Annotated in this window: 41 protein-coding genes (2 of these 41 cut by a window edge); all 41 read right to left on the minus strand. The window is 34.5% G+C overall.

Annotation, left to right across the window (positions count from 1 at the left end):
* Nucleotides 1-214, minus strand: partial view of a hybrid sensor histidine kinase/response regulator transcription factor gene (locus HNQ90_RS11350; protein WP_144116202.1) — the 5' end (the start) only. Its footprint begins 3,995 nt before the window's first position; 214 of the gene's 4,209 nt are visible here — the first part of the coding sequence; the start codon lies at nt 212-214; its stop codon lies beyond the left edge, outside the window.
* A 118-nt stretch (nt 215-332) separates the two neighbouring features.
* Nucleotides 333-1,304 (minus strand): type I phosphomannose isomerase catalytic subunit, encoded by a 972-nt coding sequence (locus HNQ90_RS11355; protein WP_144116201.1) that lies wholly within the window; start codon nt 1,302-1,304, stop codon nt 333-335.
* Between the two features lie 868 nt (nt 1,305-2,172).
* On the minus strand, nt 2,173-2,943 hold the full coding sequence (locus tag HNQ90_RS11360; RefSeq protein WP_144116200.1) for an SDR family NAD(P)-dependent oxidoreductase: 771 nt from the start codon (nt 2,941-2,943) through the stop codon (nt 2,173-2,175).
* Between the two features lie 83 nt (nt 2,944-3,026).
* Nucleotides 3,027-3,737: a FadR/GntR family transcriptional regulator gene (locus tag HNQ90_RS11365; RefSeq protein WP_144116199.1), complete on the minus strand. Its 711-nt coding sequence runs from the start codon at nt 3,735-3,737 to the stop codon at nt 3,027-3,029.
* Between the two features lie 73 nt (nt 3,738-3,810).
* Nucleotides 3,811-6,147, minus strand: coding sequence for a chondroitinase-B domain-containing protein (locus tag HNQ90_RS11370; RefSeq protein WP_144116198.1), 2,337 nt, complete (start codon nt 6,145-6,147; stop codon nt 3,811-3,813).
* Nucleotides 6,148-6,187: 40 nt separating this feature from the next.
* Nucleotides 6,188-7,465, minus strand: a complete 1,278-nt coding sequence (locus HNQ90_RS11375; protein WP_144116197.1) for an Nramp family divalent metal transporter — start codon at nt 7,463-7,465, stop codon at nt 6,188-6,190.
* A 46-nt stretch (nt 7,466-7,511) separates the two neighbouring features.
* Nucleotides 7,512-9,398, minus strand: coding sequence for a decarboxylating NADP(+)-dependent phosphogluconate dehydrogenase (gene gnd, locus HNQ90_RS11380; RefSeq protein WP_144116196.1), 1,887 nt, complete (start codon nt 9,396-9,398; stop codon nt 7,512-7,514).
* A 21-nt stretch (nt 9,399-9,419) separates the two neighbouring features.
* The gene (locus HNQ90_RS11385; RefSeq protein WP_144116195.1) at nt 9,420-10,478 is read right to left on the minus strand and encodes a polysaccharide lyase family 7 protein; all 1,059 of its coding nucleotides are present in this window, start codon (nt 10,476-10,478) and stop codon (nt 9,420-9,422) included.
* A gap of 853 nt (nt 10,479-11,331) precedes the next feature.
* Nucleotides 11,332-11,892: a BfmA/BtgA family mobilization protein gene (locus tag HNQ90_RS11390; protein WP_144116194.1), complete on the minus strand. Its 561-nt coding sequence runs from the start codon at nt 11,890-11,892 to the stop codon at nt 11,332-11,334.
* A 390-nt stretch (nt 11,893-12,282) separates the two neighbouring features.
* Entirely contained in the window at nt 12,283-12,480 is a 198-nt protein-coding gene (locus tag HNQ90_RS11395) for a hypothetical protein (RefSeq protein WP_144116193.1), read from the minus strand.
* Nucleotides 12,481-12,490: 10 nt separating this feature from the next.
* Nucleotides 12,491-12,715 carry a DUF6876 family protein gene (locus tag HNQ90_RS18005; protein ID WP_241678348.1) on the minus strand — a complete coding sequence of 75 codons (225 nt, stop codon included), beginning with the start codon at nt 12,713-12,715 and terminating at the stop codon, nt 12,491-12,493.
* The gene (locus HNQ90_RS18010) at nt 12,690-12,875 is read right to left on the minus strand and encodes a DUF6876 family protein (protein WP_241678347.1); all 186 of its coding nucleotides are present in this window, start codon (nt 12,873-12,875) and stop codon (nt 12,690-12,692) included. Before HNQ90_RS18010 ends, HNQ90_RS18005 begins: the two co-directional genes overlap by 26 nt.
* A gap of 78 nt (nt 12,876-12,953) precedes the next feature.
* Entirely contained in the window at nt 12,954-13,307 is a 354-nt protein-coding gene (locus HNQ90_RS11405) for a single-stranded DNA-binding protein (protein WP_144116192.1), read from the minus strand.
* 858 nt (nt 13,308-14,165) lie between these two features.
* Nucleotides 14,166-15,185: a UDP-glucose 4-epimerase GalE gene (galE, locus tag HNQ90_RS11410; protein WP_144116191.1), complete on the minus strand. Its 1,020-nt coding sequence runs from the start codon at nt 15,183-15,185 to the stop codon at nt 14,166-14,168.
* 190 nt (nt 15,186-15,375) lie between these two features.
* The gene (locus HNQ90_RS18015) at nt 15,376-15,525 is read right to left on the minus strand and encodes a hypothetical protein (protein ID WP_241678346.1); all 150 of its coding nucleotides are present in this window, start codon (nt 15,523-15,525) and stop codon (nt 15,376-15,378) included.
* Between the two features lie 193 nt (nt 15,526-15,718).
* Nucleotides 15,719-16,873: a sodium:solute symporter family transporter gene (locus HNQ90_RS11415; RefSeq protein ID WP_241678345.1), complete on the minus strand. Its 1,155-nt coding sequence runs from the start codon at nt 16,871-16,873 to the stop codon at nt 15,719-15,721.
* Between the two features lie 27 nt (nt 16,874-16,900).
* Nucleotides 16,901-19,093 carry a T9SS type A sorting domain-containing protein gene (locus tag HNQ90_RS11420; protein WP_144116190.1) on the minus strand — a complete coding sequence of 731 codons (2,193 nt, stop codon included), beginning with the start codon at nt 19,091-19,093 and terminating at the stop codon, nt 16,901-16,903.
* A gap of 57 nt (nt 19,094-19,150) precedes the next feature.
* Entirely contained in the window at nt 19,151-21,250 is a 2,100-nt protein-coding gene (locus tag HNQ90_RS11425; protein WP_144116189.1) for a sulfatase-like hydrolase/transferase, read from the minus strand.
* 130 nt (nt 21,251-21,380) lie between these two features.
* On the minus strand, nt 21,381-22,076 hold the full coding sequence (locus HNQ90_RS11430) for a 3-keto-disaccharide hydrolase (protein WP_172625855.1): 696 nt from the start codon (nt 22,074-22,076) through the stop codon (nt 21,381-21,383).
* Between the two features lie 41 nt (nt 22,077-22,117).
* Nucleotides 22,118-23,818 (minus strand): GH39 family glycosyl hydrolase, encoded by a 1,701-nt coding sequence (locus tag HNQ90_RS11435; RefSeq protein WP_144116187.1) that lies wholly within the window; start codon nt 23,816-23,818, stop codon nt 22,118-22,120.
* Between the two features lie 47 nt (nt 23,819-23,865).
* Nucleotides 23,866-25,065, minus strand: a complete 1,200-nt coding sequence (locus HNQ90_RS11440; RefSeq protein ID WP_144116186.1) for a mandelate racemase/muconate lactonizing enzyme family protein — start codon at nt 25,063-25,065, stop codon at nt 23,866-23,868.
* A gap of 123 nt (nt 25,066-25,188) precedes the next feature.
* Complete coding sequence (locus tag HNQ90_RS11445; RefSeq protein WP_144116185.1) at nt 25,189-27,063, minus strand: glycoside hydrolase family 2 protein; 1,875 nt, start codon at nt 27,061-27,063, stop codon at nt 25,189-25,191.
* A gap of 12 nt (nt 27,064-27,075) precedes the next feature.
* A complete protein-coding gene (locus tag HNQ90_RS11450) occupies nt 27,076-28,218 on the minus strand; it encodes an aldose epimerase family protein (RefSeq protein WP_144116184.1) in 1,143 nt (380 codons plus the stop codon).
* A 51-nt stretch (nt 28,219-28,269) separates the two neighbouring features.
* A complete protein-coding gene (locus HNQ90_RS11455) occupies nt 28,270-30,294 on the minus strand; it encodes a family 43 glycosylhydrolase (protein ID WP_144116183.1) in 2,025 nt (674 codons plus the stop codon).
* A 33-nt stretch (nt 30,295-30,327) separates the two neighbouring features.
* Entirely contained in the window at nt 30,328-31,725 is a 1,398-nt protein-coding gene (locus tag HNQ90_RS11460; RefSeq protein WP_144116182.1) for a sulfatase, read from the minus strand.
* A gap of 16 nt (nt 31,726-31,741) precedes the next feature.
* A complete protein-coding gene (locus HNQ90_RS11465) occupies nt 31,742-34,663 on the minus strand; it encodes a TIM-barrel domain-containing protein (RefSeq protein ID WP_172625854.1) in 2,922 nt (973 codons plus the stop codon).
* Nucleotides 34,664-34,676: 13 nt separating this feature from the next.
* A complete protein-coding gene (locus HNQ90_RS11470) occupies nt 34,677-36,137 on the minus strand; it encodes a sialate O-acetylesterase (protein ID WP_144116180.1) in 1,461 nt (486 codons plus the stop codon).
* Nucleotides 36,138-36,190: 53 nt separating this feature from the next.
* Nucleotides 36,191-36,367, minus strand: a complete 177-nt coding sequence (locus HNQ90_RS11475; RefSeq protein WP_172625853.1) for a hypothetical protein — start codon at nt 36,365-36,367, stop codon at nt 36,191-36,193.
* A 297-nt stretch (nt 36,368-36,664) separates the two neighbouring features.
* Nucleotides 36,665-37,780, minus strand: a complete 1,116-nt coding sequence (locus tag HNQ90_RS11480) for a family 43 glycosylhydrolase (protein ID WP_144116179.1) — start codon at nt 37,778-37,780, stop codon at nt 36,665-36,667.
* A gap of 28 nt (nt 37,781-37,808) precedes the next feature.
* Complete coding sequence (locus HNQ90_RS11485) at nt 37,809-39,374, minus strand: family 43 glycosylhydrolase (protein WP_172625852.1); 1,566 nt, start codon at nt 39,372-39,374, stop codon at nt 37,809-37,811.
* Nucleotides 39,375-39,406: 32 nt separating this feature from the next.
* Nucleotides 39,407-40,396 (minus strand): L-glyceraldehyde 3-phosphate reductase, encoded by a 990-nt coding sequence (gene mgrA / locus HNQ90_RS11490; RefSeq protein WP_144116177.1) that lies wholly within the window; start codon nt 40,394-40,396, stop codon nt 39,407-39,409.
* Nucleotides 40,397-40,466: 70 nt separating this feature from the next.
* Nucleotides 40,467-41,894 carry a sulfatase gene (locus tag HNQ90_RS11495; protein ID WP_144116176.1) on the minus strand — a complete coding sequence of 476 codons (1,428 nt, stop codon included), beginning with the start codon at nt 41,892-41,894 and terminating at the stop codon, nt 40,467-40,469.
* Between the two features lie 42 nt (nt 41,895-41,936).
* Nucleotides 41,937-42,602, minus strand: a complete 666-nt coding sequence (locus tag HNQ90_RS11500) for an SGNH/GDSL hydrolase family protein (protein WP_144116175.1) — start codon at nt 42,600-42,602, stop codon at nt 41,937-41,939.
* A 53-nt stretch (nt 42,603-42,655) separates the two neighbouring features.
* Nucleotides 42,656-44,758, minus strand: coding sequence for a Sip1-related alpha-galactosidase (locus tag HNQ90_RS11505; RefSeq protein WP_172625851.1), 2,103 nt, complete (start codon nt 44,756-44,758; stop codon nt 42,656-42,658).
* Nucleotides 44,759-44,789: 31 nt separating this feature from the next.
* A complete protein-coding gene (locus HNQ90_RS11510) occupies nt 44,790-46,949 on the minus strand; it encodes a hypothetical protein (protein WP_144116173.1) in 2,160 nt (719 codons plus the stop codon).
* A 1-nt stretch (nt 46,950) separates the two neighbouring features.
* A complete protein-coding gene (locus HNQ90_RS11515) occupies nt 46,951-48,606 on the minus strand; it encodes an arylsulfatase (RefSeq protein ID WP_206669640.1) in 1,656 nt (551 codons plus the stop codon).
* Between the two features lie 30 nt (nt 48,607-48,636).
* Nucleotides 48,637-50,820, minus strand: a complete 2,184-nt coding sequence (locus HNQ90_RS11520) for an alpha-galactosidase (RefSeq protein WP_144116171.1) — start codon at nt 50,818-50,820, stop codon at nt 48,637-48,639.
* 29 nt (nt 50,821-50,849) lie between these two features.
* On the minus strand, nt 50,850-52,892 hold the full coding sequence (locus HNQ90_RS11525; protein WP_144116170.1) for a hypothetical protein: 2,043 nt from the start codon (nt 52,890-52,892) through the stop codon (nt 50,850-50,852).
* A gap of 29 nt (nt 52,893-52,921) precedes the next feature.
* Entirely contained in the window at nt 52,922-54,307 is a 1,386-nt protein-coding gene (locus HNQ90_RS11530; protein WP_241678344.1) for a sulfatase, read from the minus strand.
* Nucleotides 54,308-54,558: 251 nt separating this feature from the next.
* Nucleotides 54,559-56,046 carry a RagB/SusD family nutrient uptake outer membrane protein gene (locus HNQ90_RS11535; protein ID WP_172625850.1) on the minus strand — a complete coding sequence of 496 codons (1,488 nt, stop codon included), beginning with the start codon at nt 56,044-56,046 and terminating at the stop codon, nt 54,559-54,561.
* Nucleotides 56,047-56,065: 19 nt separating this feature from the next.
* Nucleotides 56,066-57,671: the final stretch of a SusC/RagA family TonB-linked outer membrane protein gene (locus HNQ90_RS11540; protein WP_172625849.1), read on the minus strand. 1,673 nt of this gene lie beyond the right edge of the window; 1,606 of the gene's 3,279 nt are visible here — the last part of the coding sequence; its start codon lies off the right edge, out of view; it ends in the stop codon at nt 56,066-56,068.

Raw genomic sequence — 57,671 nt, forward strand, 5'->3', positions numbered from 1 at the left:
AAACCTCAAACTCATAGCCATTATATTTATTAAGACCATCAATAGTACCAAACCACAAAAAACCTTCTTTATCTTGAAAAATTTCTTCGCAAGTACTACTAGAAAGTCCATTATAAGTATCTAAATTTTCAAATTTTATATTATTGAATTGCCCGTAACTAAAACAGGCTATTAAACAACATAAAACACTAATACAACCTTTTTTTATACTCATATTGGATTTAAAAGCTATTAAAAATCTACTATACAGCTAATTATTAACTACATAGCATTTATTTAAACTGAATTCGCCATATTTAAGGAAGGTTAATTTAATGAAAAAATTAAAACAACTAATAGTATATTTCTAAAAACTCTGCCTTATTAGATGAAATTTTCACATTATCGATTGCAGCAGGCAATAATATAGTTTCTCCTATTTTTAATGTGTATTTTTCATTGTTGGATTCAATTTCTAAAGCTCCACTAACACACATATAAATTACAAAAGAATCTAACTTAGTGTAATCTTTAGTAATTTCTCCTTCAACTTTAATAAAGTTAGTTTTAAAATACGGAGAATGTACTAAGATGTTGGATGTATTTACCTCTTTCTTATAATCCGTTTTAAAATTATCGAAATATTTAAAGTCTATTGCATCTAAAGCTAATTCGTTGTGTAATTCGCGTTCTTTACCCGTTGTAACATCAACTCTATTATAATCGTAAATTCTATAAGTGACATCTGATGTTTGCTGTATTTCAGCTAATAATACTCCAGCTCCAATAGCATGAATACGTCCAGTAGGAATATAAAAAGTATCTCCCTGTGCAACGGTTTCATGATGCATAACGTTTAGTATAGTATCCTCTTCCAATTGTTTAAGATATTCTTCTTTATCAATCTCAGATTCGAAACCTACAATTAATTCAGCATCTTTATCGGCTTGCATGACATACCACATTTCATTTTTTCCAAATGAGTTATGACGCTCCTTTGCTAATTCATTACTTGGGTGTACTTGAATTGATAATGGTGTTTTGGCATCAATAAACTTGATTAATAACGGAAAGTCTTCCCCAAAAGTTTTATAAACAGATTCACCTACAAAAGCACCTTTATACGTTTGGATTAGTTGTTTAAGAGTTTGTCCTTTTAAAGCGCCTTTTAAAACCTTAGTTTCATCTCCTTTTACATCGGATATCTCCCATGATTCACCTATACTTTCCTCATTATAATCTTTGTTAAGGTGTGTTTTTAATTTTTCTCCTCCCCAAAGGCGGTATTTATAAAGTGGCTCGAATTTTATAGGATATAATTCCATGAATGTTATATTTTAATTAATTTTTATGATTTGAATTGAGAACTGCAATTTAGTATATTTTTTTGCTTCAGCCATTTTCTAAATTAACTATAAACTAATAATACATTGCTGTATCTATAGATTAGCTTGAAGACTGTAAAATTAAAATTTCCAAATTGCTATTCACCATAACTTATTATTCATTTATATAAAATATAACCCATTTGCCCCATATTTAATACTAATTAGGGTTCTACAAGGTTTAAGTTCTATATTGAAACTCGCTCTCTTTTTTGCGTAAAACTTAAAAATGCATATAAAAAAATACCGACCTAAATTTATAGATCAGTATTTTCAAACAAACTAACTCAAACTAATGTAAGCCTAAACCATAAACTCACATTGTTATCTGAGACCTTTAATCTTGAGTTTATTACATCTATGTAATTATAAAATACAACAGACTACAAGACCCTTATTTATCTATTACTCATGTAATTATTTATTTAATAACATTTAGTAATACCAAATCAATGCCCCCGACACGTATAATAATTGTTTCTTTTATGAGTACTGATACCAAGTAAAAACCGAAATCTTAATAATAAACAAGAAGACTCTACTACTTGCTAAAAATCAGTGTTATTCTACTTGATTTATTGGTGAACCAAACTGGTTTACCAAAAATACGTTATTTTTATGATAAAACACAAATAATATTAAGGAGAAATTACTTTTTACTTAAAAAATTTCTCAATACCAATAAAACTATCGCTCGTCGTAACGACCTCAACCAATTCAATTTAGGCTTGGTTTAGATTTTTTCTAACCACGGTTGCTTTAAAATATGTGTTAAGCTTAAAAAAATCAAAGCCTTAATATCTATAAATTACATATTATAAACACCACCATTAATATCTAGTGTAGCTCCGGTTATAAATCCATCATATTCTGAAGCTAAAAACAACACTGCTCGAGCAACATCGGCAGCATTACCTGCACGGTTAATTGGAATTCCGGATATGGTTTGGGCTGCCGATTCTTTGGTAGTATGCGTATTATGAAATGATGTACCTAGAATAAGCCCTGGAGCCACAGCATTAACCTTTGTTCCCTGACCTCCTAATTCTGTTGAAAGCGCTCTAGTAAACGTTAAAATAGCCCCCTTACTTGTAGAATATACTAATGAACCTGGATGACCACCTTTACGTCCTGCAAGTGATGCTAAATTTACAATACTACTTGTCTCATTTTTTGCTAGATAAGGCGATGCAGCTCGTGTTACAAACATCATTGAAGTTAGATTAATATCCATAACCTTATGCCAAAATTCAGCCTCCATTTCGTTAAGCATTTTACGTGCCACTAAAGATCCTGCATTGTTAATTAGAATGTCTAAGCCTCCTAAAACCTCAACAGTTTTCTCAACCATGGCATTAGCATCGACCTCGTTAGTTAAGTCTCCACTTATAGCGACTGCTTTTTGTCCTTTACTTATGGCGTATTCAGTTAATTGATTTGCTTTTTCTGCACTAGAAAAATAGTGTATAGCTACATTTGCGCCGCTATCAATAAAATGCTTTGTTATAGATTCACCAATTCCTTGTGCTCCAGCTGTAATCAATACATTTTTACCCGCTAGTTTAGTATTATAATTCATATTTTATTATGTTAATTGAGTTGATAATCCTAAAAACACAGAATTATCTTATAGTTAGTTTTATTATTTTATATACTCTACCTTTAGCTTACACCACAGTATTCGTACAATAACTTAAAGTGCTTTTTCATCATTTTTTCTGCCAATACAGGGTCCTGATCTTCAATAGCTTGGTAAATATCTACGTGTTCTTTAATTCTTAGATCATCTAGATTATCGTAATCTTTATGGTACTTTTTAAAATCTACAATTATTTGAGGTGTAATACCGAACATAATTTGATTCATGGTTACATTTCCACTAGCCTTAGCAATTGCTAAATGAAACAATAAATCTTCTTGAACAGCATCCTCTCCACTTGATAATTTAGCCTCATGGGCATCAAGCGCTGCTTTAATGCCTTTTAAATCTTCTTCAGTACGTCTTTCTGCTGCTAAACTTACCGCCTTAAGTTCTAGTAAAATTCGTGTCTCTACTAAAGATTTAAAGTCCGGTAAACCAAGGTTTAAAATATCCTTAATCATCCCTTTCATGGCTATAGTTCCAATATTTGCAATAAAAGTTCCGCTTTGAGGCATAGATATTAATATCCCATAAGACTCTAACTTAAGTATGGCCACTCGAACACTTCGTCTACTTACCCCAAACTTTTCGGCTAGTATACGCTCTGCAGGTAACTTATCACCAGGCTCCAAATGTTTTTCGCTAATTAAATCACTTATTTGAGAAATTATCTTTTTAACTCGATTAGTAATTTCTTGATTTTCATTTTTCGAAAGGACATCTAAATTCATTATTTAAAAATTTAATTAGTACACCAAAAATATATATAACTATTAAAACTAGATGTTTAAAAAAACGGTTTTGCTAGTTAATAGTTCCAAGGTTTAATTTATCTGTTCCTTTACCTAGTAAAGGAGAATTTTCGCTTAATATGAATGTATCACCATCAAAACCTGGGTTAAGGCTCCAAAGATTCTCCACATTATATTTTTGGTCGCCAGTAACAAATAATTTATCAGATTTATAAAAATTATTATTCAAAATATCCACTACAGGCTCTCCTACAACTAAATGCATTTTTAAACCTTTTGATTCATTAAATATGTTGTTTTCAATAGCATTAACCTGAACACCATATAACGACATAGCTGCTTCATATTTGTTTTTCTTACCGTGCCCTACATTATTAAAAACATTATGATCTACTTCTAGAAATGGCCCAAATGTACTTTCGTCTTTTCCTCCACGATATAAACGCAATGCAGCACCTTGTAAATCTGTAACTGTATTATTTTTCATGATAAAATACTCCACATTATACGCACCAATATCATCGGTTTCTTTATCTAAAGCAGTAATGTGACCTGAGATATTTTTAAATGTTGAATTTTGAATGCTAATGGTATCTGCAAACGTGCCTTTAGATACTCGCAATACATCAAAAGAATGATTAACTACCATATCTTTAAACTCACAATTATCTATAAATAATTTATAGTTTTCAATCATGGAGTTTTTACTTGTGCTTATTACAGAATTACCAGCGTAATCCGGAGATTTTGTTCCATCGAACGCAACGTTTTCAAGAGATAAACTACCACCGTCTTGAATTTCGAAAGCCATCATACGCTCAAATAAAACAGTAGCTTTTTTATTCCCAGAGGTTTTAAAGGTTAACGGGTGGTTTATTTTAACTGCTTTAGTTATCAAATATGTTCCACCTTCCTCTAACTCTATAATATCTCCAGGCTCAGATGTTTTTACAATATCATACAAGGTATTGATACCCGATGCTACTTGAATTGCTTTCCCAGAATTTAAGGCTACCTCTCTATCTTCTTTGGAATACCAAGTCGTTCCTGTATTTTCTTTAGTCGCCACCTTTGGGCTAATTGTAATTTTGTTTTTAATTTTATCTGAAGTTGGAATTAAAAATCCTTGTTCATTTTTAACTAATGTAATATCTACATTTTCAAAACCTTCCTTAATTGAAGTTTCTCCGTTTATACCTAGAAAGTTATCCTTAAAAGTAATACCACTTATATCATCGTAAATAGTGAAAATATCTTTCTTGTTTTCGTTATAAAATATATTTCCAGAAATTTCTGAAGTTTTTGGAGCTTGACTTCTTTCTGCATCGCTACCCGCACATAATTGAATATGTTCGCAATTAATAAAGGTGTTATTATTTAATTTAGAATCGATTACTGGCACATAACGATTTGGTGGCGAATTTGGCACACCATTCATCATTACAAAAGCACCTCTAAAACGATACCCTGTTAAACCAATATGATAATTATTAATTACCGTTTGCGTTTCATTAATAATACGCACACCACCTGTACTTGGTTTGTTGTTTCCAATAAACACATTTCCATCAACTAAAGTTTCATTTCCATGGCGCATGGTTAAAGTTCCTGTACACTCAAAAAAAGTATTGTATTTAAAAGTGTTTTGGCATGCTTTGTTTGAAATTATTTCGTGTTCGCCATTAGTTCTATCAAAATAATTAGATTCTACTAAGGTATTTGAATTCTCTAAGGCATGGTGACTTGTTCCTATACGTAATGTTTCGCCTCCATTATTTCCGTATGTAGGGCGCGGACCAAAATAATTATGATCTATTTGATGATTATTAGCGCGACTTTCTTTAGTATCTAAACCAACAATCATAGTTACACCAAGGTTCTTTTTACCTACAATATGGTTATGATCAATACGGTTATTTTTCCCGTAGATGGTAATCCAATAATCTTGAACTTGACGCTCTGGGTTATTATAATTATCGATAACACATTCGGTTAATCTGCTATTATTAGCCATTTCCTCTCTGTTTTTTCTGAATGAAATTACAGCGTTAGTGGGCGTGTAACCGTTTCTAAATACGAGTCCTTCAACAACTAAATACTCGCCAGCTAATTGAAGGTTTGAGTTGCCTTCTAAAGTTACTTTACCTTTTTCTTCAACAGTTAAAGTAATAGGGTCCTCGGCCGTTCCTTTGCCTTCAAAAACTAACTCTGCATTATTCCAAACACCATTAGCTAAAGTAATAACATCACCTGGGCTTGCATTTTTAACAGCCTCATTAAATTCGGAAACATCTTCAACTAATCCGGCATTAGATTCTTCATTTTTACATGAAAATGTTAATGTTAAGAGGACTATTGCTAGAACTAAAAATTTTAATTGATTTTTCATATTATAATCGATTTATCAAATTTGATTTAAAATAGACTTACTAAAAGTACTTTGTCATGATGCCTAATACGCCAGTATACGACACTACACAAGAGAAAAACAAAGCGGCAAACAGACCAATATTTACCCAAATACTGGTTTTATAACCTTTCATTATTTTTTTATTATTTGCTAATAAGATGATTCCTAAAACTACAAGTGGTAAAATAAAGACATTAAAAACTTGAGATAGAATTTGAATTTCAATTGGGTTGCCTCCAAAAGCAGGTCCAATTAAAGCGACTAAACAGGCTACCGCTGTAATAATTTTAAATTGTTTAGAACTTGTATCTAACTCACCAGATTGATAATCGGCAACCAATAAAGGAGCTATTAATAAACAAGGAAATATAGAAGATAAACCAGCACTTAAAGCTCCAAAAAAGAAAATAGTAACAGCCCATTTTCCTGCAACTGGCTCTAGTGTATTTGCCATATCTAAAACTTGCGTAACCACTTTACCATCATAAAACAAAGCACCTGCAGCTACCGCCATAATAGTTCCACTAATTACAAATATTAAAACTGCAGCGGTAATAGAATCCTTTTTCTGTTGATCTAAGTTTTTAATAGTCCAACCTTTTCCTTTAACAAATAACGGACGCGAAAGAAAAGTTGCAGCTGCCATAGTAGTACCAACAAATGCGGCAACTAACATTTTACCATCTGGAACATCTGGTATAGATGGTATTAAACCAGAAACCACATCCATAGGTAATGGTTGTACGAGGCATAACGATAGCACAAACGAAAGCCCCATTAGCGTTACAAAAATGACCAATACTTTTTCGAAAAACGTATACTTACCAACTAGCATTAGCAGGTAAAAGACAACAATTATTATAATAGCTGTTATTAATACGGTTTCATATTTTAACCCTTCTAAGCCGTCAAAATTAACGGCTAATATTTCATAAATTATATTGGAAGAAATACCTAAAATCCCCATTAATGAATTCCATTGACCAAAGGTAATACCCACTATAATTAAAATAGCTAGGAGCTTACCGTACTTCAAGTGCTTTTTAAACCCAAAAAGTGCCGTTTCGCCCGTAATTAAAGCATAATTTCCGTAAACAAACATGAGTACACCAGAAAAAACACAACTTAACAATAACACCCATAATAGCTGCATATTAAATTGGCTACCCGCAACAATCATAGAAGTTACGCTTCCTGTACCTATAGTATAGCCAATTGCAAAAATACCTGGACCAAACCCCAATATTATGGCTATAATTTTTTTTAATAAAGATTTTTTCTCTTTTGATTCTGACATTATATTTAGTTTAGTTTAGTTGCTATCTATTTTTAAATTGGAGTGGTTAATTCCAATTGGTATGATGAAATTTACCCGAATTATCGTCTGTACGCTGATAGGTGTGTGCTCCAAAATAATCGCGTTGCGCTTGTATAATATTTGCCGATGAATTTGCGGTTGCATAGGCATTTAAAAAATTAACAGACTCGCTTAAACAAGGTGCTGTTAACTCCTTTAACACACATTCTGAAACCACTTTATTAATTGATGGCTTTAAGGCTTTTACACGATTTATAATTAGCTTGTTTTTTAATATATTATCATCTTCTTTTAAAACAGGAATTAGCTCTACCATAAAATCCGATTTAATAATACAGCCATTGGTCCATATTCTAGCAATTTCGCTTAAATTTAAATGCCAACCATAAGATTTTCCTGCTTCAGAAATTAATTTTAAACCTTGATAATGGTTTATTATTCTTGCAAATTGATAAGCATTACAAACATCTTCAATTTCTAAATTTAAAATAGACGGATTAATGTTTAGGTTTATACTAGCCTGAAGTCTTTCGTCTTTATAAAATGACGTATAACGCGCAAATAATGCCGAAGCAATTAAAGTACTAGGAGCGCCTAATTGAGCGGCAGCAATTGTTGTCCAGTTTCCTGTACCTTTATTACCTGCTTTATCTACAATTTTATTTATTAGCCAATCGTTACCATCTTTTTTCCTTAAAATATCAACAGTAATTCCTAGCAAATAACTATCAGCTTTAGGTTTCCAAGACTCTAAAATATCGGCTACTTCATCAGGAGTTTTACCCATTGTTTTTAAAATGGTAAATACCTCGGCCAATAATTGCATTTCAACATATTCAATGCCATTATGAACCATTTTTACAAAATGCCCACTACCCTCTTCGCCTATATAAGTACAGCATGGTAAATTGTTATCATCTTTAGCAGCAATACTTTCTAAATACGGTTTTACTAGGTTATATATTTCCTTATTTCCACCTGGCATTATAGAAGGTCCTTTAAGCGCACCTTGCTCGCCTCCAGAAACACCAACACCAATAAAATGGATGTTTTTAGATTTTAAATAATCGTAACGCTCCTTTGTTTTAATGTAGTTTGAATTACCACCATCAATTAAAATATCGCCTTCTGATAAAAAAGGGATTAAATCTTCAATTACATAATCTGTTATTTTACCCGCATTAACCATAAGCATGATTCTGCGTGGTGTTTGTAGCGAATTTACAAAGCCTTGAATATCTGAAAATGCTTGTGCGGAATCTAGCTCTTTATGACTATTTTTAAAATGTATGGCAACATCTTCTTCCGTTCCTTTTACTTCGCGATTAAACACGGAAATATTAAATCCTTTTTGAGCCAAGTTTCTACTTAAGCTTTTTCCCATGACACCTAATCCAAATAACCCAAATTCTGATTTCATTTTTATGTCCTTTGTTATTTTATCAACTATTTCTTCTGGTGTTAAACCAATATTTATTTCTAGAGCGTTAGATGGATTTTCGAGCGTATCAAATTGCGATTGCAATAAGCTGGAATCCATAAAATGATTTTCTCTTTTATTAAGTCGTTCTACAATCTGATTATAACTTCCTACCAAATGCACCCATGCTGTTTGGTCCTCAACCCCTTTACTTAATAATGTTCGGTAAGATTCTTTTAAAGCCGAACAAACAATAACACAACTGCTTTTTTGAAGTTCTGTTTTAGCCAACTCATTAAGTGTTTGTAACCACCCTAAACGATCGGCATCATTTAAAGGAAGGCCGCTACTCATTTTATCTATGTTTGATTGTGGATGAAAATCATCACCATCAAAAAATGGAATTTTAAAACGTTTAGCAAGCATTTGCCCGATAGTACTCTTTCCGCAGCCCGAAACGCCCATTATATAAATAACCTTATTTGAATTCATTTGCTATTTAAATAAGATTAATTATTTTAGAGTTGGCATGGTTCCTTCGCCAACGGTTGCTTCTTTAAACCAAACTTCGGCATAACAACCATTTGCATATTGTTTAGCAATATCGCCACCGTAAGTTTCGGCACCAGCATGCCATACGATATTATCTTCAGGGTCTTTTCCGTTTGTTTGATTGTAGGCACCTTGTTTAAAATAATTAATTTCGCCGGCATAAGCGCTATCGCGCTCTACACCATCTCTACCTATTGCAGCGTACAAGGTTTTTATTTGTTCTGGCATATCTGCCTTTGTGGAAAAATCAGACTTCAACAAGTTTTTAGTAAACGTTACTGTATCATGGCCTTTACTCTTAAAAGTAAGATACATGATACCTTTATAAACATTTATCTCATAACTAAACTCTTCGCCTAAAGCAATACCATCCTTAGGTTCTTCAGGATACGTTTCTGAACTAGCACCAACAACAGACATATCATAACCCCAAACAGGTGTTGAATAATCCCATCGTTTCGAGTTATCGCCAGCCGTATTAATTTCGTAATTCCAAAACACAGAACCTTTTGAATGACCAGGAAATTTTTTGTAAAAGATTTTTATGGGTTCGTTTTCATGACCTTCATCACTATGAATTTGACCAACTACTACCGAATACGAAGCCGCAACTCTAGCATCGCCAGAAACTGAAACATGCTGCACCTTTAAGGTTCCTGTTAACTTGCCACCTGTTTCTGGTATCCAATGTTTTTTCTGCCCTAACTCTGTTCTTGTATTACTAGATGTCCTAGACGTAATGCCGGAGTTTGGCGTTTTATAAACCACCCAATTAGTTTCCCCATCCGCAGCTACATAAAAGAAATCTTTGTGTTCAACATGTATTAAATCATTATAACTTTTACCATCACCACAAAGAATTTTCCATTCTGCCATAAAAGGAATAACATCACTTGGATAAATAGTAGTTATAGCTTCCTTTTCTGTTGCTTTTTTAGGTTTATTATTACAACTGCTCAATGCCAGTACACAAATCAATAAAAATGAATGTGTAAAAATATTAGTGATTTTGTTGGTCATCTTATTTTAAAGTTTTAGTTTAAGTCGCTATTAATCAGGATACGAAAAAGAATATCTTCTAATTAAAACCCAAATGGCATTGAACTTAACATAAAATAATTTAGTTCAATTTTACATTAATTTCTAAAAACAGAAATTGGTACACCAAATTGGTACACCAAATATAGAGACTATTTTGCTATTATTAAAATAAATTACGTTTTAAATATCAAAACCTCAATAAAACCATTGTAAAGACTGCTAAAACGCGAAGATTTAACAAAAACATTTAGCAAAGAATGAGCAAAATAAAGAAAGGCTATGCAAAAAGCAGAGTGCAGATTCAACTAAAATGATACAGATTTAAGGGTCTTATTATTAATTACCTTTAATATATAACAAAAAAAACACCGTTAATCATGGATTAACGGTGTTTTAAATAATTTCTAACTCTAGGTTAGTCGGGGTGGCAGGAAGCCATTCATATCCTACAAACCACTATATATCAATCATTTAAAAATTTTAAAAACAAGCTGTTAGCCGATTTGTTGACAAAACTATAAATGACCTCAAAATAAATTACTTTACTTACTGGTATTATAAATATATAGCTTATAAAGAACCAAAACAAGATAAATGTCTGTAAATTTTATAAAAAACAAACAATGCTTTCATACAACAGCAGAGTAAGTAAAATTATCTGAACAGATTATAAAAGAATATAGTTTATACTCACAAAAATTAGCTCGATAAAAATGGTACGAAAGTAATATGGTAAATTACATTGGGTAGGGAAAAATAAAGTCGTTAGTCATCATCAAAATTTAGCTTTTATATATTCCAACCTACATATTTTAGAATGGATCTTTCTCATTTAAGAATTACTTATATTTCTTCTAACTTTCTCAAGTTCACCCTCTGTAAGCTCCAATTTTAAATAGTCTTTACCGAATCTGCTTTTTACAACCTTAACCTTATCCAATAAATAAACAAAATCTTTTTTAACAGATTTCATATTCTGTTCTAAACGCTCATATCGTATTTTAGGTACGGTGACCTCTTTAAATTCTTTATCAGTTTGCACCTTCTTCTCCTTGACCTCTTTCTCCAAAATGAGCTTTTCCTGTTTAGGTTCAAACTCCATAAATAATGATTGCAACATCGCAGTTGTTGGTTTGTCATGATGCTTTTCGATATCCTTTATGATAGCAATTACTGCATTGATACGCTTCTTGATTTCACTCTCTAAAGTTTGCATATTTGGACCTAAAGTTTCGTTTGGCGAAATGCCATTTTCTTCGAAAAAATCAATCATTAATAACAATGTCATCGATTGTGATTTTGACATTTTTTTACAAAATTTTCGAAATCTATCTGCTACAGAAACCTTAATTCCTAGCTTCTCAAACCGCTCTTTTTCATATCCTTTATCCATTTTTTCTGAAAAAATTTGTTGTTTTTATTGGGTTGCGGGGATTTTTTCTGAAAAAACAATGTTTAAAATTCTAAAATCAAAACAATCAATCGCCGAAAGGTGTTAATTTCACTAGGGTTTTTAAAAAACTGAAAATCGAAACATCGCGCTAGCGTGTTACCCTCTTGCTATTCCTTTTCGTCCCGATTTATCGGGACAAAAAAAATACCATTACATCCAATAATGTAATGGCTTTTAATGTAACACGAATTGAAATTAGATTTTTTAAGAGTGTTCTTATTGAAGTTTAAAAGTATCTTTAGTAAACCACTCTTTTTGTTGCAGAATATAAAATAACAGGACAAAAAAAGACCTCTAAATAATTAAAGGTCCTGGGTTAATAATTTGATTTTAAATATTAAAAACATAGTCATAAGAATACAGATTTCTTAGAGCTTCTTCTTCCAATAGTTTGTCATATTCAATATGATGTTCTTCGGCGTAGCGTTTCAAATCATTTCCAAATTTATGCTCAACATTTTTTTTGGAAACCGAAACCAAACGTTCTTGGGTTTCGTTATCGAGGTTCGTATAATTGAGATATACCATAACGCAATTTTCAGTATTCACTTGGAAGCATCAGCGTATTATCCACGAAAAACAATCGCAATTCATCCAAAGGAAAATCGGTTACATCATATCGGTGCGTTTCAAAAATTTTATCATTTCCATCACTATAATTAATGATGGCTTCGCATTGCGTTTCAAACTGTTCCTTTTCAGAAAGTCGTTTAAAATCGATGGTAATAAAAGAACTTCTATTTGATAAACTTTTTTTTTGCAATTACTGAAGCATCTGTAATCAGCCAAAAGCATTCCGCTTCGTTGGCTAAATATTTCAATCCATCAGTAAAACGAGTTCCAATTAATGGGATTTTAAAAAACATTTCTGTACCACAAAAATATTGCAAATCGGCTTTTATTTTGTTAACTTTATCATTCATTGTAATTCTATTTTATAAGATTAATAATGAAAAAGAGAGCGCTACTTTTCCACAGGAACGCTCTCTTTTAATTTTAAATTATTCCGTAGTGTTATCCCCTTTAATTCCTAAAAGCAAGATTTCATCTACGACCACTTCGGTAACGTATTTATTTTCTCCCTCTTTGGTTTCATAAGAGCGTGAGGTCAATTTTCCCTCTAGTGCTACTTCTTTTCCTTTGCCTACATATTTCTCAACGATTTCGGCAATTTTTCCCCATGCCACAATATTGTGCCATTGGGTGTTTGTCACTTTTTCGCCTTTAGAATCTTTATAAGATTCATTAGTAGTGATTGAAAATTTTGCAACTTTCTTTCCGCTTTCAAGATTTGTGATTTCTGGCTCGTTTCCTACGTTGCCAATTAACTGTACTTTGTTTTTTAGAGTACTCATAATTAAAAAATTTAAAGATTAATTTACCTATCTGAACTATTCAGAAAGGCTTTAAAATTGATTTACTTATTATATCCAGAGCGTTTTCCTTTTTTTGTTTTCCTGCCTGCCGGCAGGCAGGTTTAACTTTTGTTCTGCTTCCTTTTTATTGATTTTGTAAGATTTCATAAGATTCATTTTAGATTTACTTCCCATATAGCCTTCGCTGTTACCTTTTTTTGTTGCTAAGTGTTTTTCAATATTTAGGTTTGTTTAGACATATAAAAAGAGCGAGGGAAGCCTGCGCTGAGCGCAGTCGAAGTGAGCCTGATTATGCTGTCGTTCAAAGCTGAATGTTGTTATTTTGCTGTCAAAAAAAGGTATGACGGTTTTGGATTACGGAAGTGAATATAAATTCTTTGTGAAATACAAAATCATAGGAAGTGGAACACAGTGACAAATACATTTTTATTCCTATTTAGCGGACTTGATTTACGCTTTTTCCTTGGAATGAAGTGTTCCTTTCCAGCGAAGCGGAAAGGGTTAACGGAATGAAAAGTCAAAAGTGAGGATTATGTCCAAGACCTTTGTTAATGAAGCTCTTTTTCTGGAATGTAGTTTTTACGGAATGCAGAGGAATGTGCTGATTGGCTTTAAAAAAATAGTAATATTAAAAAGCCACTAATCATCAACTTGACAATTAGTGGCTTTTAGTTTTACTGAACCAAACCTTTGTGTTTTAAACTCTTTATATCGGTTTATTCTCTTCTTATAATTAGCCTTTGGTTAATTTTCAAAATATTTAATTAGAATTGTTCCCTTTTTTATATACTTCTGAATACTCTCGCTTAAATCTAATTTATAAAAATGTATTCAGGTCTATTTAATACGCTGCTCCCATTTCCAAGCTGAGGATAACGCATCCTTTAAATCCAATTCAGGTTTCCAACCTAGCACATTATTTGCCTTTGTGGTATCAGCGTATGCTGCAATAACATCGCCTTCCCGCCTTTCTACAATTTTGTAATTTAATTTTTGGTTTGAAACTGCTTCAAAAGCAGAAATCACTTCTAACACTGATGAACCTTTCCCTGTACCTATGTTAAACACTTCATAATTGTCAGTATTATTACCACTGATAAGACGCTTTAGAGCAGCAACATGCGCTTTTGCTAAATCTACCACATGGATATAATCTCTTATACAAGTACCATCTTCTGTTGGATAATCATCGCCAAAAACAGATAATTCTTCCCGCAAACCCATCCCAGTTTGAGTAATAAAAGGTACTAGGTTTTGTGGGGTTCCAATTGGCAACTCGCCAATATTGACAGAGTCATGCGCCCCAATTGGATTAAAATACCTCAGAGCTATAGCTTTTAAATTTTCTGAAACTTTGCATGTATCATATATTATTTCTTCGCCTATTTGCTTTGTATTTCCATATGGAGACTCAGCTTCTTTTATTGGTGCAGCTTCAGTAATAGGCAATGTTTCTGCTTGACCATAAACCGTACATGATGAACTAAAAATAAAATTAGAAGATGCCTTCTTTTGTAATTCTTCTAAAATATAGATTAATGTATTTAGGTTATTCTCATAATACAATAACGGTAATTTCACGCTTTCACCTACTGCTTTGGAAGCTGCAAAATGAATAACACCTAAAACATCATGATGTCGGCTAAAAAAATCGACGACTAAAGGTTTGTCTCTTAAATCAAATTTTTCAAATATTGGTGTAATACTAGTTATCGCTTGTATACCTTTTAAAACCTCTTCTGTTGAATTTGAAAGGTTATCAATTATCACAACTTCAAACCCTTCATTTTGAAGTTCGACCACCACATGGGAGCCAACAAACCCCAATCCACCTGTAACTACTATTTTTTGTTTCATTTATTTTTATTTTATTTTGTTATTTATTTTTAAATTTTGAACTACCAAAATAAACAATACAATGCGGCAGTAACAATGCATATAACGAAAGTCCCAATATTGAATAATGGGGATGTTTTAAATAACTCTTTAGATAAATCAATACCCTTTTCATCATCCTTTCCTTTGTTTTGAAGATAACTCAATACAATTATACCAGCATTGTAATTACTGCTGTTAATCCCATTTGATGCATCCAAGGTTCTAACGCTGCAATTGGAATATATTTCAACAATAAAGCAACTGGAATAGATAAAAGTGCGCCCCAAATAGCAGCATTATTAGTTGTTTTTTTTTCCAAAACAACCCTAATATAAACACTGATAAAATGCCAGGGCTAACGACACCTGTCCATTCTTGAGTAAACTGAAATGCTTGATCTATCCCTCCTAAAAGCGGTGCCATAATTACAACAATGATTAATGAAACAGCTGCCGATATACGGCCCACATTCACAGTAACTTTATCATTGGCATTTTTTTAATATATTGCTTTTAAATATCCATAGTAAAAATGGTAGACGTAGAATTTAGCATAGAAGCCAAAGACGATACAATAGCAGCGGCTAAAGCAGCAAACGCGACTACTTTAAGTCCTGTTGGTAAAAATTGTAATAACCAAGGGTAAGCTTTATCAGCTTGCCCCGATGAAGGCAAACTCAATTGACCGGCTTCACCCAAACCTTTCATTATTTCAGGATCATTAACCATGACATAGGCAGCAATTCCAGGTATTACCACTATAAGTGGTATTACTATTTTTAAAGCTGCAGCCAATAAAATTCCTTTTTGAGATTCTTTTAAAGATTTAGCCGCTAATGTTCTCTGGATAATGTATTGATTAAAACCCCAATAATAAATATTGGCAACCCACAAACCACCAATAAGCACCCAAACACCAGGTAGATTTAAGTAATTGGCGTTGATACTTCCATCGGCATTAAACTCATCTAATATCATGTGAAATTTTTCTGGAGCAGCATCTACCACTTTCGAAAAACCTGATATGACACCTTCACCACCAGATACGGTATTTAAGGCTAAATAGGTTGTAGCTAACCCCCCTAATACCAAAAAGACGACCTGAATGACATCCGTCCAAGCTACTGCGGATAAACCACCATATAATGAATAAGTGGCAGCAAATAATGCTAGACCTATTACAGCATAAATCATATCTACTCCCATGATGGTTTCAATAGCCAATCCACCCAAGTATAATACGGATGCTAGATTAACAAACACATAAAGCGCAATCCAAAATACGGCAAGAATGGTTTTAAGGTTTGTAGAGAATCGTTTTTCAACAAACTCAGGTATCGTATATAAGCCTTTCTCAATAAAAATGGGTAAAAAATACTTACCCACTATAATTAAGGTTATGGCCGCCATCCATTCATATGATGCAATAGCTAATCCCAATGCAAATCCGGAACCTGACATGCCAATAAATTGTTCTGCAGAAATGTTCGCGGCTATTAAAGAAGCACCTATTGCCCACCAGGGCAGAGACTTACTTGCTAAAAAATAATCCTCAGCGTTTTTCTCGTGACCGTCCTTATCTCTAGAAACCCATAATCCCACGCCTAAAATTAAAATTGCATATGCTACAAAAACAGCATAGTCCAAAAATTCAAATCCATTTGTCATTATAATATGCTTTATTTAAATAATAATTTAATCTTGTTTTATAAATTTAAGAGTCTGTATTACACCTAATTTTTCGATAGTTAAAAAATACATCCCCTCATCTAATCCATTTAAATTAATATCATGATTGACAGGATAACCATTTGGTTTTAGCTTTAAATGCATTAACTGCTTACCTAATAACGAATAGACTTTCAAATTGAAGTCTCCTTCTATTTTGTTATTCAATTTTATAGTCAGTTTATCAGTTGCTGGATTTGGATAAACTTTAAACGTAGTTGTTTCAATTTCATTAGAAGTACTAAGGCTACTCATATCTGATGCCAAAGACCATTCATATAATGTATTGTCATCGGCTTCAGTACCCCCAGCATCAATAGTTCCATTTTCGGTATCATCATATCTTATCCAATTATTAGGATAAGCTTTTGGTATGAAACGTACTTGACTATTATCTAAAGAAACAGGTGTATAACGTGTATTATTGCTGTCGTAAGTATTTGTAGCTGCCAAAGTGAAACCTGACTTATCAACGGTTGAATTAAAATAAAACCGTACACTTTCGTTTACAGCAGAAACAATTAGAGCATAATTAGCATCGGCAGAAATTAGTAGTGTAAACACATTATCGGCAGTTAAATCAGCAGGTTCTGTTTTTGCATATATTTTATTACCATCCGTTCTGTCTACTCCCAAATATTTACCAGATCCAATTGACTTAATTACTAATTCCTTACCATAAGGTATTCCAACATCAAAACCATCTAGTGTTTCTAGTCTCTCGAAAACAGTAATATCGTTATTCTTAGCTGTAGCACTGCTACAATTTATCATTAACTCACCACCAACAGTAGTAGCACCTACACGTCCTTTATTTTCAAATGTTCTAGGAATAAGACTAAATTTATTATCCGCATAATTAAGTAATACAAAATCAAAACCAGCTGTAACATCATTGGTTACATATAACGGCAATTTTTGATTGTTTTTATCATACCCCACTTTATCTCCTCCTACAGTAAATAAATTTACATAACCTGTGGTCGCAGATTTTTCAACATAAAACTTAGCTTTACTTTCTTCAATTTCTAAAGGACTTTCTACAAGTGCGGTATTATCTTGAGAAATAGCTACTACACCGTTACCTACCTCAGACTTCCAGTAAAAGGCATCACCATAAGGAAACACGTCATCAACTGCTGTGCTTAGTTCTGCATAAATATTTGCATAATCGGTTTTGAATGCCACAACTGCCTCATGCGCTTTGGCTTGAAGATAATCACGCTCTTCAGTTTCAAAAATAAGTAGTCCTGGATTTCCATCTGGATCCAACTGGTTACTTCTCTTGACTCTGTCAAAATCTAAACCTTCTGGGCTTTCTCCAATAAGTGCAGAATAAAACATATTGGCAGTTATAAATCCACAACGCTGATTAGGATGATAATCATTAACATAGCAAAATGTTAGTTCTCCCCTTTCTTTTTGCACCATGTTCATGGCTAAGGGTACTGGAATGACTGCAAAAGCACCAATCTCTTCAGCTAAATCATGTGCTACTTTTAACTGTTTAGCAGTACGCTGTTGTAGAAGAGGTGAAGCCACTGGATGCGAATTCTGAACAAAAGGAGCCGTGATATAAAGAATTACTTTTACGCCTTGTGCTTGCGCTGCTTCTGCCAACCGTTTAGCATAAATAGCATATGCTTCACCATCAACCATATCATCACGCCAACTTTGAATTACAACATAATCCCATGCCGTCCTATTACCAGCTTGAATTTCTGTGAGTAATGCTTGGTGATCGGTAATAGCCTTATCAAAATATAATTTTGTGAAATCAGGTGCATCTTGCCCAATGATGTTCCAATAATCACTCCACTCCTGTGGGTCTGGTGCTTCTATTAATGCTTTGTATCCTGTAATGATGGCAATACGCTCATTAATGGTTGCTTCATTAATAGTTGCTTCTTCTATATAAGATTGAGACATGTAATAATTATGATGTCTAAACATATCATTTCCAGGATATGTAATTCGTTCAGCGTTTACAGTGGTGTTAGGATTTCCTAGTTCTACTACCTCTTTTACCAAATTTGGCACTTCGTTAGTGAAGGTAAAACTATTCCCTAAGAACAAAATATTAATATTTTCAGTTTGTGCGGAAATTCGGGTCATCAAAAATGCTGATAGGATGACGACTAAAAGTGAAATTTTTTTCATTTATATTTTTTTAAATTAATTACGACAATTATTTATTTAAATAAACTGATTTGGTTCTTATTTAAGCACAATCTTTAAACTTTCTGATTTATCTACTGATGTAACCTTTAATATATACATACCTCTGTTCCATATAGCTGTATTCAATTTTAGTGAATCTGATGACGCCTTTTTACTATATAATTTCTTACCTAATAAATCGAAAACATCTATGTGATCCCCTGAGGATATTCCTGAAAGATTTAAAATACTATCTGTTGGATTAGGCCATGCTTTAAATGATTTTGTTGAATTGTTTTCCGATATAGATAATGAACCTGAAGCTGTTGGTACTTTCCATTGGGTATTATCACCAACAGCAGTGGTTACTGTTAATTTAAGTGCTAACCCACTACCTTTTGAAGAATACAACCATTGGCCACTGGCTTTGTGTTCAACGCGAGAGTAGGTATTATCCACATTAATAATTTTCCATTTGGTATTATCACTTGTATCACTTTTTGCAACTAGAGTTATGTTCTTTAAAGCGGATGTTAAACAATGTAACCAACGTTGTGACCCCATATGCTCGATACGATAATAATCAGAATCATCAGCGATTGGAATTAGTTCCCATTCTGCATTTTCTCCAATGATATTGGAATTATCTAAATCAACTTCGGCGCCTTTATCCGTTTCATTATTATGCAATTTTTGACCACTAGATTTATGCTCAATAAAATTGTTTTCAACCTTTTGCTTTACTGGTATTTCAGCCACCATTTCATCAATAATAGCCGAATAATCGGAATTATAAGCTAGATTATACCATTCCAACTCGTCAGTCTCTAAATTATAAAGTTCTTGACTCCCATCTGCATATTGTAGGTAACTCCAATTTCTTAAACGTACGGAAACATTTTCCGAAGAACCGCGATACGTTATCGCAGGATATTCCCAATTTTCGGAATGATTTAACAAAAGTGGTTTTAAACTATGTCCATCCAAATGCGTTGGTAAAGTTGTACCACATAAATCTGCTATAGTTGGATAAATATCTAGAAGAGATACAGGTGTTATCACCTCCCCTTTCCAAGTAAGATCCATTGGATTATGAATTAATAATGGTGTACGAGATGCTTGTCTCCAAAGGGCATTTTTATCCCAAAGTCCCTTTTGTCCATGACTAAACCCGTGATCTCCAAATACAACAATAATCGTATTGTCTGCATATTCAGAATTTTCTAAGGCATCGATAAGACGACCAAAATTTTCATCCATAAACGTAACACTTGCCAAATATCCCTGCACGAGCGTTTTTGACCAACCCGTTTCAACTATTCTATCATTGTTATCCTCCGGAATCATAACATTTAAGGCATACGGCGAAATATCATCTGTATCATTTGCAATAGCATCCGGTAATTGGATTTCATCTAAAGGATACTTATCAAAAAATCGTTGTGGTGCCGTCCATGGATTGTGAGGTCTATAATACCCCATAGTTGCCATAAAGGGCTTATCATGCGCTTGTTCTAAGAAAGAAATAATTTTGTCAGTATTGGTAACATCTGCAAAGTCTGATTCCTCCCCTTCATGCACTCCAACATCAAAATTGGCAACATTCTCAGAAATTCCACTTGGTTTAGTGCTATTTTTAACCCCTGGACCATAACCGCCATCAAGATGGGTCATATCATCCCAAGTACTTGCTAATTTTTCTGGAGTGCTTCGGTATCCGTTGTTTTTATTGCCATGATACAATTTTCCTGCCCATATAGTTTCATAATCATTGTTTTTTAAATGCTCTGGAAGTGTAACAATATTATCTATAATTTCTGCATCTGCCCATTTACGATTATTACCATAAACTTCCGTTTTTATAGGTAATAGGCCTGTTATAAAAGCAGTACGGGATGGATTACAAATTGGCGAAGCAGAATAAGCATTATTAAACTTCGTACTTTTGGCAGCTAGTTTATCAAGATTTGGCGTGATTACCTGTTCATTCCCAAGGTAATTGGTCCAATCGTTCATGTCATCAATAACCACCATTAAAATATTAGGGCGATCTCCTTGTTCTGATTGACTAAACATTGGGGTAACCCAAAATAAGACAAAGAAAAAGGCTAAAATAAAAATGCTTTTTTTATTTAAAATGTTAGGTTTAGTATTCATATCTATTATTTTAACATTATGTTTTAACTGTTTTATTTAGCATTATTCCTAACCCACCTTTTCTATTTACAAACATGGTATAACAATATAAAAAGAAGGCTTTTTTCAATCCGTTGTAAAACCAATTTGATTAATTATCTTTTTCTAGTTTTTCAATTACAATATTGCGAAAGGACAAGTCTTTAAATTCTGCCTGTAGCGTTATGTACCCACTTGTTACAGGTTCATTGCTTATCGTTCTACACTGAATGGCTTTATTTATTAAGGTTCCATTCAACCAAACACTTATTTCATCCTTTTCACAGCGAATTTTTAAAGTGTTCCATTCATTATAAAAGTGCTCAACAGTACTACTATCTGACCTTCTGAATACAGCTTCTCCTTTACTTGGAAAACCTGATTCTTGATCAATTTCTAATCCTTTTCTTAAAAGATCTCCAGCAGTAGTTTTTCTTAATTGCACTTCAATCGAATTAGGAAAAGCACCGTTATCCTGATCAAAACCTTCTTGCCCGTGAATCCAAATTCCACTATTTCCAGATTTCTTATCTTCTCCTGACGATAGCCATTTATATTCCAAAGTCAGTTCATAGTCTCCGTAGACTTCATTGGTACGCATTCCGCTTTGTGTTTTATACGAATCCCCTCCGGTTGCAAGCAAATCTCCATTGGGTTGAATGTGCCAGTATAAACCTCTATCAAATGGCTCACATTTGTATCCAAATGTCCAACCTTGAAATGTTCCTTTCCAAAGTTTTTCTTGAGCAAAACTTCTATTAATAGACAAAGACAACAATATTCCTAGAGTAATTATAATGGATCTCAAATTTTTAAGCATGACATATATTTTAATAGTGATTACTAGATTTAATATGAAAATTGAAACAATGAAATCCCTTGACGTGGAAGTTTCATTTTTATTGTAGTTTCTCCTTTTTCAATGGTTAACCATTTAGGCGAAGTGTATAATTGTAACTGTCCCGCTTTTTCAAGTTTTGAAATTTGCTCTAGAGTGGGATCTTGAGGTGACCCCATCCCTTTCCAGACTGTAAATGAGTTACTGTGTTCTTGATCTACTCTGTAATGGTTCAATAATACTTTGCCTACTGGCAACCCTTCTACTTTTATTTCTACATGGGCATCAGGAACATTAAGGTTATTATTATCATGATAATTCCAAACCATAATAGTTGATGCGTTTTTAGCTTTTGCTGCAATAGCATTTACATCGGGGTTACCACGCACGCTTTCATCTCGCAACTTTAAATAATCATATTCTAAGTTACCTGAAACCTTAACTCTATTGCCCTGCATCAAACCAAACATTCTAAAAACATTCAATACAGGCTTATCCACCCCATTTGTTGCCATATCACGAAATCCAGCAAACCAAGGTTGATCTTCAAACTCAAATCCCCAAGTAACAGCGCTAAAAAGATTGACATCAAAATGATCAGCCAACTCATATTTACGGGCAAAAGCTGCTGCCGTATAACTGGCGTACATGGTATTGTTGCGATACGCATTTTGCGGGTAATCATTTTCAGAACAGGCTGCACAACCTTCTGGATCTGATTCTCCTATAATAATTGGCAAGTGTTTTAATGTTGGATAAGATGCTACAATTTCAAAACCTTTACTGATATCCCGCAATTGCTTGCCCATATTCATTTGTACCAAGCTATCTACCATAGTAGGTTTGCCTTTAGCGTGAAACGTAATAAAATCAAGTGGAGAGCCCGTTTTTCCTGTTACATAGTTTTTACCACTAACGACATGATCTAAAAACGCACGTAGAAATTTCTCTGCTCCTTTTCCTCCGGGACCTGTTGTTTCTGGACCACCTATTTTAGCTAAGGGTAAAGCACGTTTCACGGCATCGGCTGTATAATCATATAGTTTAATATACTCCTCGGTAGTCCCCTGCCAATAGCCAATATTGGGTTCATTCCATAATTCCCAATACCAACTTTCTACTTCTTCCTTTCCATAGCGTTCTACAGAATGTATTACCCATTGATAAATCAATTCTGCCCATTTATTATAATCATTGGGAGGATAAGACCAACCTGCAAAAATGCGGTTATACTTAGCGCCAGAAATCCAATCATTTCTATAAGGTTCAGGCTTAGATGAAAGGGCTTTTGGCATAAAAGCTATTTGAGCAATAGGCTTCATGCCTCTTTCAATATAGGTGTCAAAAATTTTATCAACTACCGTCCAATCATAAATGGGATTACCATTTTCATCTTCAGTATAAGCATTTGTAGATCCCCATTTTAAGGCTATATCGCCTTCGTGGGTTACCAATAAACTATGCGCACGAACGTAAACGGGTACAGCACTTAAATCTGCAATTTCTGAAAGCAGCTTTTTGCCATCTTTCATATAGGTATAATTCGGCTCATCATAACCCCAGCTCCCCCATATGGGGTTCATTTCTCCTACTTCCTTATTAAAATCTATATTAATAGAAATAGGTGCTTCATTACTTTGAGCGTTAAGATTTATAGTTATTATCTGCAAACAAAATGCTAGATAGATACTAAGTAAAAATTTAGTTTTCATTGGAATAGTTTTATAATAATCATTAACCTCATCGTAATCTATACGTACTATTTTTTTAATATTTTCATACCAAAACCAGGAGCGTCAGATACTTTTACTACTCCATCAATAATGGGATAATTACCATAATCTATATCATCAGAGAGACAGGTAACCCCTTCAACGGTGCATACATTACCAAGTCCTGCAGCGAGATGAAGATTATAATTAGTTTTTAATGCACTTCCCCATGAATGTGGACTTGCTTGCATATTCATTTTTTTAATCTGTGGCATGAGTTTTATCCATTTTGAAAAACCATACCCCATAACATCAGCAAGAAGTACATCCATAACTTGTTCTTTTCCTAATTGTAAACAAACGTCTAAATTGGGCTTCCGTTCTCCGTCTGCGTAATAGGTGTTTTCAAAGCCATTTTCATTCATCCATGTTTTTAATTTTCGTCCTGCATCTAATTCTTCTATGAATGGTTCTTCCATCCAATACAAGGGCACATCTGTAATGCCTTTTAAAAAGCTAATGGTATCCTCTAGTGAGTACATGTCATTAGCATCTACTAAAATCTGAGTCTTTCTGCCTTTGAATGTATTATGAATAAGGTTTACAACTTCAATGTCTTTTTCTAAACCTTTTTGATGCGGGTACCATCTTCCACTGCGGCCTATTTTTACTTTTAATTGGCGGTAACCATAATTATAATCCCACTCACAATTTTCAAGAATAGCGTCCATTCCTTTAGTCTCACTACCAGGATTTAGCTCATCTAAATAAATCATGCCGCTATAAATAGGTACTTGGTTAGATGCTTTATTACCAATTAATTTATAAACGGGCTCGTTTAATATCACACCCATTAAATCATGTAGTGCTGTATCAACACGACTATCTAAAGTTTCAATAATTCCATTGCCAGGAGTAATCAAATCAGAAACCTTTTTGTTTTTAATTAAAGGAATAATCTCGCTGGCTTTTTTATCAGACAACCCCCAACCCATGGCGCCTTGATTGGTATATATTTTTAAAAGTGTGTTTTTATGTTTCTGACCATGAAAATCTAATCGTCCATTTTTACCAACAAAACGTGACCATCTGAAATCAACTTCAACTAGTTCACATCTGTCAATAACATGTTTTTCTAACTCTTTAATTTGACTTTGGGCTATAGATGAGCATGACCAAAGACTTGGCACTAAAGCAGTACCTGCAATTGCTGTACCTGATAGTTTAATAAATTGACTTCGTTTCATATTTAGTGGTATTTAAGTTTATTTTTATAAAATGGCTATTTCTAATTTGAAAATTATTTTTCTTTAAATAATGCATCATGAATCTCTTTCAACTTTTCAGTTGAAGTTAAATTTTTAAACATTCTATTCTTCTAAAAGACCTGCTTGCTTATGAATTTTATACAATTCTTCTGGCGTAATTTTCATTACTTTTCTATCGTAGGTTATTAAACCATTTATTTCTCCTTCAACATCTGTAGTTTGTGTATAAACACCTCCACTAATACCCTTCTCTCTTAATTCTCCAAGAATTTTAGAACTTTCTTTATAACGCTGTATATACTCTTCTTTTGTTTTTGGAAGACCACCGTAACCCCAATTGCGTTTTTCTTTATCCCAAAGATGATTTTTTACAGCCCAACCATGACCACCAAATTCTCCAACTACTTTAATATAATTATCAAATAATGGCATCTCTGATGGAAAATCTGGATTCGGGTATTTATGTTCATCTACAATGTCACCCACTTCAAAAAAATTACCTCCACTTGCAATATTTAACATTCGAGACGGGTCATATGCTTTCGTCCATTTTCCTACTTCTATAGAGCGATGTTGACCCCAACGTTCATTAAAAGTAGTCCAAACCACTATTGATGGATGATTATGCAAAACGTCTATCATTGTTTTTAGCTCATCCATATACTGATTGTGTGCCCAATCTGGCCAATCTGCATCTACTAGATCTCCTTTTTTCCACTGATTATTTTTAGATACGAAATCTTCTGAAAGCATAAATGGTCTTTGCCATTTTGGCCATTCGCTACCTCCACTTCCACCAGAAGTTTGGTCTTGCCAAATAACAAAACCTAAACGATCTGCATGATAATAATAACGACGTATTTCACTTTTTTTATGTTTGCGAATCATATTAAAACCCGCTTTTTTCAAGTATTCCATTTCCCAAATAATAGCCTCATCCGAAGGAGGTAAAAGAAAACTAGCTGGCCACCAACCTTGGTCTAAAGGCCCAAAATGAAAGATTTTTTCTCCATTCAAACTAAATTGCCAATTACCGTTTTTATCACAAATTTTGCCGGCAGTTCTAAAACCAGTATAAGACTTTACACTATCTAATACTTCTCCATTTTCCCCAATAAGTTCTATAATAAGATTGTATAAAAAAGGAGATTTTGGAGACCAACGTTTTACATTTCTAACACTTAAAAGTGCTTGATTAGATACACTTATATTTTTTGTAATTACTTCATCATTATCTAACACTGTAATTCTTAGTTGGGTGTTTTTTTGCAAACCACCTACAATGGCATCTACTTTTAATTCGCCATACATATCTGCTAATAATTTTACAGATTTAATATATGTTTGAGGAACAGTCTCTATCCAAACTGGTGCCCAAATTCCAGAAGAGGGTGTATACCAAATACCCTTATTATCTCGTTTTTGTTTCCCACGAAGTTGATATAAATCTGGATCATCTGTACCATCAATAACTCTTAACATTACTTCATTTGCACCTGACTTTACCAATTTGGTAACATCAAATGAAAATGGCAAATTACCACCAATATGCGAACCTGCTAATTCTCCATTTACCCAAACCATACACTTATAATCTACACCTTCAAAATTTAGAAGTTGCCGTTGGTTGGTTTGTTCGGTCAACTGAAAAGTACGTTTATACCAAATAACTTCATCTGACTTTATTCTTTTTCCAACACCAGACAAAGGAGTTTCTAAAGCGAAAGGCACTAAAATATTTTGTTCCCATTTCTTTGGTGTAACTATACTGTTTGAAGTAATAGCGTATTCCCATAGTCCGTTCAAATTTTGCCATTGTGTACGTTCCATTTGAGGACGTGGATATTCATCCCAAACATTGTCTGGAGTTACTTTTTCTGCCCAAGTAGATTTTATTTTATCTCCTGTAGGTTGCCAATTTTGTGCGAATGTAAAAGCACTAAAAATAAGTACTAAAATGGTTAACTTTTGTCTCATCGTTTTATATTATTATTTGGTTTTGAAAGCATAAATGGTTTTTGTAGAATACGTTTCTCCGGGGTTTAATTCAATTGAAGGGAAATTTGGTTGATTGAGCGCATCAGGAAAATGTTGCGTTTCTAAAGCAAAAGACTCTCTGAATTCATATGCTTTACCGCTGTTACCGATATCTGAACCATCCATAAAATTTCCACCATAAAATTGAAGTCCTGGTTCAATGGTATAAATTTCCATGACACGTCCACTTTCAGGATCAAGAATACTAGCCGCCATAAACATCTCGCCGTTTGCTGGCGGATTTAATTCAAAATTATGATCGTAACCCAAACCATGCTGCAATTGAGCATTGGTTTTCTGTGCTCCTAAATCCTGGCCAATTGCTTTTCCGTTTCTAAAATCGAAAGGGGTTCCTACTACAGGTACATTTTCGCCTAAAGGAATTAAAGTAGAATCTACTGCCGTGTATTTTTCTGCGTTTATTTTTAGAATGTGATTGTTAATCGTTCCGTTACCTTCACCTGCCAAATTAAAGAAGGGATGACTGGTTAAGTTAACTACCGTTTTTTCATCGGTTGTAGCTTTATAATGTAACTCAAATTCATTTTTATCATTTAAAACATAAGTAACCTCAACACTTAAATTTCCTGGATAGCCCATTTCGCCATCTTTAGATAGATAGGTCAATACTATAGAGTTAGCTGTTACTTTTTTTACCCCCCAAACTTGGTTGTGAAACCCATCAACACCACCATGCAATTGGTTGGGTCCATTGTTTAAAGGAAGTTTATACTCAACACCATCCAATGTGAATTTCCCATTTCCAACACGATTTCCAACGCGGCCGATTAACGCGCCATGAAATACTTCATTCGCTTTTAGATATCCTTCAATAGAATTAAATCCAAGAATGACATCTTTCATTTCTCCATCGCGGTCTGCTGCGGTCAATCCAACGATACGACCACCATAATTGGTAATGGCAGCTTCCATACCACTTGAATTCTTCAAAATGTACAATCCTGTTTCTTTTCCTTTTACTGTAGATTTAAAATCTGCTGTATTTAACTTAAAAAAACTGGTGTTTTCTTGTTTTTTTTGAGTGCAGCCTATTAAAACAAAAACTGCAACTGTTATTATTGGTAATGATTTCATACTATATCTAATATTTTTTATATGGCTAACTATACTCTTGAAAAACTCCAACTACCTAACAATTAATTTTTCACAAAACCGAAAACCATCATTGGTAATTCCTTTAACGATGTGTAAACCTTTTAAATTAGATGTATCAAAACGATTAACATCATTTTCTTTTATTACAAGCTTTCCATTAATACTATACACTTCCAAACCTTCCACTTCAACATCAAACCTAACGGTGTCTCTGGCAGGATTTGGGGTCATTTTTATCGTTTTTTTTTTGACCTTATTTTCACCGATGGATAATATGCCAGTCATGCGATTCACTTTATAGATTTTTATCCAGTTAAAATTGCAACCATTATCTTCAAATTCTAGTTTAAGATTATGTTGCCCTTCAGAAAGTGAAACATCAAAAGCAATAACACTCTGCCAATATTGCCAACCGTTCGTATTCCCAACTGATTCGGAAGCAATAAGTGTATCACCATCATATAATTTCCAATTATTGTCGTGGTCTTTAGAGGCAACCCTAAACTCAATATCATAAATACCAGTTTCATCAACAGTAATATTATTATATTGGGCCCATTCGCCTGCATTTGTATTACTTATATTAATACCACCACTTACGTCGGTGGTTGATTCTGTATTCAAACCACCACTTGAAGTATCAAAACTTTCTGCCTGAATTATAATGGGATCACCATAACCAATAAATTGATCATCGTTATTGTTGATTATTTTAAATTCTTTAATACCCGCACTACCTAGTGTAGGAATTGAAGTTATTGTAATACGGATATATCTATACCAAGAATCCTTATCACTAACAGCATCAACATATGTAGTTGCACTATTGGTATTTGAGCTTTGATCAACAATAGTTGTCCAACCATACCTGTCATAAGAACCTTCAACAACATATGTATATACCCCTGACGTTTTAAAGGTTGTTTCTATGGCTTTTATTTTTAATTCACCAGACAAATCTACTTCCAACCATTTAGGAAGTGTTTCGTTTGCGGGAATCCACATGGTAGAATCATCGCTGTCCGCTGCTTTGGCTGGAGTATTATCTCCAGAATAATCGGAAGCGTTTACAGGCTTTCCATTGGTTGCTACATTGCCATTAATTACTGTTCTGCTTGGTACAGGGTTCTCAGTAAATGATTCTGCAATTGCATACGGGTCTCCATCGGTTTTAAAACCACCCCAATAATCAATCATTAACCATCTATAATCCCAACTTGTATTTTCGGCATCCCAAAAATGACCAGTTAACCACATTTGAGTTCCATCAGGAGATAGTGTATAACCTCCATGCCCTGGACGATGTGTACCATCATATATAATTTCTGGAAATAAGGTGTAATTACCCATTATGCTATTAGAATACCCCATCATCATTTCATATCCCTTTTTACCATTAGGAGATTTATTCCATGCTCGGAAAACATTATATCTATTATTATGCTTAATTACAAAAGGACCTTCACGAACACCTTCCCCATAGGCCGTATTTTTCCAAGTTCCAACTGTAGTCCAATCATCTGATAACGGTGCTGTAAATTCATCACTCAACAAATAGGACTTACCATCAGTATCTACAAAAATCCCTGGATCAAGGCGCTTTATATTGGTTTCTTTTCTAACCAATGTATAAGGCCCTTCAGGCGAAGAAGCCTCCAAAAACTTATAGTGTTTATTAGCGTCTTTAGAATTGCCACAGGTTACAACCAAATGATATTTACCACGGTAGTGATAGGCATCAGATGCCCAATAATGTGGCTCAGTTCCTCTATATGCCTTGAAAGGTCCACTCCAGTTAATCATATCACGGGACTTCCAGATAGGCGTCCAATCAATAGCCTGATCACCAGGAGCAGCGGTTCCCGTTAGATAATAAAAGTCTCCCATTTTAATCATCCAGGGGTCAGCAATCCGTGGCCCAAGAACATTAGTATAAGTTGTTGTTCCTCCTGGGTTAGTGGGAGATTTATCAACTTGTGCATAAAGCGGAAGTACTGCAAATACAAGTGCCAATTTTAAGCTTAAAAATATTGTTTTTATTATTTTCGAATTCATTATCTTCTTTTTTTTATTATTTCTAATCTAGTTTTATTTGTCATCATTTTTCAGAGCAGGATGCCACGTTTCAGGAATTTCTTTTTTCAATTTGTTTTTCGCATTTAGTATTTCTGGATTTGAGATAATATTTTTCCACTCATGAGGATCTGATTCATGATCATAAAACTCTTCGCTACCATCAGGATATTGAATGTACCTATAGCGACCATTGGAAACTGATGAATACTGTTCTCCATAGGTAGTAAGCACAGCACGATCAGATGCCATAGAAGGGTTTTTAATGAAAGGCAGCATACTAATGCCATCAAGTTTACTAGTTGGTTGTTCCAATCCACAATAATCAACTAGTGTAGGATAGATATCAACCAAACTCACTGGGTTGGTACAAACAGCTCCTTTGGTTTCAGGCGTTCTAATAACTACGGGAACTTTATCAGCTATATCCCAAAGGGTAGATTTTTCCCAATGATTTTTCTCGCCACAATGGTATCCATTATCAGAAATAAGGACTACAATAGTGTTTTTTGAATAGCTACTTTTATCCAAAGCTTCTATGAGACGACCAACATTCCAATCTGCAAATGAGTTTGTTGCACAATATCCCCTAATCATTTTCTTCCAAATGTCTGGTGTGGGCGCTCCCGATATTTGGAATCTAGTATCTCCATCAACTAATTTTCTACCTTGCTTAGGAATATCATCTAAATCTGAAGGATTATAGCCTTCAGGAATCGTGATTTTATCAATGTCATACATATCAAAAAAACGTTTTGGAGCCGTAAACGGTGTGTGTGGTCTATACAATCCGTAATACAAGAAAAATGGTTTTTCATGTTCTTCATTTAAAAACTCAATAGCCGCATCTGCATTTTTTACATCGGGAAATTCCTCATCTGGAAATGAATCTACACCCCAAAATGGACGATTTAATTGATTTTCCTTTCTAGGAAAAGGACCAAATCCACCTTGATGAACTGGACTATTATCAAACATGGCATCCTCTCTACCCTGTGGGATTTTAGCATGAAAAAGTTTACCAGAAGCCCAGGTTTCATAACCATTTCGTTTGAAAAATTCGGGCATGGCTTCTACCTTTTGCAGCACTTCTGAAGTTATCCAAGATGTCGAATTCTTTCCATTACGATAATTCCCTGTATTATGCGGATATTTTCCACTAAAAAAGGATGCTCGCGATGGCATGCATACTGGCGATGCACAGTAAGAGTTTTCGAATACTACGGATTGTTCTCTTAATTTATCTAAATAAGGCATTTCAAGTGGCGCATATTCTTTTAAGAGGCCATAGCTATTCATATCGTCAACACAAATAAAAACAACGTTTGGTTTTTGAGCATAAATACTGACAGAAAAGAGGGCACACAACACCATCAATTTCAATGTATTAGTTTGTCTAAAAATGTCTTTCATAATCAAATTATTTTGGTTAATCTTTCTTAATAAATTTTAAAACGTGCTTTTTACCCTCTTGTTCGATAGACAAAACGTATAATCCTAGAGCCAATCCACGCAAACTAATTTCTTCTATATTAGAGAATTCATTGACCCCATAATTAAAAGACTTAACCAATGCTCCGGTTGTATTATAAATTTTCATTTGAACTTTACCTTTTTGGGTAGCATTTAACTTTACAGAAAGACTATCGCTGGATGGATTGGGATAAATTTCAAAAGTATTGGACTCACGCACTTCTGGGACATTTAAAGCTGTATCATTCAAATAATTCACGAATAATACTTTTGATGCTTGATCATAATAATAACGACCGGTTTCTACCATCATATCTTCCCATGATGAACTGGATGAAAGTGTCTTTGTACCTGCAATAACTTCGGTAACAGTTGAAACATCAACAACCTCTATATGTACCTGCTTGTTAAACAAACTCTCTGAATTAATATGAAGAGTAACCACGCTACTTTTGTTTTCATACGAAACGGCTGCATAAGAAAACACACTTTCTGCTGCGCCATTTAATGGATAGATTTGAAATGCATCAATAACAGATTTTGCGTTATACAAATCCGTACCTGTGCTTGCAAAGTAAGATTTACCAAGTACGGGTGAATTATCTCCAATACGAATAGGCAAAATTGCAGGTGCTCTTACATAAACTGGCATTTCTGTAAAATCGGGTGATGTTTGGCTAAATGTTTTTTCTCCAGTATGCTTCTCTTTTGTAAAAAAGTTAAACCAAGTTCCTTTTGGAAGATAAACATTACCACGAGAGTGATTTGTGGTCACATAAGGTGCAACAAGCAAACTTGGTCCAAACATATATTCATAGTCTAAATATGCATTAACATCCTTTGGAAATTCAATAGGCAACGCACGCATAATTGGTATGCCATCTGAAGTAGCAACAAGCCCACTCTCATGAATATAAGGCACAAGCGAAGCACGTAACCAAGTGTAAGCTTTGAAAGCATCATTGGTTTCAGCATCGTATTTCCACGGACGCAATTCTTTATCTTGATGCGCATGAGTCCGCATTAATGGACTAAAAAGTCCAAACTGTGCCCAGCGCAAATAATTTAATTTAGTTAAAGCGGGGTTTCTCTTGTAAGCACCAATATCTGCTCCCCAATAGACACCTGCACTAGCACACAGATTAATACCAGCACGAATAGTACTTACTAAATCTTTCAAAGAGCTCGTGGTGTCTCCAGCAAAAAATCCACCAATGGCATGATCACCCGCCCAACCACTTCGAGCAAAATTCATCCAATCTCCATCTGGATATTTTTTCATTTCTGATATATATGCGGCACGATGATAAAGGTGTTGATACAAATTATGCGACTCAAGACCGCTAAAAGTAGGATATCCACGAAGTGCTGTATCCCAACCAGCCTGTTCACCAAAATCTAGCATAGAAATTTTGTACAGGCTTCCATTAAACTCTTTATTGATTACTGATTCAAGACTATAATCATAATAGTTATTTCCAGATTGAAATGCATGATCGCTTACCCAAGGTGTACCATCAGAACGCAAAATAACCTGATTTATATTTCCGTTTTTAACCATAGGATCCAGATGAGCTCCAAACCTTACGCCCAAGGGCTCCATTTCATTCTTGTATATATCTAATGTTTCATTACTACCAGGCGAAATTCCCGGTGCATACATGGCGCTGTAAGTGAACCCGTTTTCGTTGTAACCTCTAACCTCTCCAATCAGTCGATCTGGTTTACTATTAAATTCAAGTGGATTTCCAAAATGATGTCCCATCCATGGCATATGTACCCAATCTTTGACTTCGAAAATTCGTCCTGTTACGTTAGTATAAGCACGGTAAATATCATAAGCATTATCTCCAACAAACAGAAAGTAATCGCACAAGCCTCCAATACTCGAAATATCCACCACACCTGATTCACCAGCTTCAATATCCCAACGAACAAGACCACCATGATTATAAAACATACCTGTAGAATTTACAGGATTGAGGTAAAAAGGAATTGGTTTATACGTTTCTGGTGTACCACTATTAAGTGCTTCTGCCATACCAATACACCACTGCGAAAAAATGCTTTTCTTGTGTTTGAGACGATCAAAACGTTCGCCAAAACCAATATACTCATCCTCTTGCGCCGCATCGAAACGTACACGTACTCCACGAGGATTGTCAATAGATTCTGATACATTAAAACCCTTCTGACTAAACTTAAGCGCTCCATTTCTATATACTTTCATAGAAAATGGGGCTGTTTCAAACTCGATTAAAATTGGCTCGCTTAAATAAGTAATCACTAATTTTCCATTAGTTTCACTAGCAGATACGGCAGCTGGAATTAAAGCTTTATCATCAAAATAACCAAGTTCTTCTCCAGTTACATGGATTAAACCATCATTAAAAAATGAGATATTAAGAAGGTAATTATCGCCATTAGCATTTTCGAACTTTAAATTAACTTTATTATTTTCAAATACCAATTGGCTTAAGTTATTTTTAAGTACCCAAGAATTGTTTCTAACATTACCTACACTTCCATCTGCATAAACCAAATTAGTAAATTCGTTTACAACTCTCAAAGCATTGGTTTTTTTACCATTATTAGTACCTAAAAGATCTTTCCTTGCTGTCTTGAAATCTATATCCCAACTTGACTTTCGATTCCAACCTTCATCCCATAAAAAATTAACCCACTTTTTAATAATTGCATCCTCTGAACCTCCACCATATGATGGATTATCGCCTTTTGAAATACGAAAAGCCTCAATGTCTGCATAATCCTGTTGCAGATCATTAGGATTAGAATTCTGTGCAGAAACAACACAGGTAAATAATATACTAAATACCGTAAGAATTAAGTGTTTACTAAATCTGAAAATTGTTTTCATTATTAAAAAATTATTAGTTATTACTATTTGCTTGTTTAGCATCTATCCATTGGTCAGTTCTAAAAGATGATACGGGTAAAAGATTCGTACCATAAAGGGTACCCATTACCCAATTTCGCCAAGCATATCTAACAGCCACTGGATTAGGTACTCTATCACTTTTGATAAACACATTTTTACGCTTTACTATTTTAGCGCTGGCTGGATAAAACACTTTATCAGAACCTGCTATTTCAAATCCTTCTAAGTCATTGTGAGCATACAATCCGTTGTCGGCATTTTTAAACTTCAATGTTATTCCACTACCTTTTATATCTAGAGATTCATAAATAGGAGCAGCATAATCTATTGTTTTGTAACCATAAGTTTGGTTTAAGGCATTAAACAATAACCTATTGGCCACTTCTTTTTTCTTTGGTGGATGAATGCCATGTTTGTCTCCTATATCCATCGTAATAGCGATGCCCGAATTTGGAATTAAATCCAAACATTCTAATTGTGCTTCTCTAATAAAAGCACTATTGTCAACCGTTTGAAACACATCATTATTTCCATATAAGAATGGGGCAATCTGCACATAGTAGAATGGGAAATCTCCTATTTCCCAACGTGCTCGCCAATCTTTTACCATGGCTGGAAAAAGTGTTTTATACTGCTCAGGTTCTTTACGATTAGCCTCGCCTTGATACCACAATACACCTTTTACTGTATAGGGAATCAATGGATTTATCATTGAATTAAACAATGCAGTTGGAATACGCTGTGTCCTCTTTGTTATATCTACATCATCTAGGTTAACATTTTGATGTGAACTTAGCACGGCCTTACTCATCCAGGCTTGAACTGAACTATTACCCCAAGAAGTATGTATCATACCAACAGGACAATCTAAAATTTCCTGAAGTTGCTCACCAAAGAAATAAGCTACAGCACTAAAATTTGAAACACTAAGCGGAGATGATTGTTGCCAGCCTGTAAACTTTTCAATAGTGTTTAACGGGGTTTTTGAGCCCACTTTATCAACTGTAAAGAGACGTAAATTGGCATTATTAGATTTTGCAGTTGCCATAACAGCACCAAATGTAGGTTGCCCTTCATAGCCTTTTATAGGCTGTTCCATATTAGATTGACCAGAGCACAACCAAACCTCTCCAAATAAGATATTTTCTAATATTATATCTGAATTTTCACTATATATTTTTATGGATTGAGATGCTTTACTGTTGGTTGTTTTAACCTCTATACGCCAACTACCCTCCTTGTCAGCTTGAACATTAATCTGCTCAACTAACCAAGAGGCATTGATAGTAACCTTCTCATTAGCATCTGCCCAGCCCCACAACACGATAGTTGTATTGCGCTGTAAAACCATATTTGAAGATACAATAGCCGGAAGTTTAACCTCTGCATGGATTGATTCTATAACTAGCAAGAATAAAACTCCAACTAAGGAAATTAATTTAATGCTTCTCATTTTTTATTGATATTTTTTTTGTTTTTATTGATGACTTTCAAGAACTTCTATCTTTAAAATCCAGTTTCTAATCCCATATATTTATAATCTTTAAAATCTGCCGTTCCCTGCCCATATTTGAATAAACTTATATTGTAAGCATCGGCATCACGATTACTGTCTTTAAATTTTTCCCAATTAACTCCATCCTCTGAATACATTAAGGTAATATCCTTGCGATAATTCACCATTTTTAGCCATACTTTCCCCGGTTTTGACAGTGTTTTTCTTTGGAAACGCTGACCACGTGATCTTGCTACTGCCCAGAACACAGATGCACCATCGGTAGCAATGCCCCATTTCCCAAGATTAATTCCTGCAATTCCCTCTCCTTGTTTTATTTCTACTAAAACACTGGCTTCAAAACTTTGGTTTACTGCGCGTTGTGAAATGGTTGAAGCTTCATTGTATTCTACTTTTTTACTTCTAATTTGTAACCTTCCGTTTCCAAAATTTAATAGACTTTTATTAGTATTACTAAACTCACATTATATGCTAGGTTCATTACCATTGAAATTATCTGACAATGGCATGCCATGTGCTACCTTTTCGCCTTTAGGCATAGGAATTAAAGCGTGTATTGGTAATTGATCTTTAATAACTGGCCAACCATCAGTGGTCCATTCTAATGGCATTATGAAAGTAGGTCTACCCATTTCTGTGTATCCTTTAACTCTGCCGTGAAAAATAGTATACCAACTTCCGTCGACAGCTTTAAAAACAGTCCCATGCCCTTGATGCCAAAAAGGCTCTTCATGAGAATAGGTATGCGTTAATGGGTTGTGTGGACTATTTTCCCAAGGTCCCAAGGGCTGTTTAGATCTAGCAACAATACTCATGTGAGCCGTTGCAGGACCTGCCGTTCCGCCTTGAGCAGAAACCATATAATAATAGCCATCTTTGTAAAACAACTTTGGACTTTCTAAACATTTACATTCTACGATCCAAGACTCTGGAATATCCCAACCCGTATAATATTGTTTTAATTTTGAAACGGCTTTAGTGCCTTCATCATTTAATTCTACGGCAAAACCATGACCTAAATACAGGTATTTATCTCCTTCAGGAGTTTGGATAAATCCAGGATCAATACCATTGTAAAAACTATCTGGATTTGGAAATTCAATTATTTTATCTGTTTCGGGAGCTTCTATTTCCAAATTAATCGGGTCACTCCAAGCTCCAGTTATATCCTCTGCTGTTATCACAAAATTTCCCATAAAATTCTGTTTTTTTCCGGGGTAGATACCCACTGGCATATAGATGTGAAACTTGTTGTTGAAATATTGTAAATCTATCGCCCAAACGCGATCATAGCCCTCAGGTAAATGATGCCTTTTGATGGGCTCCCAATTCACTAAATCGAGGGAGTGCCATATCAATATATTAGCCCCTTTACTGAACGCTACATAATAATCTTTGTCTACTCTAACAATACTTGGATCGCCATATTTTCCAGGAAAAATAGGATTCTTATAAAGTCCGTTTCCTTGATCAGGAATATGTTGATTTTCAGAAGCTACTTTAGAAACAAAAAAGTTCTGAGCTACTAAAACCAATGGAGAAACTCCAAGAATTATAAAAAGTAGTATCTGTTTTCTCATTTTTAGATTAGTTATTGAATTTATTAAATTATGGCAATGGCTTCAATTCGAAATTTTGAATAAGCACTTCTCCATTTCCGCAGGCAAATATCCCTGGTCTTAATCCTTCCCATGGTCCTAAGGCATTTCGAGTTAATCCTGACGCTTCTCTGGTAGCGGTTACTTTAGTCCAGTCTTTACCATCAGCACTATAAAACATTCTGACCAAGTCATCTTCAAACTGCATTTTAATAAAAATGTGATTCCTATCAAATGGCGCCTTGAATCCGATGTTATGACCATTTGGAAACCCCATATAAGTTTGAACCAAACCATCCTTTAGACCTAATGCTGCATAACCAACGCTTTTCTCATAATAAATAGTTGCACCTCCAATAACGCCCTCAGGCACCGTCATTTCAACTATATATTCATAATCTGTATGGGTTACTGGCATAACCATTGGAACACATTCTTTTACACTTTCTCCATTTCCTTTCAGGTACATGCCACCGTCAGCAAATCGATATCTACCTTCGGCAGTTTGTGCAGGGAACCCCCATTTCAAATCCAACTCAGGTCCTTTGAAATCGTCAGTTAATTTAAAACCATGTGCTACTGCTTCTCCTTTAGGTTTTTTTAGGGGGCCAGCAAGATCAGTATTCTCGGGGATTTTGAACCAACCATCTTCTGTCCATTCTATAGGTGCTAGATTAATTTGTCTACCAAGGTTTATACGATCCTTCAAATACGTATGATACATCATATACCAATCGCCGTCGGGTGTGTCAATTAGCCTTCCATTGCCCTGAGACCAAAATGGTTCGTCGGCACTAGAAGTGTGAAGAATAGGGTTATGTGGCGAGTTTTCCCAAGGGCCTTCCATAGATTTAGATCGGGCAGCTATAACCATATGACTTGTAGGTGGACCTGATGTTCCGCCTTGAGCAGCCGTTATGTAATAGTAACCATCTTTATAAAATGTATTCCAGCCTTCAAGACAATTACACTCAATGTCCCAATCACTAGGAATATCCCAGCCTTTATATTTACTTTCTGAAATATTCAGGTAACTTTTACCATCTTTTGTCAATTCCTTTATAATCCCAGTACCAAAACCTGCAATAGCCCAACGACGCCCATCTGGACCTGATCCAACGGTTACATCATGCCTCATTCCTTCCAATTTAGTAGGGACACTCCATGGTCCTAAAGGATTGGGAGCTGTTCTAACCGAAATACCATTTTCACTACCATTCCTATAATCCTGATAATAATAAAAAAGATCTCCGTATTTTGAAATGTCTCCACCACCACCTTTACCTGACCACATATTACCTATAGGTTCCCAATTAACCAAATCACGTGAATGCCACATAAGATGCCCTGGAGCCGCTGTATAATAATGTACGAGATAATAATCTTTATCTACACGCATTAGACCAACATCGGCAATATCACCAGCCATGATAATCGGGTTTCGGTAATATCCATTACCTTGATCTCCGGCTTTCTTTGAAATAACCTCTACGGATGAATCAGAAGGAATCGTAACTTTATTATTAGAACATCCAACAATGCCCAACATTGTAAGGATAAATAAAAGGTTTTTCATGTTTTTGCAGTATATTCTATAGTTCATTTCTTTTAAGACTTTAAAATATTTTCGATTGCATCTAATTCGTCATTATTGAATTCAATATTGTTCAAGCACTTCATTGAATCTTTTAACTGTTCAGGTTTACTAGCTCCAATTAATACAGAAGTTATCCTTTCATCTTTTAACAACCAAGACAATGCCATTTGTGCCAAGGTTTGATTTCTTTCAACAGCGATAACATTTAACGCTTTAATTTTATTTAGTAGTTCAGGAGTAATATGTTCTTCTCTCAAAAATTCACCTCTTGCAGCTCTGGAATCTGAAGGAATACCTTTTAAATATTTATTTGTAAGTAACCCTTGTGCCAAAGGAGAAAAAGGAATGCATCCAACACCCTTTTGTTCCAGTAAATTGAGTAAACCACCTTCTACCCACCTTTCAAACATTGAATATTTAGGCTGATGGATTAAACAAGGAGTCCCTAATTGTTTCAATATTGGTATTGACTGTGCTACTTGCTCAGCACTATAATTTGAGAGTCCAACATATAGTGCTTTCCCTTGACGAACAATCAAATCTAAAGCAGCCATCGTTTCTTCTAGAGGTGTTTCAGGATCAGGACGGTGATGGTAAAAAATATCTACATAGTCCAATTGCATTCGTTTTAAACTTTGCTCAAGACTTGCAAATAAATATTTTTTAGAACCCCAATCTCCATATGGCCCTTCCCACATGCTATAACCAGCTTTTGTAGAAATAATCAGTTCATCTCGGTAAGCTTTGAAATCTTCCTTTAAAATTTTACCAAAATTTGCTTCTGCACTTCCCGGCGGTGGTCCATAATTATTTGCCAAATCAAAATGAGTAATTCCACTATCAAAAGCAAGATGTACTATTTTCTTATAATTATCGGCCACATCAACATCTCCAAAATTGTGCCATAAGCCTAACGAAAGCGCCGATAATTTAAGCCCACTATTACCACAACGGCGATAAATCATTTCACTGTAACGATTTGATTTTGCTATATATGTCATATTTATATATCCTGTTTTTTTTGTTTATCTTAAAAAACTACTAATAACTTTTTTAGAAATTTAAAACAAACTAATTCTTCAAAATTGGTAATTTGGCATTTGTGTCCTTTAGCCACTGCAAAAGCTTATTGTTTAAATCTGTTACTTTTCCAGGAAATTCTGTTGAAATATCTTTGGTTTCTCCTAAATCATCTTTTAGGTTGAACAGCTCAAATTCGTTTCCTTCATATCTTTTTATCAGTTTCCAATCGCCATCTCTTATTATACTGTAAGGCACAATATCTTTACCTCTGTAGTGAGGGAAATGCCAATACAAAGGAATTTGAGAAAGTGCTTCGTTGTTTAAAAGTTTACTAATATCTCTACCATCTATAGTATGGTTTGGAAGAGGTGTGTTGGTAAGCGAACAAATAGTTGGTAAAAAATCTACGCTAGAAATTGGTAAATCTGTTAATGAACCTGGCTGTATTTTACCTTTCCAATACACAAACATAGGTTCACGAATGCCGCCTTCATAAGGATACCCTTTTCCTGAACGTAGTGGCTTATTACTTGTTGGTCCTAATAATCCACCATTATCAGAGAAAAATATAATAATTGTATTATCTAAAACATTTTCCTTTTTCAGTACATCTAATAATTTACCTACAGAATGATCTACACCTTCTACCATTGCAGCATATTTTGCGTTATCTTGATCATCTACTGCTGTTTTTGCTTCATACTTATCCACTAATTCTGGTTTTCCCATAATTGGTGTGTGAACTGCGTAGTAATTCATATTGATAAAAAACGGTTTGTCTTTATTATTCTGAATTACATTTGCTAACTCATCTGACAATCTATCTGTTAGATATTCTCCTTTTTTTCTGGCTTTCATCGTAGGAAAACCATCTACTCTTTTACTTGCATAAGGATCAAAATAACTTCCAGGTTGTCCAAAATCACAACCTGCAATATTTACATCAAAGCCTTGTTTTTCAGGATAGTACACATCAGAACCTAAATGCCATTTTCCTATATGACAGGTGAAATATCCTTCATCTTTTAAGACTTCTGCAATAGTAACCTCGCTATTTTCCATCCAATATGGATTGGAAGGTGTTCTTAAAAGTCTACCTTCATTCTCTTCATATTCAGGAAGTGGCGTCATATCGCCTCCTTTTACTTGAAATTTAGCTTTAATCCAATCTGTTACACCAGTTCTTGCTGGATAACGACCTGTTAAAATAGAAGATCTTGTTGGTGAACAAATAGCCGCTGCAGCATAAGCATTGGTAAATTTTATACCTTCTGCTGCTAATGCATCAATATTTGGGGTTTCATAAAATTTGCTGCCCATGTAACCAACATCTTTATAACCTAAATCATCTACCAGTAATAAAATAACATTGGGTTTTGTTTTTTCTATAGTTTTTTCTGCTGCCTTATGTTTACAAGACATAAAAGTCAAACTGACTAAAACAGCATATAGAGTTATGTTTTTGATTTTTTTCATGTTTATTTTTTAAATAATTACTCTATTCAATTAAAAAAAGCATCAATACTTTTTAATTTCAGTTTCCAGAAAATCTATTATTAATTTGCTAAGTGCTTCATAACCTTCTTTTGTATAGTGAACATCATCTGTTTTTTTTTTATATTTATTATGAATCGGTATGGACTTTTTATAAATATCATTCACTTCTACAGCATGTTTCTCCATAACTTTTTTAGCGGCATTATTGTATTTTATAACATCTTCCTCAAACCTTCCTGCCTCATTTTCTGGAACATATGTTGTTGTTACAAAAATTAATTTTACCTTGGTTTGTGCTTTTATAGTAGACACAATAGAATCCAAATTAGCAGCATAATCCTCCACACTATATGTTATGGTTCCATTAATTTTATCTCGTCTACCTTGGTTTTTTGAATTCAAATCTCGATAGCACAAATCCCATAGTCCCCAATTAAACTGAATGATATCATAATCGTCTTTAGTTACCCAATCTTTAATATTAGCTAAGCCTTTGCCTGTATGTTGCGCATTTCCTTGATTATGAGACACTATGGCCTTATCAGCCAAATGCTGTTTTACAAAGGGTGTATACCCAAGCGATATGGAATCTCCAATAATCAAAATCTTTGGTTGCTTAAATGAAAATGATGTCATAAAAACAAACATTACAGCTGTTAAAATAAGTAGTACTTTAGTTTTTATCATTTTATAAGGTTTCATTTGAAAATACATACAGGCAAAAGCCTTAGTTATCATAATTATCTTGATGTAATTTTATAAATCCCTGTTTTCTCCGTTTTTAAAATGATGCCTTCCCACAATCCATTAGAGAGCATTTTAAATTCAAAGTTTTTAGACACCGGTTTTTTATCCTTACACCAAATAAGAATTGAGCCATCTTCTATTAATTTTATAGTAATTTCTTCCGCAGACACATCTATTAATTTATAAGTTTGTGCTGAAAGGTATTTATCAGGTCTTCCAATAACAGACCACCCTTTAGTTATCGGGCTTAATTGAAGTAGTTTATCTTCACGAGTTTCCAACTCAAAAGTATAATCATCTACTAATTCTACAGCGTTTTTATTGAAACTATCATATAATAGGATACCTTCTTGTGGGATTTCCCATAATCCCTCATTAGGTTGTATCATAGATCCTGCAAATGGATAATCCTCTATAGAAACAGATCCTTTAAGTTTTACATCACGATTCAAGTTAACCGCAAGAATAGATGCTGTTTTGTTTTCTAACGGTGCTATAACTTTAAATAATTCTTTGCCTGTAAACGGATCTATCATCATACTTTCTGGCAACGGAACACCTGGAGCCAAAGTGCCCACTATTTTACCATCATTATAAATGATTGGTTTTAAGTGCGTATCATCAATATGCGTAGTTTCATCTGATAAATAAACAGGGCCTCCAGACAATGCTCTACACGTTGCCATTAAACGAGCCGTTTCTTTAAAACTGGTATGAAACATATCTTGATCTAACCAATAAAGATGACCTAACCAAAACGCATTGGTAAAGTTTTGAACCACCGTTAAATCTATTCTATCCATAGTGGTTTTATAATCAATACTACTGCGGATAAGACCACTAGCTTTATGATTAAAAACATTAAAGTTTTGCTGTGCAATACAATTGATTAAATCCAAATCATGCTCTATAACATTATCTTCTAACGCCATATTGTTATAATGCACTCCACGGATGGCATTTTCACTCCCCTTGTTATAGCGATAATTATCAGACTGAAAATCGACTTTAATGATATCAAAACCTGCATTTTTTGTATCTGAAGTCATAGCGTTATAAAAAGCTTCAGCAGATTCTGGATTTATTTTCGGCATGTAATGTGTGTCTCCTTTATACTCTACCTTTGTGATATGCTCACGCAAATCTTCCATGGTATGTTTTGGAGAGATCCCTTTCATATAACCTTGCATATTTCTCCAAATTCCCATCCACTTAATCTTTTCATCTTTTTGACTCGTGATAGGCTCCCATCCATTTGGAAATTTTTCTTTATCTACCCCAAAAGAAATCAATCGTTTATTTTCTTCATCTAAATACCCATCATCCACCAATACCCAACGGAACGGCAAATCACTTTTTTTAATATCGCTAATTGATTTTAGAATATTTTCTTCATTAATATCCGTACGGAAATGTTCCCAAGAACACCAGCCTAAATATTTAAAAGGTTCTGCGTATTCTTTATCTGAACGCCAATTTACATGGCCTTTAACTCCCTCTGCATTCTTTGCTAGTTCCCAAGCATTTCGTGTCGCTTCATAAGGATTTTCAGATTCTGCATAAGCCAGAAGTGGTGCTTTTGTATGCTCTGTTTTTGTACCATAAGTCGCCATTCTTAAATGAATCGTATCATTATAAATAGCAAAGGTATTCCCGATAGAAGCTGTTACTATAGGTAAGATTACAAGATATTTTCCTGAGTTTTTTTTTAACATTAAAAATGCGCCTAGGTTCATGAAATCATCCCAACGTGGTGCTATTTTTTTGTAATTAGAAAGTTCTGAAACATTATCAAACCAAAGTGGTTCCATTCTATTTCCAGAAGCTATACCTTCGCTAAACGGACGGTAGTATATCCCTTTATCAAAAGGCGTTAAATTTAACTTTATGTCAGAAATTATTCCGTCGGCATTAGGCTTAAGATCTTGTTCTTCAAGCATAATCAAACCTTCACTTTTAAAAGTGTTGACATCTATTATTTCAGGAATAGTATTTAACTTTTTCTTCCCTTCACTAGAGTTACAAGCCACAAGAAAAACACTTACAGACCCTAAAAGGATAAGAAAACTATTGTGCAATAATTTTATTCGATTCATTTTCATATTTATTAGTATTTATATATATTTATTATTCTATTGAAATAGGTTGTGTGAACGTAACATTCCCTGCAACATCCCAAACTTCCATTCGCACCCATTTTTTTCCATTCAAGTTCAGTTCTTTTACAAACTCCTTTGAACCAAAAGCATCCGTTTTTGATAAATCAATTTTCAACCTGTCTATACTTTTACCATCACTTGTTATGATTTCAATAACTCTTAAAGGAAACGTCCACGATAATTCCGCTTTAAGTTCAACCCTCTTAGCGTTTCTTAATTTTAGAACGCCTCCACTTTCTACGCTATTTACCGTGAAGTTTTTGAGAACAATCTCACCCGTACTGACAATAATATTTCCGCTACTCAGTGTTTCTAGAATAGGTTTCCAGCCTTCTTTAAAACGAGGTAACTTACCCAGTTTAACATAGTTGATATTCATAGCGCCATATAGTTCATAATCGTTTTCAATATCAAACACATCTACTTCTCCTAAAACATATTTTTTGTGTCCCCAATCATTCATATTATCAAGTAGGGTAAATACCCTAGATCCTATTTTATCGTCTGAAAGATCTACTGGCATATTCTTCCATCCGCCACCTAAATAGCGATCTGATTTATAAAAATCTTGATCCATATATTTATCAGGATATCCGGCTGAGCCTTTAATACGTCCATGAGCTACCCATATAAGCCCGTTTTCCTTCTCAAACAATTTTAAAATATCATCTTGACTACTCACATGGTAAACCTTACCATAGCCTTTTACATCTTCTACAAATGGCTTTTCTTCTTTATTATTTAAAACCCAATACACAGGTTTTGGGAAAAGTGCCATCCAATGACCACCAAGATGCACATTAGCCTCTTCTCCTGGTAATAATAAAAAGTCATCTGTAGATAATCTTTCGCATTCAGAATTCATCAACTTTAATAAAGGAAGACGTTTTTCTCTAGTTAGTTTTGGTGTTCCACCTGTATGAAATTCTCCCAAGTGGACAATATCTACACCCATTTTTTTGAAGAACTGAACAAACTCAGGATTCACAAAATCATCGGGAATTGCTGTGGTATTTAATTCCTTTTGTTTGTCTACTAAATTCAAAGTATGCTCAACATGAAAATGACTGGTCATTTTTTTATATCCAGGAACATCAACAAACTGATCGTTGTGCGTGTATTTTTTAACTTCATTTAATACAGCATCTGCTTTCTTATTATCAAAATACAAGAACATGTCCATTTTCTGAATGGTTGTGGGTGGTGCGCTAATCCATGGCACCTGACGCTTATCTCCAAAAACAGGTTGCCGCACGCCCCAACCATATCCGTTAAATAAATCAAGATAATTCTGACCTGACCAATTATAACCATAATTCCCTACGCCATCCAAGGGAGGCAAAAATCTATGAGGCGATGGAAATGTAGCCATGGACCCTAGTTCCGTTTCTGCAATAACTGCTCTAAATCGTGTTCGCTTAGGGGTTGCAAAATCATCATTTGCCAATTGCTTTTCTATCTCATCTTGAGTGTTTTGCCATACTATATTTTCCACATTGTTTTCCAAAGTTGAAAAGCCTGCATGGTATAAATAGGCTCTAGGATTTTCATTTGTAGACATGGCTGCCTCCATTTTCATCAAAGCGCCATTATTATAAAAAGTGAAATTTAAATCTCCCTGAAATTCGCCTGCCTTAAAACCTACAAAAGAAATTGTTGCTCTATGTCCGGTACTTGAAACTTTAACCTTTTTAGTATCTAAAATAGATTTTTGAATGTCATACGATCTTAAATAAGGATAATCAAAAAACACTTGCCATCCATCTCTTTTTTCCAGACTACGTTCTCCTAAAAATAAAGCATACTCTGGCTGAAGATTTTCAAAAAGCTCAATCATTTTTCCATCCTCAATAACACCTACTGATTTTATTAAAGGTTTTTGAGGATTCATCCATGTTATTTTCTTTAATGGTCTTACTCTAAAACTTACAAAATTGGTTTTAGAACCATGTGTCCACTTTGCTGTAATTAAGTCCCCATTATCACTAATCTCAACGCCGCAAGACGTTTTGTAATCACTATAATCTATGGTTATTTTATTTTTTTGACTTTGAGCAGTTAGACTGAAGACAAAAATTGACATGAATAGTAAAACATGCTTGTTAATTGATGCATTAAATAACTCCATATTATTTTTTGTTTTTATTTCTGTTCTTCTTCTTTTCAGCCCTTATTTTCAAAACTTCGCTATAAGCAAATACCGATTTTTCCTTTTCCCAATGATCATACATACTTCTTAATTCATCAACCTTTTCGCGTCTAACATTTGCTAGATTATGCATTTCTGTACGATCGGTTTCCATATCATATAATTCCCAATTGGTTTCCTTCTCTTTTTCCCATTTAGAAACCAATTTATATTTGCCCAAACGAACCGCCTTATTTCCTTCATGTTCCCAAAAAATAGGTTCGTTATGAATTTGTTTATTTTCACCTTTAAAAAGCGGAACTAAGCTTTTCCCTGAAGCAGGAACAATAGTATTTCCTTCATATGCTTTAGGATAATTTGTCTGTGCAACATCAACACAACTGGCCATGATATCTGGCAAAAAACCATATTCAGAGATTATTTTTCCTTGATTTTCTTTTGAAATCATTTTTGGCCAATGCACAATAAACGGCGTACCAATACCGCCTTCGTGCGTCCAATGTTTATATTCTTTATAAGGCGTATTTGAAGCGTTTGCCCATGCTCTGCCATAAGAAAGCGCATTGTAAGCTTTTTTAGTTTCCAGATGATTTGGATTTCCGCTTCCCAATTCAGAGAACTCGGCGCAAGCACCATTATCATTAAGGAAAATAATTAGTGTATTATCAAACATATTCTGTGTTTTTAAATGATTGACGAGGTTTCCAATATTTTGATCCATGCGATCTACCATGGCAGAATAAATGGCACGACGGGTATCCATTTCAATCTTTTGCTCATCGCTTAACGAATTCCAATCACGTGAATCTTGAGATGTTAATTCCCAATTTTCATCAATAACACCTAATGCTTTCATACGTGCATAACGAGTTTCACGAAGTTTAGTCCAACCTTCAAGATACTTTCCTTTGTATTTTTCAACTATTTTCTGGGGTGCTTGTATTGGCCAATGCGGAGCTGTATATGCTAGATATAAAAAGAATGGTTTTTCTTTATCCTCTTGTTTTGAATCATCTATGAATTTAATAGCATAATCTGTAAAAGCATCAGTTGTGTAATAGTCCTTTGCCTTTTCGGTAATAGTATCATTCATAAATGTAATACCACGCGGGTATTTTGGCTTAAAATAATTGCTTGCACCTTCTAGAATGCCATAATACTTATCAAACCCACGTTGCAAAGGCCATTGAGATTTGTTAGCGTCTCCTAAATGCCATTTACCTGTCATTAAAGTTGTATATCCTGCATCTTTTAAAACCTCTGCAATGGTTACATTATTCTTACTAAGAAATCCACGATATTCTGGAACGCCATAATCATATTCATCACTATTATGAGGGTTGGTCATATGACCAATTCCAGTTTGATGGGGATAACACCCAGAAATTAAACTTGCCCTTGTGGGGCAACATCTTGCGCCATTATAAAACTGTGTGAAACGTAAACCATTATTTGCAAGCGCATCAAGATTAGGGGTATCTATTTCGCCTCCGTAACATCCCAAATCTGAATAGCCCATATCATCAGACATAATAAGGATAATGTTTGGGCGCTCATTGTTATTCCCTTTTGGCGATGGCACTTTTTGACCACAACTAGTTAGAATAGATAGATAGACTAGTGCTATTAGCCTCAAATTTTTTATATTTTTTATCAGTAAAAACATTTATTGTGAAACTTTTTTAAGTTGAAAAATGGCACTTTCAAGTGGTTTCTTTAAATCTACTTTAATGCCTCTGTTCATTAAAATGCCGCCAGAAACGATGTCTTCATTAAATTCAATATGTGATTTATTAGCGACTTTGTTAACTTCTGTAATTCGATAATTTGCAGATGTATCCAAGCCTTGCAGTCGAACAAAATTACGCTCGTATCTTCGATGGAAATCATGACTATAAACCATTAATATAGCTTCATCTTTATTTCCTGAAACATAATTGATAGACGCATAGCCGTCATTGTCATAAGGCGATTGTAAACGATACAAATCGCCGAATTGGACAACCGACCTTATTTCTTTGTAGAGCTTAACGGCTTCTTTAGAAAACTCCAGCTCCTCCGGTTTTAAATCATCAGGACTCAACTCAATACCCAAGCGCCCCCCAAAGGCAACATCAGATCTAAACTTTAAAGATGTTTCCCTACCTGTTTGATGATTAGGCGATTTTGTAATATGAGCACCTGTAGCTATTGGTGGAAAAAAGTGATTCGTTCCCCATTGAATAAAAATGCGCTCGTAAGGATCGGTATCATCACTAGCCCAAAATTCATGGGTATATTTCATAGATGAAAAATCAACTCGACCGCCTCCCGAAGAGCAAGCCTGAAAAATAACATTAGGATATTTTCCATTTAAACGTTTAAAAACAGATTCTAATCCGCGAGCATACTCAATCCAAAGGTTCGATTGGTTTCCCTCTTTCAGGTAAGTAGAACCAAAATTTTGTACATGTCTATTTGCATCCCATTTAATATATTTAATACGCGGATGCTTAATTAATAATTCGTCAATAACACCGAAAGCAAAATCTTGTACTTTAGGATTAGAAAGGTCGAGCAGTAATTGATTACGTTGTAATAATGGTTCCCTCCCGTTCATTCTTTGTAATATCCAATCGGGATGATTCTTTGCCAATTCACTTTGTGGGTTTACCATTTCTGGCTCTACCCAAATACCAAATTTCATTCCCAATTTTTCAGTATGACTGATAAGATCATCTATTCCATTGGGTAACTTTTTTTTATTGACTTGCCAATCTCCTAAACCAGATTTAGGAGAATTTCTCGGATACTTATTCCCGAACCAGCCATCATCAAGCACAAAAACTTCCACGCCCATTTCAGCAGCGCCATTCATCATCGATTTCAACTTGTCGGCATAAAAACTAAAATATGCGCCTTCCCAACTGTTTAAAACAATAGGACGTATTTCGTTTCCATCTTGTAAATTATATTTTCTTGTCCAACGGTGTAAATTTATGGATGCCCTATTTTTTCCTTCAGAACTGTATGTAAGTACCATTCGAGGTGTTTCAAAAACAGTGTTTGGTTTTAATGAATACCCTGAAGCAAATGGATTGATCCCTCCTGTTAATTGGCAACGATCTTGGTCGTCCAATTGAAAGGAAAGTCTGTAATTGCCCATCCAAGCTAGTGACCCGAAAACAACTTCCCCTGAATTTTCTTGTGCTTCCTGATTTAGTGATAGAATGAAAGACGGATTTTCATATTCTGTAGTACGAACGCCACGTTTGGTTTCTATGTTTTTTATGCCATTTGTTAAGCGCTCTTCACTCATTCGCATCTCGCGTGCCCAACTCCCGTTAAAATGGGTCAGATAATAACTTTCGGCTTTGAAACTAATAGCTGAAGAAGCAAACTGTTCTAACCGCACTTGATTAGTTTCTTTATGTGAAATAGTGGTCCATTGTTCAATCACATCTTCATTTTGATAAGCCTTAAAATGCAAATCAACAAAAAATGGCAGTTTCTCATCCTTTAAGTGTATTGTTGTATTCTGAATATTTACATTCGTATTTTGTTCATGCGACTGATAAATTAAATCAGTAGCCATTGTTCCGTCAGCATGCACAGCTATTATTCCAACTTCATCAGAACTTCCGTTTCCAAAAGAGGGATAGGCTTCGTTAAAAAAAGGCTTCATTTTCTCAATCCCTTTTAAAGATTGAAGATTTTTACCGTAATAAAACTGATACACTTTGTTTTTTGAAATATGATAGATTAAAGATGTATTATCTGTACCAATTTGAATTACTTGCGCATTTAAGCCCCAAAAACTGACACAAAGTAATAGAACACTTAATTGAATTTTATCTATGCTTGTTTTCATATCTAGAGCCTTCGATAATTAGTTTAAAATTAAATTTTTTCTTTAATAGGATTTACCTTATACAGCTTTGAACCTTTTGCTACTAAATCAAAAGTCCAATTACCTGAACTCGGTTTAACAGACTCCTCTTTTGTCCACAAATCAAAAAGTTTGAAATCAGATTTTGCGTTTTTAACCATTCTGTTAAAGTCAAAAGACACCGTAAGCGGATTAGTCGTGTGATTAAAAACGGCAACGTATATTGCATCCGTGCCTTCTTCTTTAAGGTAAAACACATTAGGAGTATTCTCAGAATCTATATCTAAGGGTCTAAAACTTTTTCCTTTATTTAATACTTTTAAAACATCGGGATTTGTAAAATACTTTTGAGTTATTCCAAATCGATGATCATCCAACCAATCATCAGAACTTTGGCAAAACCCAGTAATTGCAGCGCCATTTACTTTGGACATGGCTATATTTGGATGTTCTCCTTCCTTATGGAAGTCTACATCACCTGGATCTAAATTGTCATAAAGAATTCCGTTCCCCAACCACCAACCTCCAGCAAGGGCATTCAGTTCATACTCTACCGTTTCAAATGTATATTTTGTGTCGCCAGAAATTCTTCGGGAATGCGCATATTGATAAGGAAAATACGGCGAAATTGCTAAATTCACATGCACCTTTCCTTGCAGTATTTTATGAATATACCGCATGCCATAGTTATAAGCCTGAACTCCTGTAGTAATTTCTTTATTATAGTAGTTTCCTTCTACTGCTCCAAATTGAGCAAAATCCAGTCTTATATATTCGAACCCTTGTGCAATATATTCTTTAAGGAGGTAATCAAAACGTTCTAGGGTACCAGGATGTGTCGGATCCAGTGATTTCTGAACTTTACCATTTAATTTAGGCGTCATCAAAAAACCTCCATTATCATCTCTCAGTGCGATATCTCCAAAAGTCCATTTTGAAGTAGGCGTTACTTTTGTATCATCTCTTGCCCATCCTGGATACAACCAGGTACAGTTGTACCAACCTGGAATTTGATTGTTAGCTTTTACGTGCTGGGCAAATTTAAAATGCTCTTCCCGTGTGAATTGTTTCAAAAACATCCCCGCTAGTTGTACTACAACTTTGCCCTGATTATTTTCAAATCCTTTGGTTTCCAAAGAATCCTTTATACGATCACTAACCTTAAACAACTTCTCTAATGTATTATCCTTCTTGTTTGCTCCATTACCCCAAGATTTCCAACTAAGTACTGTATTTTGGTCGTGTGTTAAACTGGTAGCTCTGGATTCTCTTGGAGTAAGTGCTGCCATTGCTTTTCCAAACGATTCTAAGCCATCTCTGTAATCTTGGTAAGAACCAACAAAAATGGTAGCAGACGAAATTGTTTTCCCAGTTACTTCTCCGTGTTCCACAACATCCCTTTCGCTCTTTACTCCGCATATAACTTCTAAGTTATTTAAGGTATCATCATTACCAGAAAACTGAATGCCTGTTCGCCAATTATCATGGGTTAAAGCTCCTATTACCGTTCCATGTCTGTTTTCGTTTTCGTAGAATGCAGTTACACCATAACTAAGACCCGAACTATTTATACTCGGATACTTCCAGCGCATAGTATTTTGCTGAATTGATGGCATAATAATCACCCTTGGATTAGATATTACATAACTAATATCTAGTGCTTTTTTCCCTTTAGCGACTATGGGTGCTATATAATTTGTAGATAATGCTTCCTTGCCCTCTAATGTCACAATCATATGCAACTGATTTTCATTATCAGCAATAAATATTTGATGCATTGTAGGTAAATCAGGAGATGTGTTTGTAACAATAGTAGAATCGCCAGAAACACGGTGCGTTCTGGTTTTGTACATTTTACTACTAATGGTATTCGGGATTTTAGCTTCGGAATAAAAATTATTTATTCGCGTTTTAAAGCTAATATAAGTAGCTTTTCCTGTATCTAGGTTGTAGACAATTTTCTGATCGGCCCCAAAAGGAATCGTAATCGTGTTTTGAGAAAAACCTGTTTGATAGCATATAACACTTAATAAGAATACAATTAAAGCTTTCATTTGTTTCGGCTGAATTCTGTTAGTTAAAATTAGTTTGTTGCAGATGCAGATATGCTCCATTCATCCTCCTTGCCTGCATCAAATGCTTCATTTAAAACAGGTATCTGAGCATCTGTATCTTGCAACCATTTATGAAGTAACTCACTAAGTTCTTTCAACTTTTCTGGGTTTATTTGACTTAAATCTTCTTCTTCTCCAATGTCTGTCTTCAAATCATACAACTCATATTGCTTGGTTTCATACTTATAAATCAATTTCCAATTTTTATGACGCAAGGCACTATAGGGCGTTGCACCCTCAAGATGATAGTGTGGGTAGTGCCAGTAAACGGTTTCTCTTTTTACTTTCTGTTGATTTAATAATTCATTTGATAAATCAACACCATCAAAATATTGTGATTTTGTTTCTGGAAACTTAAGATTAGCAAGTCCCATTAAAGTCGGGTATATATCTGCAGAAATGGACATGGTATTCCTTGTTACTCCTGATTTAATTTTATTTGGCCATTTTATAATAAGTGGAATTCTAACACCACCTTCATAGATATCTCCTTTGCCTGACCTTAGAGGGAAATTGTCGGTAACTTTTCTTCTATCATTTTCAAAATTCCCACGTAAACCGCCATTATCACTTGTAAAAACGATAATTGTGTTTTCATCTAACCCCTTCTCTTTTAAGGTTTTTACAACTTTACCTAAAGCATCATCCATATGCTCCACCATAGCTGCATAAGTTACATTCGTATGGTGCCCTTCAAGATTAACAATACTTTTATATTTATCAACCTTTTCTTGACTAGCCTCAAGTGGCGTATGGACATTGTACAACCAAAAATTTATAAAAAACGGCTTTTTTTGATTGTCATCTATTAGTTTAACAACTTCATTTGTAAGCCGTTCTGTTAAATACTCTCCATCTGGCCCATCATTTAGCCTCGGATTATTATAAGGACTAAAATAACCTCCTCCACTATGAGCTGCTGGCGACCCCGCTTTAAACCCACCAATATTTTCATCAAAACCGTTGTGTTCTGGCCAGTTTTTTTCTTCTTCGCCTAAATGCCACTTTCCTACATGAAACGTTTCGTAGCCATTATCTTGGAATGCTTCTCCCAAAGTGTATTCATCTTGTGATAGTTCTTGATTCCATTCTGGTATTTTTATTTTGCCATATTTCTTTACGTGTCCAGTAATCCAATCTGTTAAATTAATTCGGGCAGGATATTTACCTGTGAGAATACTAGCCCGTGTAGGCGAACATACAGTACATGCTGAATAGGCATCAGTATACAAAACACCTTCACTTGCTAATTTATCAACGTTTGGTGTTTGATATAAATCGCTTCCGTAAGCCCCCATATCTGTCCAGCCAAGGTCATCTACTACAAACAACACTACATTGGGCTTGGACTCCATTTCTACTTTTGTTTTTTTTTTGAAATTTTCACATGATTCCAACAAAAAAAACCCTAATAAAAGTGCTATTAAATAAAAATACTGTTTTCGCATAATAAAAAATATTTTAAGGAATTGATAGGATTAATAAAAACCTTGGCACCTACAAGTGTTGAACTAAATAGGTACTTATATATAAATTGTAGTTCAATATTGGGTACCGAAAAAGTGCTTTTCGATACCCAATTCAAGCTAACTAAACAATGCTATTATTAATATTTTGGGTTTTGTTTTATTGTATTATTTGAAATTTCGATCTCAGTAGCTGGTATAGGCAATAGCACATTGTGATCTTTAATGTTTCGACCTACAAAATCTCTTAATAGTCGATCAGTGCTATTTCTTACTGTCTCTAGGAAGATACCCCAACGGATAAGATCATGCTTTCTATGCCCTTCAAATGAAAGTTCTGTTAATCTTTCTTTACGTAAAGCAATTGTAAAATCCTCTTTACTTAGGCCTGTTAAATCGGGTACTCCTGCACGTTGGCGCACTTGGTTAATATATTGGTAAGCGTTTATTGGTCCGTTCAGCTCATTTTCTGCTTCTGCTCTCATCAAAAGCACATCGGCATATCTTAAAAGGAGCTCATTACTGCTAACTCTATCTCCATCTGCATTTATATATTTACCACTTATGGGACCATAACCTGTTGAAATTGGGGATACTAATATGTTGTCTTCTGTTTCACCTTCAGCATCTGGTGGCAAAACCTCTACATAACTTATAGCTAAGCGCTTATCTCCATTTTCAAAATTGCTTTTAAATGTTTGGGTAGGAAGTGAATTTTCAAAACCACCCCCTATACCATCCTGTGCATTAAAAATGTTACTATCTCTGGAACCTGTAGCACTTTGCATACCAGTAGTTCGAATATCCAATTGAAATTGGATATCAAAAATTACTTCAGTAACTAAGTCACCATTTACACCTGGTAGTTTAAGATATTCATTAGCTTGAGGAAACAAAGCATTGTAGTCCGCTACTAAACCATAAGCTCCCGAGTTGATTACTTCATCAAATCTAGAAATAGCTTCTGACCATTCTTTTTGGTACAAATGCACTTTACCAAGTAAAGCTGTTGCTGCCCATTTAGTTGCACGACCAAGATCGTTTGCTGAATAAGATTCTGGTAATGCAGGAATAGCATCAATTAAGTCTTGCTCTATGAACTCATTTACTTCGTCTACTGTGCTTCTAGTAACACCCCCAGCTATTTCTCCTGTTACAGGACTATCAATAATTACAACACCTCCATAAAAATTCTTTAATTCGAAATAGTAGAAAGCTCTCAAAAATTTAGCCTCGGCAACAATACGATCTCTTAATTCTGGATCCATGTCTATAGAAGGAACCTCACTTATTACTAAATTAGCTGCTGCGATACCTTGATAGTTATCTATGTACATACTACTTGCCCAAGCATCTGTTGGAGTAAGATTAGTATACCAAACACCTTGACGTCCTCGGTTATGTGTGCCATGTACAGCCATATCTGTACCCGTAGTGGCGTGATGCCAATTTGACCACCTTCTGTGTAGATTCGCATATGCTGCTGTCAATGCACTTATGGCATCACTTTCTGAAGATGGATAAACTCCTGGTGCTAAAAAATCAAGAGGCTTTTCTGTAATGATGTCTTCGCAAGAGCTTAATCCCGCGAATAGGAATATTATGATTAAATATTTTAAATTTTTCATTTTGATATCATTTTTTTGGTTAAAATGTAAGATTAATGCCAACTGTCCATGCCTTAGTTGAAGGGTCCTGAGAAGCATCATAGCCTTGACGAGTATTACTTTCGCTACCATCGTCAAGCCTTCTTGATACCTCTGGATCATAACCACTATAATTGTCAAACAACAATTGATTTACACCAGTAATAGATATACGAGCAGCACTCATCCATTTTAGTTTATCGGTGGGTATATTATATGACAAAGAAATAGTTCTTAATCTCAAGAATGACCCATCCTCAACAATATCTGTATCAGCAAACTTAAACGAGCGGTTAAGTCCTTCTACTCCAACTATATTAGAATCTGTGTTAAGAGGAGTCCATCGATCTGCATAAATAGCAGAAACGTTGTTATCAAATGCATTGTCCAAAATTGTACTGGTCTCATTGAAAATATCATTACCCACTGAAAAATTCCACACTGTTCTAAGTTCAATTCCTTTGTAGGATATACCAGTAGTAAAACCACCAAAAAAATCAGGATTTACATCTCCAATAATTGTTCGGTCGTTATCATCTATAATGCCATCTGGTGTACCATCCGGACCACTAATGTCCTGATATCTTTTACCTCCTGGAAACAATGTTTGTCCAGCTGTGATTCCAGATGCGTCTATTTCTGCTTGATTGTTCCAAATACCATCTGCTTTGAATCCATAAAACGACCCCACTGGTTCTCCTTCCCTTAGAATTGCTGATCTTTCTCCACTTGCAATACCAATGGTATTTATTATTAGTTCTCCGTCCTCTTCAGGAATAGAAACCAATTCATTTTGATTAGTTGATATATTAAATGAAGCATCTATCATCCAATCACCTTTATTTAATATAGTGGCATCTAAGCTTAATTCTACCCCTTGATTCTTCATAGTACCAAAGTTTGAGATAACTGAAAGGTTATTTACTCCTGATAACAAAAGAATCTCTCTTTGCGTAAATAAATCATTGGTTGTTTTGTGGTAATAATCTAATGACCCCTGAAGCTTGTTAGAAAAAAAGCCAAAATCAAAACCAAGATCTAATTGCTCCGTAGTCTCGAACTTTAAATTTGGGTTACCTATTGTGGTTAATTGTATACTATTACTTATGGCTCCTCCAGTTCCAAATGTGTAGGGAAATCCGACTTCTAACCTTGATAACGAGCTGTTTCCAGCAGCTGGATTACCCAAGATACCATAACTAGCACGTAATTTTAAGTTTGTAAAAACAGATTCATCCATAAAAGATTCACTGCCTACATTCCAACCTGCTCCAATTGCAGGAAAAAAGCCATGTTTATTACCTTCAGAAAAGTTAGAAGAGCCGTCTACTCTACTACTAAGAGTAAGTAGATATCTTCCCTTATAATTGTAGTTTATTCTGGCAAGATAGGACACTATACCAAATTCACTTGCACTTGAAGTGGAATTCTCAAAAACTTCACCAGCAGAAAGATCGTTAAAACCAATTACATCAGAAACAAAACCTGAAGTAGAAACAGAACTTGACTCATCTTTTATGGTTTGTCTTGTATAACCTGCTAAAGCATTAAAACTATGGTCTCCAAATTCTTTGTCATATGTCAAAGTATTTTCTATCAAAAATCCT

The sequence above is a fragment of the Algibacter amylolyticus genome (assembly GCF_014202225.1).
GTDB classification, from domain to species: domain Bacteria; phylum Bacteroidota; class Bacteroidia; order Flavobacteriales; family Flavobacteriaceae; genus Algibacter_B; species Algibacter_B amylolyticus.

Bases quoted from the DNA above. Each gene is read 5' to 3' on its own strand.
- gnd (WP_144116196.1), bottom strand. From the start codon at position 9,398: ATGAATTCAAATAAGGTTATTTATATAATGGGCGTTTCGGGCTGCGGA.
- HNQ90_RS18010 (WP_241678347.1), bottom strand. From the start codon at position 12,875: ATGAATGATAAAGTTAACAAAATAAAAGCCGATTTGCAATATTTTTGT.
- HNQ90_RS11435 (WP_144116187.1), bottom strand. From the start codon at position 23,818: ATGAAAACTAAATTTTTACTTAGTATCTATCTAGCATTTTGTTTGCAG.
- HNQ90_RS11385 (WP_144116195.1), bottom strand. From the start codon at position 10,478: ATGACCAACAAAATCACTAATATTTTTACACATTCATTTTTATTGATT.
- HNQ90_RS11395 (WP_144116193.1), bottom strand. From the start codon at position 12,480: ATGGTATATCTCAATTATACGAACCTCGATAACGAAACCCAAGAACGT.
- HNQ90_RS11505 (WP_172625851.1), bottom strand. From the start codon at position 44,758: ATGAATCGAATAAAATTATTGCACAATAGTTTTCTTATCCTTTTAGGG.
- HNQ90_RS11365 (WP_144116199.1), bottom strand. From the start codon at position 3,737: ATGAATTTAGATGTCCTTTCGAAAAATGAAAATCAAGAAATTACTAAT.
- HNQ90_RS11440 (WP_144116186.1), bottom strand. From the start codon at position 25,065: ATGAAACGAAGTCAATTTATTAAACTATCAGGTACAGCAATTGCAGGT.
- galE (WP_144116191.1), bottom strand. From the start codon at position 15,185: ATGAAACAAAAAATAGTAGTTACAGGTGGATTGGGGTTTGTTGGCTCC.
- HNQ90_RS11370 (WP_144116198.1), bottom strand. From the start codon at position 6,147: ATGAAAAATCAATTAAAATTTTTAGTTCTAGCAATAGTCCTCTTAACA.
- HNQ90_RS11425 (WP_144116189.1), bottom strand. From the start codon at position 21,250: ATGAATACTAAACCTAACATTTTAAATAAAAAAAGCATTTTTATTTTA.
- HNQ90_RS11420 (WP_144116190.1), bottom strand. From the start codon at position 19,093: ATGAAAAAAATTTCACTTTTAGTCGTCATCCTATCAGCATTTTTGATG.
- HNQ90_RS11450 (WP_144116184.1), bottom strand. From the start codon at position 28,218: ATGAAATCATTACCAATAATAACAGTTGCAGTTTTTGTTTTAATAGGC.
- HNQ90_RS11455 (WP_144116183.1), bottom strand. From the start codon at position 30,294: ATGAATTCGAAAATAATAAAAACAATATTTTTAAGCTTAAAATTGGCA.
- HNQ90_RS11535 (WP_172625850.1), bottom strand. From the start codon at position 56,046: ATGAAAAATTTAAAATATTTAATCATAATATTCCTATTCGCGGGATTA.
- HNQ90_RS11375 (WP_144116197.1), bottom strand. From the start codon at position 7,465: ATGTCAGAATCAAAAGAGAAAAAATCTTTATTAAAAAAAATTATAGCC.
- HNQ90_RS11405 (WP_144116192.1), bottom strand. From the start codon at position 13,307: ATGAGTACTCTAAAAAACAAAGTACAGTTAATTGGCAACGTAGGAAAC.
- HNQ90_RS11510 (WP_144116173.1), bottom strand. From the start codon at position 46,949: ATGGAGTTATTTAATGCATCAATTAACAAGCATGTTTTACTATTCATG.
- HNQ90_RS11355 (WP_144116201.1), bottom strand. From the start codon at position 1,304: ATGGAATTATATCCTATAAAATTCGAGCCACTTTATAAATACCGCCTT.
- mgrA (WP_144116177.1), bottom strand. From the start codon at position 40,396: ATGACATATATAGCAAAATCAAATCGTTACAGTGAAATGATTTATCGC.
- HNQ90_RS11390 (WP_144116194.1), bottom strand. From the start codon at position 11,892: ATGGATAAAGGATATGAAAAAGAGCGGTTTGAGAAGCTAGGAATTAAG.
- HNQ90_RS11415 (WP_241678345.1), bottom strand. From the start codon at position 16,873: ATGACAAATGGATTTGAATTTTTGGACTATGCTGTTTTTGTAGCATAT.
- HNQ90_RS11470 (WP_144116180.1), bottom strand. From the start codon at position 36,137: ATGAGAAGCATTAAATTAATTTCCTTAGTTGGAGTTTTATTCTTGCTA.
- HNQ90_RS11445 (WP_144116185.1), bottom strand. From the start codon at position 27,063: ATGAGACAAAAGTTAACCATTTTAGTACTTATTTTTAGTGCTTTTACA.
- HNQ90_RS11480 (WP_144116179.1), bottom strand. From the start codon at position 37,780: ATGAGAAAACAGATACTACTTTTTATAATTCTTGGAGTTTCTCCATTG.
- HNQ90_RS11500 (WP_144116175.1), bottom strand. From the start codon at position 42,602: ATGATAAAAACTAAAGTACTACTTATTTTAACAGCTGTAATGTTTGTT.
- HNQ90_RS11525 (WP_144116170.1), bottom strand. From the start codon at position 52,892: ATGAAAGCTTTAATTGTATTCTTATTAAGTGTTATATGCTATCAAACA.
- HNQ90_RS11360 (WP_144116200.1), bottom strand. From the start codon at position 2,943: ATGAATTATAATACTAAACTAGCGGGTAAAAATGTATTGATTACAGCT.
- HNQ90_RS11530 (WP_241678344.1), bottom strand. From the start codon at position 54,307: ATGGAGTCCAAGCCCAATGTAGTGTTGTTTGTAGTAGATGACCTTGGC.
- HNQ90_RS11475 (WP_172625853.1), bottom strand. From the start codon at position 36,367: ATGGTGAATTATCGCAAGGATATTACCTTAATGTATTCAGAGGATGGA.
- HNQ90_RS11495 (WP_144116176.1), bottom strand. From the start codon at position 41,894: ATGAAAAAAATCAAAAACATAACTCTATATGCTGTTTTAGTCAGTTTG.
- HNQ90_RS11460 (WP_144116182.1), bottom strand. From the start codon at position 31,725: ATGAAAGACATTTTTAGACAAACTAATACATTGAAATTGATGGTGTTG.
- HNQ90_RS11485 (WP_172625852.1), bottom strand. From the start codon at position 39,374: ATGAAAAACCTTTTATTTATCCTTACAATGTTGGGCATTGTTGGATGT.
- HNQ90_RS11465 (WP_172625854.1), bottom strand. From the start codon at position 34,663: ATGAAAACAATTTTCAGATTTAGTAAACACTTAATTCTTACGGTATTT.
- HNQ90_RS11520 (WP_144116171.1), bottom strand. From the start codon at position 50,820: ATGAAAACAAGCATAGATAAAATTCAATTAAGTGTTCTATTACTTTGT.